This window comes from Thalassobacter sp. (genome assembly GCF_982993085.1).
The window spans coordinates 1-41326 of record NZ_CEZFMW010000015.1 but is presented as its reverse complement, the minus strand read 5'-3'; the positions used below and the strand labels follow the sequence as shown (position 1 = coordinate 41326).

The 41326-nt window shown below is 59.1% G+C and carries 43 protein-coding genes; 30 read left to right on the top strand and 13 right to left on the bottom strand.

All coding sequences use genetic code 11. The features are described 5' to 3' along the window. The 3 genes from AC4GMC_RS04370 to AC4GMC_RS04360 all read right to left on the bottom strand — a co-directional run. A partial coding sequence (locus tag AC4GMC_RS04370; RefSeq protein ID WP_487877244.1) for a hypothetical protein occupies positions 1–437 on the bottom strand: 437 nt, incomplete at its 3' end. Continuing rightward, positions 434–715, bottom strand: coding sequence for a hypothetical protein (locus AC4GMC_RS04365; RefSeq protein ID WP_487877243.1), 282 nt, complete (start codon positions 713–715; stop codon positions 434–436). The genes AC4GMC_RS04365 and AC4GMC_RS04370, both read right to left, overlap by 4 nt. Before the next feature lie 10 nt (positions 716–725). After that, positions 726–908, bottom strand: coding sequence for a hypothetical protein (locus AC4GMC_RS04360; protein WP_487877242.1), 183 nt, complete (start codon positions 906–908; stop codon positions 726–728). Between the two features lie 121 nt (positions 909–1029). Here AC4GMC_RS04360 and AC4GMC_RS04355 point away from each other — a divergent pair, with 121 nt between their 5' ends. The 8 genes from AC4GMC_RS04355 (at position 1030) to AC4GMC_RS04320 (ending at position 8598) form a co-directional block, all read left to right on the top strand. Next, positions 1030–1590: a hypothetical protein gene (locus AC4GMC_RS04355; RefSeq protein WP_487877241.1), complete on the top strand. Its 561-nt coding sequence runs from the start codon at positions 1030–1032 to the stop codon at positions 1588–1590. Continuing rightward, positions 1538–3577 carry a phage terminase large subunit family protein gene (locus AC4GMC_RS04350; protein WP_487877240.1) on the top strand — a complete coding sequence of 680 codons (2040 nt, stop codon included), beginning with the start codon at positions 1538–1540 and terminating at the stop codon, positions 3575–3577. The genes AC4GMC_RS04355 and AC4GMC_RS04350 overlap by 53 nt, the downstream gene beginning before the upstream one ends. Before the next feature lie 3 nt (positions 3578–3580). Then, complete coding sequence (locus tag AC4GMC_RS04345) at positions 3581–3790, top strand: phage head-tail joining protein (protein ID WP_487877239.1); 210 nt, start codon at positions 3581–3583, stop codon at positions 3788–3790. Further along, complete coding sequence (locus AC4GMC_RS04340; protein ID WP_487877245.1) at positions 3790–5286, top strand: phage portal protein; 1497 nt, start codon at positions 3790–3792, stop codon at positions 5284–5286. The genes AC4GMC_RS04345 and AC4GMC_RS04340 overlap by 1 nt, the downstream gene beginning before the upstream one ends. Then, entirely contained in the window at positions 5286–6701 is a 1416-nt protein-coding gene (locus tag AC4GMC_RS04335) for a S49 family peptidase (RefSeq protein WP_487877238.1), read from the top strand. Before AC4GMC_RS04340 ends, AC4GMC_RS04335 begins: the two co-directional genes overlap by 1 nt. A gap of 103 nt (positions 6702–6804) precedes the next feature. Further along, entirely contained in the window at positions 6805–7185 is a 381-nt protein-coding gene (locus tag AC4GMC_RS04330) for a head decoration protein (RefSeq protein ID WP_487877237.1), read from the top strand. Positions 7186–7251: 66 nt separating this feature from the next. Then, positions 7252–8274 carry a major capsid protein gene (locus AC4GMC_RS04325; protein ID WP_487877236.1) on the top strand — a complete coding sequence of 341 codons (1023 nt, stop codon included), beginning with the start codon at positions 7252–7254 and terminating at the stop codon, positions 8272–8274. A 12-nt stretch (positions 8275–8286) separates the two neighbouring features. Continuing rightward, complete coding sequence (locus AC4GMC_RS04320; protein WP_487877235.1) at positions 8287–8598, top strand: head-tail joining protein; 312 nt, start codon at positions 8287–8289, stop codon at positions 8596–8598. A 22-nt stretch (positions 8599–8620) separates the two neighbouring features. On the opposite strand, the gene AC4GMC_RS04315 is transcribed toward AC4GMC_RS04320, so the two are convergent. Further along, on the bottom strand, positions 8621–8914 hold the full coding sequence (locus AC4GMC_RS04315) for a hypothetical protein (RefSeq protein WP_487877234.1): 294 nt from the start codon (positions 8912–8914) through the stop codon (positions 8621–8623). Between the two features lie 102 nt (positions 8915–9016). Here AC4GMC_RS04315 and AC4GMC_RS04310 point away from each other — a divergent pair, with 102 nt between their 5' ends. Continuing rightward, positions 9017–9646, top strand: coding sequence for a DUF6441 family protein (locus tag AC4GMC_RS04310; RefSeq protein WP_487877233.1), 630 nt, complete (start codon positions 9017–9019; stop codon positions 9644–9646). A gap of 14 nt (positions 9647–9660) precedes the next feature. On the opposite strand, the gene AC4GMC_RS04305 is transcribed toward AC4GMC_RS04310, so the two are convergent. Beyond that, entirely contained in the window at positions 9661–10206 is a 546-nt protein-coding gene (locus AC4GMC_RS04305) for a GNAT family N-acetyltransferase (protein WP_487877232.1), read from the bottom strand. Further along, a complete protein-coding gene (locus tag AC4GMC_RS04300) occupies positions 10196–10504 on the bottom strand; it encodes a type II toxin -antitoxin system TacA 1-like antitoxin (RefSeq protein WP_487877231.1) in 309 nt (102 codons plus the stop codon). Before AC4GMC_RS04300 ends, AC4GMC_RS04305 begins: the two co-directional genes overlap by 11 nt. Positions 10505–10613: 109 nt before the next feature. On the opposite strand from AC4GMC_RS04300, the gene AC4GMC_RS04295 reads away from it, so the two are divergent. The 4 genes from AC4GMC_RS04295 to AC4GMC_RS04280 all read left to right on the top strand — a co-directional run bounded on the left by AC4GMC_RS04295 (position 10614) and on the right by AC4GMC_RS04280 (position 12710). Continuing rightward, a complete protein-coding gene (locus AC4GMC_RS04295; RefSeq protein WP_488082232.1) occupies positions 10614–11039 on the top strand; it encodes an acyl-CoA transferase in 426 nt (141 codons plus the stop codon). Positions 11040–11065: 26 nt separating this feature from the next. Further along, positions 11066–12007, top strand: a complete 942-nt coding sequence (locus AC4GMC_RS04290) for a phage tail tube protein (protein ID WP_488082449.1) — start codon at positions 11066–11068, stop codon at positions 12005–12007. After that, a complete protein-coding gene (locus AC4GMC_RS04285; protein WP_487876035.1) occupies positions 12007–12369 on the top strand; it encodes a phage-derived protein YdaY family protein in 363 nt (120 codons plus the stop codon). The genes AC4GMC_RS04290 and AC4GMC_RS04285 overlap by 1 nt, the downstream gene beginning before the upstream one ends. 167 nt (positions 12370–12536) lie before the next feature. Next, entirely contained in the window at positions 12537–12710 is a 174-nt protein-coding gene (locus tag AC4GMC_RS04280; protein ID WP_487876034.1) for a DUF7697 family protein, read from the top strand. On the opposite strand, the gene AC4GMC_RS04275 is transcribed toward AC4GMC_RS04280, so the two are convergent. After that, entirely contained in the window at positions 12681–12971 is a 291-nt protein-coding gene (locus tag AC4GMC_RS04275; protein WP_487876033.1) for a HigA family addiction module antitoxin, read from the bottom strand. The two genes, AC4GMC_RS04280 and AC4GMC_RS04275, sit on opposite strands and share 30 nt — an antisense overlap. An 11-nt stretch (positions 12972–12982) precedes the next feature. Beyond that, positions 12983–13264, bottom strand: a complete 282-nt coding sequence (locus tag AC4GMC_RS04270; protein WP_487876032.1) for a type II toxin-antitoxin system RelE/ParE family toxin — start codon at positions 13262–13264, stop codon at positions 12983–12985. Between the two features lie 43 nt (positions 13265–13307). Between AC4GMC_RS04270 and AC4GMC_RS04265 the strand changes: the two genes are divergently transcribed. From AC4GMC_RS04265 to AC4GMC_RS04185, 17 genes are all read left to right on the top strand, one after another. Further along, on the top strand, positions 13308–15749 hold the full coding sequence (locus AC4GMC_RS04265) for a phage tail tape measure C-terminal domain-containing protein (protein WP_487876031.1): 2442 nt from the start codon (positions 13308–13310) through the stop codon (positions 15747–15749). 1 nt (position 15750) lies between these two features. Continuing rightward, positions 15751–16338 carry a hypothetical protein gene (locus tag AC4GMC_RS04260; protein WP_487876030.1) on the top strand — a complete coding sequence of 196 codons (588 nt, stop codon included), beginning with the start codon at positions 15751–15753 and terminating at the stop codon, positions 16336–16338. After that, the gene (locus AC4GMC_RS04255) at positions 16338–16898 is read left to right on the top strand and encodes a hypothetical protein (RefSeq protein ID WP_487876029.1); all 561 of its coding nucleotides are present in this window, start codon (positions 16338–16340) and stop codon (positions 16896–16898) included. The genes AC4GMC_RS04260 and AC4GMC_RS04255 overlap by 1 nt, the downstream gene beginning before the upstream one ends. Then, positions 16895–17308 (top strand): DUF6950 family protein, encoded by a 414-nt coding sequence (locus AC4GMC_RS04250; protein ID WP_487876028.1) that lies wholly within the window; start codon positions 16895–16897, stop codon positions 17306–17308. The genes AC4GMC_RS04255 and AC4GMC_RS04250 overlap by 4 nt, the downstream gene beginning before the upstream one ends. Before the next feature lie 15 nt (positions 17309–17323). Next, positions 17324–19870, top strand: a complete 2547-nt coding sequence (locus AC4GMC_RS04245; RefSeq protein WP_487876027.1) for a phage tail protein — start codon at positions 17324–17326, stop codon at positions 19868–19870. Between the two features lie 102 nt (positions 19871–19972). Next, on the top strand, positions 19973–20632 hold the full coding sequence (locus tag AC4GMC_RS04240) for a tail fiber domain-containing protein (RefSeq protein ID WP_487876026.1): 660 nt from the start codon (positions 19973–19975) through the stop codon (positions 20630–20632). Then, positions 20629–20940 (top strand): phage holin family protein, encoded by a 312-nt coding sequence (locus AC4GMC_RS04235; RefSeq protein WP_487876025.1) that lies wholly within the window; start codon positions 20629–20631, stop codon positions 20938–20940. The genes AC4GMC_RS04240 and AC4GMC_RS04235 overlap by 4 nt, the downstream gene beginning before the upstream one ends. A gap of 85 nt (positions 20941–21025) precedes the next feature. After that, positions 21026–21262: a hypothetical protein gene (locus tag AC4GMC_RS04230; protein WP_487876024.1), complete on the top strand. Its 237-nt coding sequence runs from the start codon at positions 21026–21028 to the stop codon at positions 21260–21262. Between the two features lie 86 nt (positions 21263–21348). Continuing rightward, positions 21349–22281, top strand: a complete 933-nt coding sequence (locus AC4GMC_RS04225; protein WP_487876023.1) for a C40 family peptidase — start codon at positions 21349–21351, stop codon at positions 22279–22281. Beyond that, positions 22278–22535 (top strand): hypothetical protein, encoded by a 258-nt coding sequence (locus tag AC4GMC_RS04220; protein ID WP_487876022.1) that lies wholly within the window; start codon positions 22278–22280, stop codon positions 22533–22535. The genes AC4GMC_RS04225 and AC4GMC_RS04220 overlap by 4 nt, the downstream gene beginning before the upstream one ends. Before the next feature lie 135 nt (positions 22536–22670). Continuing rightward, positions 22671–23018 carry a hypothetical protein gene (locus AC4GMC_RS04215; RefSeq protein ID WP_487876021.1) on the top strand — a complete coding sequence of 116 codons (348 nt, stop codon included), beginning with the start codon at positions 22671–22673 and terminating at the stop codon, positions 23016–23018. Between the two features lie 232 nt (positions 23019–23250). Next, positions 23251–24234 (top strand): phage tail fiber repeat family protein, encoded by a 984-nt coding sequence (locus AC4GMC_RS04210; RefSeq protein WP_487876020.1) that lies wholly within the window; start codon positions 23251–23253, stop codon positions 24232–24234. A 2-nt stretch (positions 24235–24236) separates the two neighbouring features. After that, positions 24237–25295, top strand: a complete 1059-nt coding sequence (locus tag AC4GMC_RS04205) for a tail fiber domain-containing protein (RefSeq protein ID WP_487876019.1) — start codon at positions 24237–24239, stop codon at positions 25293–25295. Further along, a complete protein-coding gene (locus tag AC4GMC_RS04200; protein WP_487876018.1) occupies positions 25292–26203 on the top strand; it encodes a hypothetical protein in 912 nt (303 codons plus the stop codon). Before AC4GMC_RS04205 ends, AC4GMC_RS04200 begins: the two co-directional genes overlap by 4 nt. Next, on the top strand, positions 26203–26943 hold the full coding sequence (locus tag AC4GMC_RS04195; protein WP_487876017.1) for a hypothetical protein: 741 nt from the start codon (positions 26203–26205) through the stop codon (positions 26941–26943). The genes AC4GMC_RS04200 and AC4GMC_RS04195 overlap by 1 nt, the downstream gene beginning before the upstream one ends. Positions 26944–27306: 363 nt before the next feature. Beyond that, on the top strand, positions 27307–27864 hold the full coding sequence (locus tag AC4GMC_RS04190; RefSeq protein WP_487876016.1) for a hypothetical protein: 558 nt from the start codon (positions 27307–27309) through the stop codon (positions 27862–27864). Then, on the top strand, positions 27864–29087 hold the full coding sequence (locus tag AC4GMC_RS04185) for a radical SAM protein (RefSeq protein WP_487876015.1): 1224 nt from the start codon (positions 27864–27866) through the stop codon (positions 29085–29087). Before AC4GMC_RS04190 ends, AC4GMC_RS04185 begins: the two co-directional genes overlap by 1 nt. Positions 29088–29120: 33 nt before the next feature. Here AC4GMC_RS04185 and AC4GMC_RS04180 read toward each other — a convergent pair whose 3' ends face one another. From AC4GMC_RS04180 to pglX, 5 genes are all read right to left on the bottom strand, one after another. After that, positions 29121–29651 (bottom strand): hypothetical protein, encoded by a 531-nt coding sequence (locus AC4GMC_RS04180; RefSeq protein ID WP_487876014.1) that lies wholly within the window; start codon positions 29649–29651, stop codon positions 29121–29123. A 32-nt stretch (positions 29652–29683) separates the two neighbouring features. After that, a complete protein-coding gene (locus AC4GMC_RS04175) occupies positions 29684–34357 on the bottom strand; it encodes a DUF3320 domain-containing protein (RefSeq protein WP_487876013.1) in 4674 nt (1557 codons plus the stop codon). A 48-nt stretch (positions 34358–34405) separates the two neighbouring features. Further along, positions 34406–36529, bottom strand: coding sequence for a BREX system Lon protease-like protein BrxL (brxL, locus tag AC4GMC_RS04170; protein ID WP_487876012.1), 2124 nt, complete (start codon positions 36527–36529; stop codon positions 34406–34408). Positions 36530–36540: 11 nt separating this feature from the next. Continuing rightward, on the bottom strand, positions 36541–39042 hold the full coding sequence (gene pglZ, locus AC4GMC_RS04165; protein ID WP_487876011.1) for a BREX-1 system phosphatase PglZ type A: 2502 nt from the start codon (positions 39040–39042) through the stop codon (positions 36541–36543). Continuing rightward, the coding region (gene pglX, locus AC4GMC_RS04160; RefSeq protein WP_488082201.1) for a BREX-1 system adenine-specific DNA-methyltransferase PglX at positions 39042–41326 on the bottom strand (2285 nt) is incomplete at its 5' end. The genes pglZ and pglX, both read right to left, overlap by 1 nt.

The window sequence follows — 41326 nt, the reverse complement described above, 5'->3', positions numbered from 1 at the left end:
AACGCGTGCCCGAGATCGCGCGAAATCACTGCCCAGCTTCCGCGAAATACGCACATCGCAGCCAAAATTGCAAAATGCTGCACCCAGCCGGTGAGGTATGGCAGGCCTGCGGGGATGCCTTCTTTCCGCTGGGTCTGCGCACTAATGGTCCAGGCCTGCCATTTCTCGATCGCCTGAATGATCGCGGCTTCATTGTTCGTGGCGCGGCCTTTCAACGCGTCAATCACATCATCGGCAAAATGCCGGCCCATGGAGCTGTCCAAGAAATCCCGAATGCCTGTCATCTCATCCTCGGAACCAGCGCCTGTTGCCAAACCAATGAAGGCAGAGGTTACCGTCCAGACCTGATCTGTCGGGCGATCCCGTAAGGCGCATGCAGTCATCTGCCCATAGAACCCATAAGCCTCGTTTTGACTGGAAAGAACCAACTCGCTCATTGCTTTGCCTCCGCTTCCGCCCAGGCTCCATCGTGCCAGACGTACAAGTAGCCAAAGGCGCGGGTTGCTCGCGGCAAGACCACTGGCGCCCGCGGCGGATCGAAACAATCCAGCGCCTCGGCGCTGACCTGCCGGATTTCCTGGGCGGCAAGGATGTCGTCGGGCGTCCATGCGGCTAGCGCGGGAAGCATGTGTTCGGGGTAGCCGTCGTAATGGCAGTAAACATGCGCCCATTCTTCGGGCCCAGCCTGAATGGCGATCTGTGCGCGGGTGCTCATGGGATCGCCCTCACTTCTGCTGTCGGGTCAGCGCGAGGAGGACCGCCGCCATGCCGCCCAGATATTCGCTTCGGCGGAACACGATCTCGTCGATGTGGCAGGCATTATTGATCTCGGGGTCAACCGCGAGATCGTCTGCCATATGCGGCATCAGGCGTTTGGCTTCGGCATTGTAGCGGGTGGCAAGGGGCATCTGTGTTTCTCCAATCAGGCAATTTGCTTGATATGAGAATCGCTCTAAGCGGAAGTGTAATCAACTCAAATAGGCAGGCTTTTCTGTTTATTTACAATACATTGAGGCCAATCCAATCGCCATGGAAGGTATGTCCGAGCGCGCCTATGCCGAGCATGCGAGGATTTCGCGTGGCGCTGTCCAAAAAGCCCGCAAAAACGGGAGGCTGGTGCTTTGCGCCGATGGTTCGATCAATGCCGCCGCATCCGATGCGCGGCGTGGCTCAGCGACAGATCCGGATCAACAGATGCGCTCACGCGGTGGCATCAGTGTCGCAAGTGAAGGGCCTGCGCCTGCAGTCTCAGGCCCTGGCGACAGCACGTCTTATATCAAGGCGCGCACCGCGCTAACGGTCTACCAGGCTCAGGAACGCCAGCTCTCGATCCAGCGCAAGAAAGGCGTGCTGGTCGATCGGGCACGCGCCGAGACGCTGGTGTTTCGCCTGGCCCGCCAGGAGCGCGATACTTGGGTCACCTGGCCAACACGCGTGTCCGCTCTGATGGCCGCACAATTATCCGCAGAGATGGAGAAAGATGCGGGGGTGCCCGTGACGATCGAGACTGCGATCCTGCAAAGGGTGCTGGAAACCCATGTCCGAGAGCAGCTCGACGCCCTGGCAGACCTCAGGGTCTCGCTTGAATGAGGGGGAGAACACATCTGATCTGACCGAGGGCCTCGATCTCGCCTTTGACGGCGCCGAGGATATCCTGCGTGTCTGGCAGCGCGGCATACGGCCTGATCCGGATCTGACAGTGTCGCAATGGGCGGATGCGCACCGCAAGCTGTCCTCGCGCGCCTCCGCCGAACCCGGACAATACCGCACAACGCGGACGCCTTATCTACGCGCGATCATGGATGCGCTGTCACCAAACCATCCGGCACAGCGGGTCAGCTTCATGAAAGCGGCCCAAGTCGGGGCGACGGAGGCAGGGAACAACTGGATCGGTTTCGTGATCCATCACGCGCCGGGCCCGATGCTGGCGGTGCTGCCTACTGTGGAGATGGCCAAGCGGACCTCTCGGGGGCGGATCGATCCGCTGATTGAAGACAGTCCGGCGCTGAAGGAGCGCGTACAACCTGCCCGTTCGCGCGATGCTGGCAACTCGATGCTTTCGAAGGAATTCCCAGGCGGCATTCTGGTGCTGACCGGTGCGAACAGCGCGACGGGCCTGCGCTCGATGCCCGCACGGTATGTGTTTCTGGATGAGGTGGACGCCTATCCTGCCTCGGCAGACGAGGAAGGCGATCCGGTCAGCCTGGTTGAGGCTCGCACCACCACCTTCGCGCATCGGCGCAAGGTGTTCATGGTCTCGACCCCCACGATCCGGGGGCTGTCGCGCATCGAGCGGGAATTCGAGGCAAGCGATCAGCGGCGCTACTTCGTGCCGTGTCCGCATTGCGGCCATATGCAATGGCTGCAGTTCGAGCGGCTGCGCTGGGACAAGGACCGGCCAGAAACCGCGACCTATGCCTGCGAAGGATGCGATCAGGCAATTGCCGAGCATCACAAGACGCAGATGCTCGAGCGCGGCGAATGGCGGGCAACGGCGACCAGTTCTGACCCGAACGCGATCGGCTTCCATCTCTCGGCGCTCTATTCGCCGATCGGCTGGAAAAGCTGGGAGCAGATCGCGCGGGATTGGCTGGCAGCCCAAGGCTCGGACGAGATGCTGCGCGCAGCGCGCAACACGCTTCTGGGCGAGACCTGGGTTGAAAGCGGCGATGCGCCAGAATGGCAGCGATTAGCAGACCGACGTGAGGTGTTTGCCGCTCAGGTGCCCATGGGCGGGTTGTTCCTGACTGCCGGTGCCGACGTCCAGAAGGACCGCATCGAGGTCGACGTCTGGGCTTGGGGCCGCGGCCTCGAAAGCTGGCTCGTCGATCACATCGTGCTTCCGGGCGGTCCTGGTGATCCGGCCTGCTGGCAAGCACTGACAGAGCTGCTCGGTCAAACCTGGGTGCATGAGAACGGCGCGGTGATGCCGCTTGCCAAGCTGGCCATCGACACCGGGTATGAAACCGCCGCGGTCTACGCCTGGGCGCGGCCGCAGGGGATATCGCAGGTCGCGCCAGTCAAAGGTCTCGAAGGGTTCAACCGGGCGACTCCAGTGTCGGGGCCGACCTTTGTCGATGCGACCGTGAATGGGCGGAAGCTCAAGCGTGGGGCGCGGCTCTGGACGGTGGCTACGGCTACCTTCAAGGCGGAGACCTATCGCTATCTGCGGATAGAGCGGCCCTCAGATGAAGAACGCACGCTAGGCGTGCATAACCCGGCGGGCACGATCCACCTGCCCGATTGGGCCGACAGCGAATGGCTCAAACAGTTGGTGGGCGAACAACTGGTCACAATCCGCAACAAGCGCGGTTTTGCTCGCCAAGAATGGCAAAAGCTGCGCGAGCGCAACGAGGCGCTGGACACACGGGTCTATGCACGGGCTGCGGCCTGGATCCTCGGGGCCGATCGCTTTGATGAGCGCATGTGGCGGCAGCTGGAGAAACAGGCCGGCGTGGAAACGGCAGCCATCGCGCAATCCGCTGAGACTGAGAAATCAAATGAACCTCAAGCGGGACGGATTGCATCGCCCCGGCGGCGCGGCTGGAAGATCAGCACGCCCAAATACATGGAATAACCGATGACACTCGATGAGCTCAAATTTCGTCACAGTGCGCTGTTGACTGCGCGCTACAGCGGCACGCGGTCTGTCAGCTATGACGGCAAGACTGTGAATTACGGGACCGACGCCGAACTGGCGGCTGCAATCGGTGACGTCGAACGTCGCATCGCGAAACTCGAGCGCAGCGCTGGGCGCGTGTTGCGCCCACATGCCGTGAAAGACCTATGATGAACTGGCGGCAGCGCCTTGGGGCGTTTATCGGCGGGTTTGACGCGGGCCAGCACCATCGGCGCCTGCGCGGGTTTCAAGCAACGCGGGCCCATGTGAACGCGCTGATCGCGGCATCCGGTCCCGACATCACCGCCCGTGCCCGCTGGCTGGTGCGCAACAACGGCTATGCCGTGAATGCGGTCGAAAGCTGGGCCGCAAACACTGTCGGCGACGGGATCAAACCGATCTCGAAGATCGCGGACGCTGCACTCAAGGAAGAGCTGCAGCGGCTCTGGCTCGCCTGGACCGACGAGGCTGATGCCGAGGGGCTGACAGATTTCTACGGGCTACAGCGCCGCGCCGCGCGCGAGGTATTCTTGGCGGGCGAAGTCTTCATTCGGATCAGGCCGCGCCGGGTCGAAGATGGACTGACAGTGCCCTTGCAGCTGCAGATGCTGCCCTCAGAAATGCTGCCGCTTCATGAAACAGGCGTGGCGCGCAACGGCAATGCGGTCCGCCAGGGGATCGAGTTCGATCGCATTGGGCGGCGCGTCGCCTATCACTTCTTGCGCCGCCATCCCGGCGACAGCACCGACCCGGGTCTCTCAGGTGAGATTGTTCGCGTTCCCGCCAGCGAGGTCATCCACGTCATCGACCCAGTCGAGGGCGGGCAGCTGCGCGGCGTGTCGAAACTCGCGCCGGCCATCGTGAAGCTATTCCTGCTCGACCAATATGACGATGCCGAACTCGATCGGAAAAAGGTCGCGGCGATGTATGCGATGTTCGTGACCTCGCCTGCGCCAGAGAACCCACTCGCCCCGTTGGATGATGAGGAGATGCCCGCAGGCGTCGAGATCAGTCCAGGCCAGATCGTGCGCTTAGATCCCGGCGAAGATGTGACCGTGGGCCAGCCCGCCGACAGCGGGGCGACTTATGAGCCGTTCCAGTACCGCACGTTGCTGCAGATCTCGGCAGCACTCGGCATCCCCTATCCCTATCTCGCCAATGACATGGTGAAGGGAAACTTCTCAAACTCGCGGCTCGCGTTGATCGAGTTCCGCCGCCGCGTCTCCGCCTGGCAGCATTCGGTAATGGTCTATCAGCTCTGCCGACCGCTCTACGCGCGCTGGCTGGATCTGGCCGTTCTGTCCGGCGTACTAGCCCTGCCGGGCTACGAGGCGGACCGCCCGCGCATGCTGGCCGCCGACTGGCTGCCGACCAAATGGGACTGGGTCGATCCGCTTAAAGACGCCAATGCCGAGATCGCCCAGATCGAAGCCGGGCTCAAATCACGCACTCAGGCAATTGCCGAGCGGGGCTATGACGCGGAACAAGTCGACAGGGAGGTTGCCGCGGAGCGCGCACGCGAGCGCGCGCTGGGTCTTGATTTCCGCCGGCCGGGGTCGCCCGCGCAAGGGGTACAAGCCACTCCAGTAAATGACGACGGAGACAACAAAGCCGATACTACAGAAAACGCCGCAGATCACATTCGTACTGACGAGGAACAACCCTGATGCTCCATGCCCGCATTGCCGCGCGCGCCTTCAATACGCCACTGCTCGTTGAACCGTCCAAAGCCATGGCGTTTCTATCAGGGCTCGGGCCACGTCTTCTGGGACGGCCGGTCGATCTCTCTGATCACGACGATGCATCAGATAGCGCCGCACATCTTCCCGCAAAGGCCAGCATTCTGGCCGGCAACCTCGCCGACCTCCTAAAGCAAAATGGCAATACACCCTACGCGGTCGTAGACGGCATCGCGGTAATCGAGATCTCGGGCGTCTTGATCCATCGCGGCGGCTGGATCGGACAATCCTCTGGCCAGACCAGCTATGAGGGGATCGCCGCACAGATCGAAGCAGCAGCGCGCGATCCTTCTGTTCGCGCGGTGGCGCTTGAGATCGACAGCTTTGGCGGAGAGGTGGCGGGCATCTTCGACCTGGCTGACCAGATCCGCGCCCTGCGCCGTAACAAACCTGTTTGGGCTTTCATCGCCGAACACGCCTTTTCAGCGGGCTATGCGTTGGCCTCTCAGGCGGACCGCATACTGCTGCCGCGCACCGGCGCCGTGGGCAGTATCGGGGTTGTGGTCATGCATGCCGACCTCAGTGATCAGCTGGATCAGGTTGGGGTGCGGATCACGCTGATCCACTCGGGCCAGCACAAGGTCGACGGCAATCCGTATGAGCCGCTACCCGAGAGCGTGCGCGATGACATCCAGCGCGAGATTGATGTGCTGCGGTTCCTCTTCGCCGAAACTGTTGCCGCTGGCCGCGCTGGCCAGGTGAGCCAGGACGCTGCTCTGGCGACCGAGGCCGGGACATTCCGTGGGACGGATGCTGTTGCCGCGGGCCTAGCCGACGAAGTGATCGACCTCACCCGTGGCTTCGCCCGCTTCCGCGAGAGCCTATCCGCCCCATCGCCCACCGCGCGACTGCCACGCGCAACCTACCCCCGAGCAAAGGAGGCCGCCATGAGCGCCAAAACAGATGCCACTGAAGCAAATACTGAGCCCACTGACACCGAAGACACCGTCCTGGAGGGCGTGAGTGAAGAAGATACGAAAGAAGACGAAGGAGACGTGAACCAAGAGAACCCCACACCCGCCTCAGCGGTATTACCTGCGCCGGTGCCAACCGCCACGGAACCATCCAATCTGGCAGAGGTCTCTGCGCAGCTGCGCCAAGAAGCCGCCGAAATCACAGACATCGCCGCCCAAGCCGGCCGCCTCGGCATAGCGATCGATGCAGCGAAGGCCCTGCGCGAAGGTACTGCCCCGGAGGCTTTGCGCCAATTTGTCTTGGAGCAGGCCAGCGCCGCCGCAGATGCACGCGACATTGTAGCTGCCCCACCTTCGCCTGTACTGCCCAAATCCACAGAAAGCCCGATTGTAGCTGCCGCTAAGAAAGCTGCCTCGGCCGGTCGCTAAATTTGAGTAGCCTCCCGCTCATTGCGAACCGCCCACCTGATCCCCCGTCGCTCCTCCCCGGCGGGGGATTTCTTTTTCCTCCTCAATCTTCTGGAGATGCCCCATGTCCGTGCTGACCCAACCGCCCACCATGGGCGATGTCCTCAAATACGAGCTGAACCCGAACTTCACCCGCGAGACCGTCACGCTGCTGGCAGGGACCAACTACCCTGTTGGCGCTGTGCTTGGCCGCATCACCGCCAGTGGCAAGATGAAGCGCAGCACGGCCTCCGGCAGCGACGGCGCGCAGAACGCAGCCGCTGTCCTGCTTTACGACGTTGACGCAACGGCTTCTGATGCGACCGGCATCGTCGTCCTACGCGGTCCTGCCATCGTGTCCAAAGCGGCGCTCGTGTTCGACGCGAGTGTCGATGACGCGGCTAAGACCGCCACCAAGCATGCCCAGCTGACAGCTCTTGGCATCATTCCCCGCGATGCTGCCTGATCCGGCGGACCGCCCGTTCTTCTCGTCGCGTTTTGACGCATCACCTCTCATTCCCCGGAGTTCTCCATGACCCTCACCCGCAATCCGTTTGACGCAGGCGGCTATTCGCTCGCCGAGATGACGCAGGCCATCAATATCCTGCCCAATCTCTACACCCGCCTAGGCCAAATCGGCCTCTTCCGCTTTGAAGGCGTCACCCAACGTTCCATTGTCATCGAACAGCGCGAAGGTGTCCTCAGCCTCCTGCCCTCGGTCCCGCTGGGCGCGCCAGCCACCGTTGGCACCCGCGAGCAGCGCTCAATGCGCAGCTTTGCGCTGCCCTGGATCCCGCATGACGATGTGATCCTGCCCGCCGACATTCAGGGCATGCCAGCTCTAGGTGTCTCTGATGCCGCCGATCCACTCGTCGATGTCATGAATCGCAAGCTGACACTGATACGCCGCAAGCATGCTCAGACCCGCGAATATATGGAAATGAATGCGCTGCGGGGCATCGTGAAGGATGGCGCGGGCACGACCCTCTACAACTACTTCTCCGAATTCGGGATCGAACAGATCTCGGTCGACTTCGTCTTCGGTACGGCCGGAACGAATGTGCAGGGCAAGGTCCGGACCGTTCTTCGCGGGATCGAGGACAGTCTTCTTGGCGAGACCATGACCACCGCGCATGCGCTGGTCAGTTCCGAATTCTTCGACAAGCTGATCAGCCATCCTAAGACCGAAGAGGCCTACAAGTTCTTCTCGGCCACGGGCGGCCAGCCGCTGCGCGAGGACATGCGCCGCGCCTTCCCATTCGCAGGCATCCTTTTTGAGGAATACAATGGCTCGGTTACGCTCTCGAACGGCACCTCAGAACGCCTGATCCCCGCAGGCGAAGGGATCGCCTTTCCGCTTGGGACGTTTGATACCTTCACCACCTATGGCGGGCCGGCCAACCTTCTGGAAACGGTCAATACCGTCGGCTTGCCGCTTTATGCTCGGCAGATGTTGGATGCCAAGGGTCGCTGGATCGATCTGATGACGGAAAGTTCGATCCTGCCGGTAAACAAGCGCCCTCGGTTGGCCATCCGCCTGCACTCAGGCAACTAAGGTGTTTGACCCATGACAGCGTTTGCAGGCGCACTCGATCTGCTCTTTGCTGATCCGAATCTCGCCCACGAGGCCTGGCATCGTGACAGCGAAGGGCAGTTCTCCCGCATCCGCATCATCGTGCGTCGCAGTGATGATGTGACCACGTTTGGGGCCGCGCGTCTGGTCTCAGAGACCATGCGCTTCGATGTACGCGTCTCGGAGCTCCCTGCGCCTCGCCTCGATGAGCAGATCCTCATCGGTGACGAAACCTTTCTGATCCTAGGTGAGCCGATCTGCGATCGCGACAGGCTGATCTGGACCATCGAGGCCACACCTGCATGAAACCACTTCCCCCGGGACAGCATCACTCGTCATCCGCAGCTGCTTGAAGAAGCTCTCTTACTTTTTCAAAGGTATCCGGGGCGTCGTTTGAGCCCGATGACCTCAAATTGAGCTGGGGAGTATTGATCTTCAACGACCAGTAAAATCCATCGCAAACTTCGTGATTATCGTAATGCTTTCGCCAATCTGAAACACCGATGCGTTGTAGCGATTGGATTACGACTTCCCATTTTGGGTTCTGTGGCGTCAGCACTAATGGCTCTTCGAGAAGCCCAGGCATGAAGTTCAATTCGAATACAACGTAAGGGGGCTGCATCAGTGGCTCCAAAGGGTTTTTCTTTTGGAAAGCTTAAACTCCCTGTGTTCTCACGCAATAACGTAAGTGTTTCGCCATGCAAACGCGTTCCGACAGGCTCTTATGAAGCTCGACCTCTCCGTCACCGGCGAAATCGTCAATGCGATGCGCACCGAAATTCTCGCTGGTGAAAAGGCCGTGACCGCGACAATGCGCGCAGCAGGCGGCAATCTGAAATCTGACTGGCGCGCACAGATCACGCGCGCCCGACTTGGCCAGCGGCTTGCCAACACGATCCGGTCCAAGACCTATCCTGCTAAGGGCGAAAGCCTGGAAGCGGCAGCTCTAGTCTGGTCGAATGCGCCTCAGATCATCGGTGCCCATGACACCGGCCCGTTGATCCGATCGAAGGACGGATTCTGGCTAGCGATCCCAACGCCAGCGGCAGGCAAAGGTGCCCGTGGTAAGGCGCTGACGCCCCACGAATGGGAGCGGCGGCGCGGGCTGCGTCTGCGGCTTGTCTATCGGCGCCGGGGACCAAGCCTCTTGGTAGCGGATGGTCGGCTGAATACTCGTGGGCTGGGCGTGGCCTCCCGGTCCAAGACAGGTCGCGGCAAAGCGACGGTGCCCATCTTCCTTTTGATGCCGCAGGTGAAGCTGGCGAAGCGGCTTTCGCTGGCATGGGACGCTAAGCGGGCACAGGCGGCGGTGCCTGGGCTCATCGTGGCGAAGTGGGTGGACGGAAAAATGTGACTGTGCGGTTCAAATCAGCCAAGAGTGGCCCTGACATCCGACATCGGAATGAAGACGCGGTGCGGGTTGTCGGGATCTTTGAGCGGTTGAAACCCCAGCTCTTCATAGAAATGCCAACGGCGACCGAAATGATCGTCTTCGAGCACGTCAAGCACGATAGCGGCGGCTCCAATCTGTTCTGATATGTCGGCGCAGCGCTTCATGGCGGCTATCACGAGGGCCCTGCCGAGCCCTTTGCCCTGCATGTCCTCACGTATAGCCACAGCACGGATGTAGATCACTGGAATATCAGGCACCCTAGCGCGCTTCCATTTTTTTGGTCCAAGATCCGCACGGACAACCATTGCACCCAACGTGTAGAAGCCGAGCACTGCAGGATCGTCTTCAGTCGTCATAATCCACGCGGTGACCATGCCATTCTTAATCTGGTCTGAGAGGGAGGACTTCAAGAAGTTATCGATTGGTGCAAAACCACAGGAAAAGGCGCTGCGGTCATGCAGCGCCTTATCGAATTTAGTGATTACAAGGGCGGGTGTCTCCGCCGCGGCTTCAGCCGGCATCCTTTAACAGGCCCTTCGACGCTTCCGCGGCGCGCGCCAGACCCGGCACCACTTTGCCCGGCGCCTCGACGGCAGATCGGAATGCTTCGAACGCATCAATCGGCAGGATGGAAAGCGCAATGCGTTGCTCCACATCCTGCGCACGCAGAAGGGCCGCCTGACGGATAAAGTCGGCTTCTTGCAATCCGGTGGCCGCAGCCGCGGCACGGATCCGCTCCTCATCAGTGCGATGCATGCGCAGCTCTTTGCGCGCTTCCATCTTACCTTGGGTAAGCGTGGCTTTTTCTATGGCAAACATGATCAGGCTCCTTCGAGCACTTATGTACGGTAAATCGCCGTACACGTCAAGACTGACACCTGCCAGACGGCAGATAAGCGAATTTACACACCAAACAGCAAGGCGCATCATGCCCACCCGACGCGAAACCATCCTGACCGCCCTCGGGGACCTGCTCAGGACGATCCCGCATGTGCCTGTTCTGCGCGGGGAAGTCCTGCCAGAACGCATCCCGCCCACAGGCCTCATGATCCTGCGCGACGGCACCCCGGGAGAGCCCGGCGTGACGCTGTCGCCGCTGACCTATCACTTCCAGCACCGAGCTGAGCTCGAGGTTATTGTGCAATCGGCGTCAAACCGTGACAGCGTCTTTGACGCGCTCTCCGCTCAGGTCGGCGCAGTTATCGCCGCCGACCGAACGTTGCGGGGATTATGCGACTGGGTTGAGCCAGAGGCAGCTGAACCCGTCGATCTTCCCGTCGAGGGGGCCGCATCTCTGAAGGCCGGGATCATTCCAATCATTCTTCACTACGCGACAACCGACGCGCTGGGCTGACGAGATCAATACAAGGAGAAATTACAATGGCACGAGCTCAAGGGGCGCGGGCGCAAATGGCGTTTGCGTTCGAAATGACTTATGGCACGCCTCCTGCGAGCGGCTATACCAAGATGCCTTTCGCCAGTACGTCGCTAGGGGCGGAACAACCGCTGCAGACCTCGGAACTCCTGGGCTACGGCCGAGACCCGCAGGCGCCGATCAAGGATGCCGTGACGGCAGACGGCGATGTGGTGATCCCAATTGATGCGGAGGCCTTTGGCTTCTGGCTGAAGGCTGCGTTTGGAGCGCCTACAACCACCGACACTGACGCACCCTATACCCATGAATTCCGCTCTGGAAACTGGGCGCTGCCGAGCTTCTCGGTCGAGACTGGCATGCCGGAGGTGCCGCGCTTTGCGATGTATTCCGGCTGCATGGTGGACAGCCTCAACTGGCAGATGGCACGGTCGGGCTTGCTGACAGCCACGGCGAGCATCGTGGCGCAGGGCGAGGAGATCGCCACAAGCACCACAGCAGGCATGCCCGCCAGTATTGCGCTGAAACGGTTCGGGCATTTCAACGGGTCGATTACACGGAACGGGGCGAATATTGGCAATGTCGTCTCCGCTGATCTGACCTATGCCAACAATCTTGACCGCATCGAGACGATCCGCGCAGATGGCAAGATTGATGGCGCGGATCCCTCGATCGCAGCGCTCACGGGCAATGTCGTTGTGCGTTTCGCCGACCAGACACTGGTGCAGCAGGCGATCAATGGCGAGGCTTGCGAGCTTGCGTTTTCTTATACGCTGCCCACTGGCGAGAACCTGATCGTCACGGCGCACGCCGTCTATCTCCCACGCCCACGGATCGAAATCTCGGGTCCACAAGGTGTGCAAGCCACATTTGATTGGCAGGCGGCCAGCGACCCGCTGGTTGGCCGCATGTGTACCGTCACACTGGCCAACGACCGCGAGGATTACTGATGCTACGATTGAACCTGTCTACCGAGCCGCAATGGCTTGATCTTGGCCATGGCGTACGGCTGTTTGTCGAACCCCTCACCACTGCCATCATGCTGGCGGCGCGCAGCGATCCGGCGATTGTTGCCGCCGCAACCGATGCTGAAACCAGCGCCTCCAACGACGATCTTGCGCGTATCGTGGCCAAAGCTGTCGCGCGCATTGTTGTAAAAGACTGGGAAGGCGTCGGAGACGAGGACGGAAAACCTATGCCACTGACGCCTGAGGGGATCGACGCGCTCTTGGAACTCTGGCCAATCTTTGAGGCGTTTCAGACAAAATACATCGCGGGTGCGCTGATACTGGACGCGGAAAAAAACGCCTGACCGCTCTCGCCGACTGGGAGTTCGGTGGGGGCGGTGAGTATTGCGCGGCATGCCCTTCCTTATGTCCAGACTGCCCACGCAGCCTTCACAAACCGCTCACCCTCGAGGGCTGGCAGATCTGGGATCTTGTTCAGCGGCTTGGCGGGCAAGTTCGCGTTGCAGGCGGCATGAGCGGAGGCGCTGTCCTCGGTTGGGACATGAGCGCTTCCCTTCAGCTTGGGGCAGCCCTCGGGCTCTCACCCATGATCATAGCAGAGCTTTTGCCGCCTATTGAGGCGGTGATGATGCGCAAGTTGAGCGAGCAGTCGAGTTCAAGCGGCCTGGAGGGGTTTGATGCCTGAGACGTCGATGGTCTCGCGCGCACGCGCCAGATCCCAAGCGCGCTGGAGGTTCATCCAATACTCTGGCGTTGTCGAAAAAAAGCGTGCTAAACGCATCGCGGTGTCAACCGTGATGGTGGTCTGGCCTTTGACAAGACGCTCAATCCGGGTGCGCGGCACGCCAAGTTTTGCGGCAAGCGTGATTGCGCTCATATCGAGTGGGGACAGGTACAGCTCAGCCAGAACTTCGCCTGGGTGGGATGGATTGGTAATCAGACTCATGTCAGGCCCTCCTAGTGATAGTCCACGATCTCAACCTCTGCAGGTCCTTGATCGGTCCAGATAAAACAAATGCGCCATTGTCCGTTGATGCGCACCGAATGGTGTCCTAAGCGATCCCCGCTTAAGGCTTCAAGATGATTGCCTGGCGGAAACCTTAAATCTTCCAGCACGACCGCGGCATCGAGTGCCGAAAGCATTGCGCGCGTGCTTTTCACAATATCCGCTGGAAAGCCCTTGCCAAGGCGGTCCTGGACCGCTCCTGCGGCAAGCTTTCCACGCGTACTATTGATCATACGTCCATGTATCATGACGTGATACATAAATCAAGAGATCAAAATGGCTGAAAAACGAGTATCCGTCCGCCTGTCCGCGACTGGCGGGCGCCAAGTGCGAGCCGAGCTAGAGGGCGTCGGTGCGGCTGGGTCACGCGGCATGGGGCGATTGAGCCGGGAGCTGGATCAAGCCAATGCGCGCATGGCAGCTTTCGCGCGCCGTGCGCGCATCGCAGCCACCGCTGCTGCGGCGGCTTTGGCCGGTGCTGTTGTTGCAATGACGCGGTCGACGATCATGGCCGCCAATGAGATCAATCAGCTCTCCCAGGTTGCCAATGCGGCACCAGAGGTGTTCCAGCGGTGGTCCGCAGCCTCCGCCACGGTGGGGGTCGAGCAAGAGAAGCTCGCCGATATCCTGAAGGACGTGAATGACCGTGTGGGGGATTTCCTGCAGACGGGTGGTGGTCCGATGGCGGACTTCTTTGAAAACATCGCACCCCGTGTGGGCGTCACCGCCGATCAGTTTGCCCGGCTCTCAGGTCCTGAAGCCCTGCAACTATACGTGGAAAGCCTTAAGCGCGCGGGCGTCAGCCAACAGGAGATGACCTTTTATCTCGAGGCCATGGCCTCGGACGCCACGCAGCTGATCCCGCTTCTGCAAAACGGCGGGGCAGAGATGACCCGGCTTGGCGCGCAGGCGCAGGCGTTGGGTGCGGTACTTGATGCGGATGCTATTACAGCCATGCGACGATCCGAACTCGCGCTGGTCAGCATTGGGCAAGTCTTCGCTGAGGTGCGCAACCGGATTGCCGTGGCGCTCGCCCCGTCGCTGGAGGCGGTGGCCAATGCGTTTGTCGCCCTTGCGTCCAGCACCAGCCCGATTGCCCGAGCCTTTGATGCGGTGCTGGCCAATCTCGACCGGCTGGCGATCTATGCAGGGACTTTCGCCACCTTCCTCGCTGGTCGCTGGGTCGCGGCGATGGCGGCGGCCGCCCTGTCGGTGCGGGGTTTGGCTACAACGCTTGTGGTTCTGAAGGGCGCGTTGATCCGCACCGGCATTGGCGCGTTGATCGTGGGCGCAGGCGAACTGGTCTATTGGTTCACCCGGCTGGCCTCTGGCGCTGGCGGCTTCGGTGAGGCGATGGGCCTCTTGAACGATGTCGCCGTCGAGGTATGGGACCGGATCAAGATGGGCGCCGCGGCCGCAGGTGCGCGCGCCACGGCGATGTTCTTTAATCTGAAAGCTGATGCCGCCACCGGCATGGCGGGCGCGATCGAGAGCGTTGTTGCCTTTGGTAACGCCACCGCCAATACCTTCGAGGGCGCGCTTCTCGCCGTCCGAGAAATCTGGTCCCGCCTACCAGCCGTGATCGGAGATCTAGTTTACGCGGCAGCAAACCGCATGCTTGGCGGGATCGAGGCCATGCTGAATGGCGCAATCGCCCGGATTGATGCCTTTACGGGCAAGATCCGCGATGCGCTCGCGGCTGTAGGGATCGAGACCACCTTCGGCAAAATCGGTGACATCAGTCTTGGCGATATCGATAATCCTTTCGCGGGGGCGACAGCGGATGCTGGAAGCGCCGCTGCAGATGCCTTCCGGCGGGCTTTTGAAGATAACCCGCTAACAGCGCCCGATCTGGGACTTGATGGGATTGCCGCTGAGGCGCTGGCCACCTCGAACACCTACCGTCAGGCTGCGGTCGATCTCGCGAACGGCGCAACTGCTCCACTGACCTCCTGGCGCGCGCTTCGTGACGCTGTTGCGGGCACGGGTGAAGAAGGTGCAGCTGCGCTGGATGAGGCGGCTGGGTCAGCAGATCGTCTGTCAGATGCCATGGGCCGTGCTGGTAGTGCGGCTGGCAGCGCCGGGGATCGGATCGCCACGGGGTGGCGTGCGGTTTCCGAGTCTCTTCAGGCCTATGCCACGGATGCCCTGAACTGGGGCAAGGGTCTTGGTGAAACCTTAACCGGTGCCTTCAGCGGCGCGGAAAGCGCGTTCCGAAGTTTTGTTGAGACCGGCAAGTTCGACTTCAAGGGCCTCGTGCGCTCGATCATGGCAGACCTCGCGGTCCTGTCCTTCAAGCGCACTGTGCTGGGGCCCATCGCCTCGGCGCTCTCGGGCATCTTTGGCGGCGGGTCCGTCGCGGCGGCTGTCTCGCATGCGGGCGGCATCGTTGGGCTGTCGGGCCATACGCGGCAGGTACCAGCCATGTCGTTCGCAGCAGCGCCCCGGATGCACTCTGGCGGTTGGGCTGGTCTCCGCCCTGACGAGGTCCCAACAATCTTGCAACGGGGTGAACGGGTGCTGAACCGACGCGAGGCCGCAAGCTATGGCCACGGCGGCAGTGCTGGTGCGGGAGTAACTGTCAATATCGATGCGCGCGGGGCGCAGATGGGCGTGGCCGAGCAGATTGATGCACGGCTTCGTGCAGCCATGCCTGAGATCGCCCGCATCGCCAAGGAAAGCGTGGCTGATGGCCGGCGACGGGGTCAGGTGTTCTGAGATGAGCATTCCTGTCTTGTCGCTGACGCTCGTGTCCTCACTCGAGCGGCGGCTGGTTACGTCGGTCGCAGAGGCACGCTCGCCATTCACCGGCACGTCCCAGATCCAAGACTGGGGCGCGTCCTGGTGGGAATACCAGATCGAGATGGCAGTGACCCAGGGGGCAAAGGCCCGGCGGCTCTCTGCGTTCTTCACCGCCCTTGGTGGATTGCGGGGTCGGTTCCTCTTTCCTGATCCCTCAATCGAGGTGCCGATGGCGGCGGGCAATCCCTACGTGACCGAGGCGCAAGTTGCGGGAGCCTCCACCTTGCGCTCGGCAGGTTGGGGGCTTGGTCTGCGCGCTGGTGACTTCTTCCAGCTGGGCAGTGATGCCACCACGCGACTCTATCAGCTGACGGCGGATGTGACGCCTTTGGGCAGTGAGGCCACACTCGCATTCGTGCCATCGCTTCGGTCTTCCATACCGGTCGGAACACTGCTCGGCCTTAATGCTCCATCGGTCCTGTTACGCCTGACGGCCCCGGTCCCCTCAGTTATCGGCCGGGCGGATCAGCACCGATTTACGATCTCAGCGCGGGAGGCGCTCTGATGAGCCGTGATGTCACCGTCGCCTTCGCAACCGCATTGGCCGATCAAAGCCTGCGGCCTGTCATCTTCTTTGAGGGTCAGTTCGCCACGGGCTGGGTGCGTATCTGGTCGGGGCTGGGAGAGGTGAGTTGGAACGGCCAAAGCTGGGCTGGGGCTGGATCGCTCTTAGGCCTCGGCTCGCTTGATGAAACCGGAGAGGTTGTGGCCGGCGGCACGGCCGTGTCGCTGTCCGGCGTGCCGCTCGATCTCGTTCAAATGGCAATCGAGGAGGCACGTCAGGGCCTGCCGGGCCGCATTTGGTTGGGGCTTCTGGCCGAGAATGGCAGCATCATTGCTGATCCGGTTCAGGCCTTCTCGGGCCGGCTTGATGTGCCAGAAATCAAGGATGATGCGGACACCTGTACGATCACCATCAGCTATGAGAGCCGTCTCATTGATCTGACCGTGGCGCGGACCTGGCGCTACACCCATGAAAGCCAGCAGGTCTTGTTCCAGGGCGATCTTGGATTTGAGTACGTCACAGCGATCCAGGATCGCGAAATTACCTGGGGGCGCGGATGATACTCCCCCGCGTTGACCACTGGGAACGCCTTCTCGCCGCAGCCATCGATACGGCACGGGCTAAGCCTTTCGTTTGGGGCGTCCATGACTGCCCAACCTTTGCTTTCGAGACGCGGATGATCCTGACCGGTGGTGAGGATGTCGCTGCTCTTTGGCGGGGTCGCTACACCACCGCGCTCGGCGGGCAGCGCGTGATGCGCCGTCTGGGCTGGGCCTCGCTTGTGGAGATGGGCATGGCGCTCCTTGGAGACCCGCGCTCAACCGTACTTCTGGCGCAGCGCGGTGATCTTGTTCTCGCCGACAGCGGTCTTGGCTTCGGTATCTGCACTGGGGCCTCAGCGGTTGGGATGGCCCCTGAAGGCCTCGTGACTGTGCCGTTGACGTCCTGTCGCCTTTCCTGGCCCATCTGACCTCGGAACCAAGCCATGCCCTTCATCGTGACAGCCGTCACCGCAGTTGCGGGTGCGATCAGTGCGACCTTGGCTGCCGGCGGCATAGGCGCGGCGCTTTTAAGGATTGGCGGCACGCTTTTGCTGTCCACCGCAGCACAGGCCTTGATGCCAAAGCCACAGACCAGGATGCAGCCGCGGACGGTGACGATCCGCGAGCCCGTGGTGCCCCGCGATCTCGTCTATGGGCGCACGCGCAAGGGTGGCGTCATCGTCTTCCTGCATTCCTCAGGATCGGAGAATAAGTTTCTTGATCTTGTGATTGTGCTGGCCACGCACCGGGTCAAATCCATCGGGGCTATCTATTTTGAGGGGGAAATGGCCCTTGATGCGGACGGCACCGCCCAAGGCCGATGGGCCGGAAAGGTCCTCGTCGAGAAGAAACTTGGCGACGCCAACCAAACCGCTTTCGCGGGCCTGAAATCAGCGCTGCCGGACAAATGGAACGAGAACCATCGGCTGCGGGGCTGTGCCGCGATCCGGCTGCGGCTGACCTATGACCAAGATGCCTTCCCAGGCGGGATCCCGAACATCACGGTGGATCTGGAGGGCAAGGACGACATCTGGGACCCTCGGACCCAAACCGCAGGCTATTCGGAAAACCCCGCCCTTTGCCTTGCAGATTACATGGCCAATCCGACCTGGGGCATCGGCGCACGGATTGGCGAGCCCGACGGGATTGACGAGATGTCGCTCGTGGAAGCCGCCAACATCTGCGACGAGGCCGTTCCGCTTGCCGGTGGAGGCTCTGAGCCGCGTTACGCCTGCAACGGGGTGATTACGCTCTCCGAGGTTCCGAAAACGATCATCGAGGGGATGCTCTCGTCCTTCGCAGGTCGCTGTGCCTTCTCCGCTGGATCCTGGCGCATCCATGCCGGGGCCTGGCGGGCCCCTGATGTCGCGCTCACCTCCGACCATGTCCGGATGGGCGGGCTGACTTTGGCCACGCGCGTGACCATGTCATCGAACTTCAACGGGGTCCGCGGGCAGTTCGTCAGTCCTGAGAACGACTGGCAGCCGGATGACTTCCCGGCCTATGCGAGCGCTGTTTACGTGGGTGAGGATGGTGGTGAACAAAAGTGGCGCGACATCTCGCTGCCCTTCACGATCTCCGCGTCTATGGCTCAACGGCTTGCGAAGATCGAGCTTGAGCGCGCGCGTCGACAAATGACGGTGCGGTTGTCAGGGAAACTGTCGGCCTGGGCAGCCACGGTGGGCGATGTGGTAACGCTCTCCTATGCCCGCTGGGGCTTTGCTGCGAAACCTTTTGAGGTGCACGGAGTGAGCCTTGACCTGACGGCTTCTGGGGACGGTGCGCTCCTCTTGCCAGAGCTCGTTCTGCGTGAGACCTCGCCTCTGGTCTTTGACTGGTCAGCAAGTGAGGAGCAAATCTATGCAGCCGCCCCACGAACGGCGTTGCCGAATGCCTATAACATCCCGGCACCTGGCGCACCGCAGGTAACTGAAGACCTCTATGTCACGCGGGATGGCGGCGGGCTGAAGGTTCTGGCCAAGATTAGCTGGGAAGCGGCACCTTCAGGATTTGTTGCGGCCTATCAGCTGCAAGGCAGACTTGCTGGCGCGGTCGACTGGATCGACTATGGCCGCACCGACGGCACTACGCTTGAGATCCGTGACATTGCTCCTGGCAACTGGTCGTTTCGCGTCAAAGCGATCTCGGTCTTGGGCGTCTCCTCGCCCTGGCAGGAGACAGCGGTCGAAATCCTCGGGCTCACCGCCCCTCCGGCGGGGCTTGAGAATGTGACGCTGCAAACGGCCGGTGGCCTCGCCATCCTGAAATGGTCCCGCTCGGTCGATCCAGATGTGCGCGTGGGCGGCAACATCGTGATCCGGCACTCCAAGGAGGCAACCGCCACTTGGGCCGACAGCTATTCGATGGATCGGGTCTCGGGTGGGGAGGCCATCGCCGTCGTGCCGCTCAAACCTGGCACCTATCTGGTGCGCGCCGAGGACAGCGGCGGCCGCGCCGGGCCTGAAACCCGCGTTACGACCAAGGGCGCGCAAGTACTGGCCTTCTCAACACTGGACTTTCTGCAAGCCGATCCTGGCTTTGTTGGCACAAAAAACGGTCTTCAAGTGACAGGGTCAAACCTGACGCTTGGCACAGCAACCGCAAATGGTGTGACGCAAGTGACAGCGATGGAGGGGCAATACGCCTTCGCCGCCGGGCTTGATCTTGGCGCTGTAACACGCGTGCGGCTTCGCTCCGAGATCGGCGTTGCAGCACTGGCACTCAACGATCGGATCGATGCGCGCACGGCGCTCATGGACACTTGGGCCGATTTTGATGGGTCCGCTGGCGCAGAAATCGACGTGCTCTTTGAGATCCGGGAAACCGACGATGATCCGGCTGGCGCCCCCAGTTGGGGTCCCTGGGGCCGGCTCGACAACCACGAAATCGAAGCCCGCGCGGTGGAAGCGCGGGCGCATCTTATGACGAAGGACGCGTCCTACACGCCGATCGTCAGCCAATTGCGGCTTTATGCCGATGAGGTCGCCTGAAGACGCGTTCCATGACTGAGGCGCGTACCTTCGTTGCCTCACGGCTCTGCGTTGAGCGCAAATGGCTACATATCTAATTGATTGAAAACGGATAGCGCAGAAATGTCCCAGACAGCGAGTTTTACAATTGCGAACGACGCAGGCGCCGCGGTGCGGGCGCGGATCAATGAGGTGATCGCGGCCCTACAATCGACGAATGCTGGGGCGTCGGCGCCATCCGCGACAGTGGCGGGCATGCTCTGGGTTGATACCTCGGTCTCGCCACCAGTTCTTCGCCGGAGGAACGCCACGAACACCGGCTGGGACGCGCTTCTTGATGCAGCTGGCAATTTAGCCGGGCTAGCAAACAACGCCGTCGCTCGAACGAACCTTGGCCTCGGGACAATGGCCACGAAATCCGCCGCCGATTATGACGCAGCAATCGCGGCCAAGGCGGCACTGTCTGGGGCGAGCTTTACTGGCGTGGTGACCGCCCCAAACTTCGTCTCCTCGTCTGATGCCCGGCTGAAGTCGGAGGTCGAGACCATTGCGGATGCACTGGCTCTCGTCTCGGCCCTGCGCGGCGTGCGCTTTACGATGGATGGCAACAGACAGATTGGGCTGGTTGCCCAGGAGGTTGAGGCGGTGCTCCCCGAGGTGGTGCGGGCGGATGTGGACACCGGTCAGCTCTCGGTGGCCTACGGCAATATCATCGGTCTGTTGATTGAGGCCGTCAAAGAACTGACCGCCCGTGTTGCGGCATTAGAGGAGGCGCGCTCATGAATGACGGTGGGTTTATTGAGATGATCAACTCGGTTTTTGGAGGCGCTGTGACCACACTAATCGGCGCCTTTACGGGGCGACTGATGTGGCATTCGGGTGAGGTCAAGCTCGGCAACCGTCGCTTCTTTGGCAAAGAACTCCTTTGGGAAATCCCCGTGGCCGTCGGCATGGCGCTGATTGGAGAGGCTGCGGCGCGCTACATTGGGCTCTCGCAGCCCGTCTCCACCGGGTTTGTGGCCACGCTTGCCTATTTGGGTCCGCGCGGAGCTGAAGCGCTACTCGCAACCTGGCTTGGTCGCAAAAAGTAGCGGTGCAGACTGTATGCACGCACTTGAAGCGGCCAATTATGCCGCCCATTTAGGGCTCAAGAAATGACTAACAGAGGGTGAAACTATGACTGAGATCGCAGCTATCTTAGCGCAAATCCAGAAATCGAAAGATCCCGTAGAAGCAGTCAAGCGGTTAGTTCTCGCACACGGCGGGCAGTGGTGTGACCCAGAGAATGCCAAAGGCCTCTTTGAAATCCAACTCATGGGTCTGGCGGGTATAGGCCCGTCTGTTGCCGCCGCCGTGGATGATTGGCTGATGCAGGCCAAAGACGCGGTCTTTGAAGCCGCCGGCACAGGGTAAGAACGCCCGCCTGAAGCCCAAAAATCTAACACTATGATCGCAGCCGCCCCTTGGGGCGGCTGTTTGCATTTGTAAAGGAGCGCCATATGACACCGTTCGACATTGCCCGCAGCTACATCGGTTTGAGCGAGGGCCCGGGCCCTGCCGACAATCCGGCCATTCTGGAGATGTACACCTCGGTCGGCCACGACTGGGTCGAGCATGATAGCGTCGCTTGGTGCGCGGCATTCGTCGGGCACTGCCTTGAGCAGGCTGGCATTCGCTCTACACGCAAGCTGACCGCCCGGTCTTATCTCAACTGGGGCATCACCATCGAGATCGCGGATGCCCAGCAAGGCGACATCGGTGTGATCCCGCGCGGTAGGTCCAGCTGGCAGGGGCATGTCTTCTTCATCGATCGGATTGAGGGTGCTTGGGTCTGGGGGCTTGGCGGTAATCAGAGTGATGCCGTGAACATCAAACGTTATCCCGTCTCAAAGCTGCTCGGAGTGAGGCGTGCGGGCAATGTTGCACCGAGCGTGACGCTGCCCGTTGAGGCGGTCCAGCGGCGGCTGAAGGATCTCGGCTATCACGAGGTCGGCAACATCGACGGGATTGCTGGGCCTCGAACCAGCGCTGCGATTTTGGCCTTCCGCAATGACAACAGCCTGCCGCTTGTCCCCATCATCGATGTGGCTCTCACCGAAGAACTTGAGGCTGCCGCGCCGCGTGCAATCGTCCCTGAGCGCGCATCCGGTGTACCAATAGACAGTCGCATCGTGACGGCATCCAATGCACAGATTGGCCTCGGGGTTCTTGGGACGGCGGGTTCTGTTGGGGCTCAGATCGCACCGGCTCTCGTTGAAGCGGAGCGCGCGAAAGACACCGCGTCTCGGATCTTCGCACTGACTGGTCTCGAGGCCTGGCTCACGATCGCTCTGCCCTGGATTGGCGCGGCCGTGTTTGCCGGCGTCGTCATCTATGCCCTGCGCGCTAAAGCTGCTCGGATCGAAGACCACCGCACCGGAAAAACACCATGATCCATGTCTTAGGCACATTGCTTGGTGGCCTGAGCCGTCGGGCTGCCTTTTACGGCGCCATTGTCTTTGCCCTCTTTGCTGCCCTCTGGATTGCCTTCCGCCAGGGCCGCCACGCCGCAGAGGCAGACCTCGCCATTCGCCGCGCCGATGCGCGCATCCGGGCACTGCAAACATCACAGGAGATCCGCCATGAGGTACACAACGCTGACCGCGCTGATCTTGAGCGCCGGGTTGACCGCTGGATGCGCGATTGATCCGCGGGGGCTGCGCGCAGATTGCGATTGGGCCGCGCCCATCCAGCCCTCGCGCGAAGATGTGCTCACGGACCCTACACTGGCCCAAATCCTGGCCCATAATGAGCTGGGTGCAGATCTCTGCGGGTGGGCGCCATGAGCGTTGCGATCGTGGAAGGTCCCGCCATTCTCATTGGCTATGCCTACCGTTTGGATGTGGAAAGCGAGGCGTTGTTGTTTCCAGCGTTGGCCGAGATGGTCGCGCAGGTCCGCCTCAAACCGTCGGCCACTGATATCCTGGCCACCCTCACAACCGCAGAGGGCACGCTAGTCCGCCAAAGCGATTGCCTGATGTCTTTGACTATCCCGGCACAAGACACGAGCCACTTTGAGCCAGGTTCTGTTGTGCTGGACATGGTCCGCGTCGATGTCCGTCCCGCTCTGCCTTTAGGCTTTCTTTTGGAGATCCCCGTGATGCTGCCCGTAACCAGAGGCCTACCATGAGTGCTTGTCCTACACAGAGCGCGCGCGCGCCATTCCCCAGCTTGGGGCCCAGTGGGTCTTCCGGCGCCGCGCCCATCAAAATCCGCATTGCCACGGGGGCCATACGCATCCGGCTTTTGGGCACCCCAGGTCCGGACGGCCAAACCGGTCCTCAAGGCGACAAGGGCGATCAAGGCGATCCTGGCATCACCATTCTTCCCACAGACACACCTATCAACGGAGGCTTCTTCTGATGGCCAATACCATTCAACTCAAGCGCCGCGTCTCGGGCGTCGCCGGCGCGCCGGCCGCCCTAAAATCGGGCGAGCTTGCTCATAACGAGGTTGATGACACGCTCTATGTCGGCAAAGGCGATGATGGTGCAGGCAATGCCACGTCGATTGTGCCCATGGCAGGCTCTGGTGGGTTTGTCACCCGTGTGGGCAGTCAGAGCATCGCTGGGACCAAGACTTTCTCACTGGTCCCAAAGTCGAGCCAAGACGCAAGCGACGGGACGGACCTTGTGCGCAAGTCCCAGCTCGATGCTTTACTCGCAGGCAAAGCGCCTTTGGCTTCGCCTGGGTTTAGCGGTTCTCCGACAGCGCCAACCCCAGTGGCCGGCACCAACTCCACGCAGATCGCAACCACCGCCTTCGTCAATGACGCAATTGTGGGCTTTGGGGCCGGCGATATGGCCCGTTCCACCTATGATAGTGACAGTGATGGTAAGGTGGATGCCGCAGAAGTGGCCGATGCTGTGCCTTGGTCAGGCATCACCGGTAAGCCTACGAGCTTTACGCCCTCCAGCCATAGCCATTCGATTGCGCAGGTCACCGGGCTGCAAAGCGCACTTAATGGGAAGTCATCACTGACCTCGCCAGCCTTTGGCGGCACCCCAACGGCGCCTACGGCCTCTACCGGGACGAATACGACGCAAATTGCGACCACGGGATTTGTCGCCGCAGCGATTGCTGCGCTGATTGATGCTGCCCCCGGTGCGATGAACACGCTCAATGAATTGGCGGCAGCCCTGGGCGATGATCCAAACTTTGCGAGCTCAGTGACCAATGCTCTGGCGGGCAAACTGGCGGCGGGCTCAAACCTGTCTGATCTACCCAATAAGGGGACAGCCCGGTCAAACCTTGGGCTTGGGTCAATGGCCACGCAAGCCTCCAGCAATGTCGCAATCACCGGTGGATCGATCACCGGGATTGCTCTGGATGGGGGGACCTTCTGATCATGGCGAATACCGTATTGGTCAAACGCACGACGGTCGCGGGCCGGGTGCCGAGCACGGCGCAGCTGGCCCCAGGTGAGTTGGCAATGAATGTCACCGACGGAAAGCTGTTCTTGAAACGCGTTTCTGGGTCGGAAAGCGTGGTGGAGCTGGGACAGACTGGGCCACAAGGACCAGCGGGGCCGACGGGTGCGCGTGGGCCAACAGGGCCCAAAGGAAATACGGGGGCGACAGGAGCTACTGGACTACAGGGTGAGATCGGGCCTAGCGGACCACAGGGCCCCGCAGGTCCAACAGGTCCAACAGGTCCAACAGGTCCGAAGGGCAACACCGGGAGCACCGGGCCACAAGGTGCTACGGGCGCCACTGGTCCAACGCCTGCGCATCAGTGGTCTGGGACAAGTCTGCGGTTCTACACCGGAACGGCCTGGGGGTCGTATGTGAACCTCAAAGGGGCCACAGGAGCTACCGGTCCCAAGGGTAACACTGGTAATACCGGTGCCACGGGTCCAGCGGGTCCCCAAGGCGCCACAGGCCCCGCAGGACCAACAGGCCCACGAGGGCTTGCGGGGGCAACTGGTGCCACCGGCCCGGCTGGGCCTCAAGGACCCGCCGGGGCTAACGGATCACCCGACACCGCCGCGCAAGTGCGCGACAAACTCAAAACCGTGGATGGGTCTGGTTCGGGCATTGATGCCGACAAGCTGGATGGCCTGCACGCGAGTTCGTTTGCTCGGCTTTCAGGCGCCACTTTCTCGGGCACTGTCACAGCACCGAACTTTGTGTCGTCTTCTGACGCGCGGCTGAAAACAAAGGTCACATCAATCTCTGGCGCTCTTCAAAAGGTGCAAGCTCTAAGAGGCGTTACCTATGACATGATCGAGGGCGGAAGCCGAGAAATGGGTTTGATCGCCCAAGATGTGCAGGCTGTCGCCCCCGAGGCCGTCGTCGAGGCAGAAGGCCTGTTGCGCCTGGCTTACGGCAACCTCGTCGGGCTTCTCGTCGAAGCAATCAAAGACCTCTCGGAGGAGGTCGAGCAGCTCAAAAGGACCGCGAAATGATCGAGACAGGTTTGCATGTCATCTATAACACAGGCTCGCGCCTGCATTACGCCGTCGATGTCCAAGACAGCTATGCGGGTATCGCCGTCTTCGATCCCTGCGAGAATGGCGAAGGACAGCGCGTTGGTATCGAGCCACTGCCATGGGCAGAGCTGAAAACCGAACTTGAGATACCCTATGATCGCTCAAATGCAGCAGGCTTTGTCGATATGCGCGGGAACGGCGTATTTATTCCAGACCTTCCGGGCCTGAACTATGGCGCGATCTATAAAGGCCGATCCTACGTGTTCCTGGATGGAATGATCGGCCATGATGAAATTACCCACTATGCGCTCATCGACATCATGACCAACGAGGCGGGGTTTCCACTTCCTTGGCGGAACCGCTTTGCACAATCGGCGCGCGAAAAAGTGGACTTTTCCTTTCGGCATAGGGCCCGAACACAGTGCTCCAACGCTTTGGTGGTCTTCATGCCCATCGCCGGTACCCTGTCGAACGCACGTGTGGAAGTACTGTGTGAGCAGGAACCAATCCTGCTGAACGGAACGCGTGTAGCGGGGCGGATTGATGATGCGACGATCCCAAACGACGGACAGTGGTTTAAACAGTTCTACTTCCACGCAGATGCATCAGGTGGGGCGCCTCTTTCAGTGCCTGCTGGCGGCCGGGTTGATGTGCCGATTGCGCTATTCTGGAATGGGGATAGCGCGCCCTGCGCCTATGAACTGGCGCTGAAGCTAGAGAGCGACGCAGGCTATTTGCCCAAACGACGATTGGTAACGGATGAGCAGGGTGTGAGCAGTTTTGCGATTGAAGCGCTTGGCCTCAGCCCCGGCGATCAGATCGCCGTGAAGGTGAACACCGAACATTACACAGCCATCGGCAAGATCCTCCTGGAGGTCGTTTGATGGAGATCGAAACTACCACTGAGATGCAGATGATCTACCCGGCCTTCGTGATGCACAAGCATTGGGAAATGCCCGAGGGGTTCAATGACCGGCTTTACGCATTGGCGGCCGAGGACGCGGTGGCCAACCGCATCAATGACGCGGACGACGGCCGCAATGTGGGCGATCAAACCAATCACCTCGGTCATTTGCGCCACAACTTCCTGATGGACCGGCAGGACCCTGCACTTGCAGCCCTCGCTGAAATGGTTGCGGCTGCGGTGAGAGAGTACCTGCAACTGGCCTATGGGTACGAACACACCGGGGATATCTCGATGATGTCGGACACGTTTTGGCAGCGCCGGGCTGAGAAGGAAAACGTCGGGATTAACACCCACACCCATATGCAGACCGATATCGTGTGCACTTATTATCCACGAGTGGTCTTGGATGCGGATTGCCCGGAGACCTCGCTCCATCGGGGCTCGGTACGCTTCTACGATCCGGCAAACGTCGGCAAGCGGCTGTGGCCCTGCAACAACCCCGACGCCTATGTCGGCGGCTGGTATGCGGTGGAGCCCAAGACGGGCTCCATGATTGTCTTCGAGGGCCATGTGCCCCATGACAGCACGTATTTTGAGGGCGAGGAGCGGATGTGCATTCCGGTCCTTTGCTCCCTCGATCTTCCTAATTCTCACTGCAAGGCGGGGCTCACCGAGATCCTGGCCCATCAGGCACAAGGAGGCCCTCATGGCCTATAAGGTTGGAACGACCATCGTGATCGATGACAGCGGTCGAGTGGATTGGTCGCGCATCAAAAACAAACCCGCCATTGGGACAGGCGATATTACCTCTGTGACGGTAAGCAACGGCAGCCCAACATCTGGAGGGTCAGTTTGGCCGAGAGTCATTTACCAGCACGGTGGAAATTGTAACTGCGTGGCGAATTGTACGGTTCATAGCCTCTCAGGCGGAGGCTCCTCTGGGGCGGTGACCGTTACAGCCAATCGCTATAGTTTTAATTGTAACTGCAATTGCCGGTGCTGAGGATGGAGGTGTGCAAGACCAGCTGTGAGCTATGGCCCACCCATATCAGCTTTTTTGAAACGCCCGGGGATTGGGAGGTGAACCGCCAACTGGCGGAGGAAGCGATAGCAGCCGTTGGAGAGATGGACACCAAAGACGCGCGCAGCGCGTCCAAGCGGCGGGTCCGCGGGATTTTGGATTGGAGCGCGGCAGGCCAGGCGCTCAAGGCGCACCTTTTTGATTGTGCTCGATCCTTCCTTGGTGAATGGGCTTCTTATCTAGACCCCGACCACTGCGAAAACCGCGCCCTCGTCATCGAGCCTGGTGGCTTCATCTCGACCCACAAGGACAGCCGCGAGGGGGATCTCACCTGCGTCCACTTCCTGACGGGAAGTGGTGCGGGGCAACTGGTGAACTCAGTTGGCAATCCCCGCTTCGTGATCGAGGACCCATCGCGTTACTTCGACGAAGGACGGCTGCCCTTCGAGGCGCGGCATGGCTTCTCGGTTAATCCGCGACCAGGGCTCTCGGTCTTCTTCCCGTCGCATATCCCTCACAACCAGCACCCCTATCAGGGGAGCACGCCCCACGTGCAGGTCGTCGCGAACTTCCGCGTCAACCTGCCCGACGCGCTTGAAGAAAGGCTCTTTGACTGATGTGGTTTGAATTGACCCTAGAGGCCCGTGACGGTGCCCAGCAAACTCTGCGCTACAACACCCACACTTCAGAATGCGAAGGGCTGCCCCTGCCTGTCGATCCCGGAGAGTTCGCGTCTGTCCCGCGTGTGGCAAAAGACCAGCCCCTGGGCAAATCCCGCGCACCGCGTGTTTTGAAAATCCAGCTCGGGCTCTCGTGCAACTATAGCTGCAGCTATTGCAGTCAGGCCTTCCAGATTGAGGATGCGACGGTCTCAAAGCTTGCCGATGTGGAACACTTCTTAACCCAGCTTGACGGCTGGATCACGCAAGCCCCAGAGCAAATTGAAATCTGGGGCGGCGAGCCGTTTCTGTATTGGGCCAAGATTAAACGCTTAGTGCCGGCTCTGGCCGCGCGCTTTCCCGGTGCCTGCTTCTCGATCATTACCAATGGTTCTCTTCTCAACCGCGAAAAGCTGGACTTCATTGCCGCGCATGACATCGCAATAACAATCTCCCATGACGGGCCCGGTCAGCATCTGCGCGGGCCCGATCCGTTCGATGATCCCGAAACGCGCGCTTGGATTGAAGCCCTGTTGGCCGAGCGCGCAGACCAGGTAGGCTTTAACGCGGTGCTGACACGGGAGCATCATGATCTACAGGCGCTGAAGGCCTGGTTTGCGGATCGGGTGGGATCGGGTATCCACGTCGGCCTCGAGGGCGTTGTGAACGTCTATGATGCTGCGACCGCGATTGGCACAGGGCGGTTTGAAACAACTGAGCTAAACAGACTTACCCGGTCAATCTTTGAAGCCCTGGTTGAGGACCCGAATGCTTTTGGCTTGGGCGAGCGGATCGACGAATTTTACGCCTCGATCCAGCGGCAAAGACCCATTGAGGCGCTAGGCCAAAAGTGCGGTATGGATCGAGAAGACACGATCGCCGTTGATCTGCGCGGCAACGTCATGACCTGCCAGAACACAGGGGCGAAGGGTGAGCACAAGATCGGCCATGTTGATGACATTGATGCGATCGCACTCACTACCGCGACGCATTTTGCCTTCCGAGACGAGTGCATGTCGTGCCCCGTCGTCCAACTCTGCAAAGGATCCTGCATGTTCCTCGAGGGCGACTTCTTCAAGCAAAGCTGCGCCAACGAGTTTGCGTTTAATATGGGGATCATGATGGCGGCAGTGTCGCATTTGACCGGGATGGTGGTGGTTGGGGTAGAGCAACTAGATTGATGCCACTTGGCGGAGCCCTGGATGACGATCCTACTATGAACCACGCAGCCCCCGCACAAAGCCAACAAGGATGTCCCAGAGCAATAGTAAGGGCAAAGTTGCAAGCCACAGCACAAACACAAAAGCTCGTGATATCGCGGCCATCAAAAAAACAGCAACCATAATCAGCATGTAAATTACCTGTAGCTGCGCCGCTTTTTTACCGCGAAGTTGAACACCCGCAAACTTAAAAGACGAGTATTGCGGCTTCAGAAAGTTAAAAGTGCCGGCCTTGTTCTTTAAAGATGCGCTTACTCCTGTCTTCGACAGATTGAAGCCTAGCGGACCCGCCCGCCATCGGCCGATTAACTGAAGCCGCCCGTTTTGAAGGGCGACGCGCGTGCCATTTGCAATCCGTGTAGACGCCCGCAGGCCCTTCGACGAGTTGGCCGTCAAGTTGAGCGGGCCGACCTCTTTCTCCACACGCACTGCAACGCCACCTGTCCGAGACGCGCGCGTGTATTTGCCGCGATGTTCGATCCGAACCTGTTTTCCGTCTTCGTCTTTCTTGCCCAAGCCAAACATTATTCAGAGATTTCTCCTTCGAAACCGAGTGCTTACAATGACCCTTTGGGAAGCGCCTTTTCAATGTAGCTTTGCAGCTCCCTACCAGTCTTAGCAAAGCCGAGAGTGCGTGCTATCGAAACAACGAGATCTTCGCGGGACATTTCCCCACTTTCGGCAATCACCTGAGCAGCCGCAGCACGTATCTCAAGTGGAGGGATAAGATCAGCTTTCGTCGGTGCACCTTCTCCTGATCGATCTCTTACCGGGCAATCGTCACGCTGGGCATCCGTCATAGCAAAGTCTCCATCCATTATGAGACCTGTAGTTTTTGCTGCTCGGTTGAGAGCCTGATTTGATGCATCCTGTATGCGCCCTCCTGTTCTCGATTTCCCAAAAGCTGAAGCGACCCGGCGCGCGATCAATGCCCTGTGGATAGGCCCCTCATCATTGACAATCTTATTCACCAGATCGACCAACACATTGATTGGTGCATCGTGAGGTTCCACGTCCATATTCACATTTGCATTCGACAGTTCATAAGCTGGAGCAAAATGCTCCGGTGGTGGCGGTAATATTGCTGTGGGTGAGTTATCCGTCACAGCTTCCTCAACAGGAGCCGCTAGCCCTCCAGCGTTAGCACCAGATGATTCTGGCCCCGAAGCATTTGCCGCAGTTTCAAGCGCCGCTTTAAGGCGGTCAATTTCTGCCCCCCGACGGTGGAACCAATCCGTGCTCCAGATCCGATGAAAACGCCAACCAAGACCCTCCAAGACATCCTGGCGAAGGCGATCCCGTTCACGGGCCCAGAGTGCAGAGTGATAGGTAGCACCATCGCATTCAACGGCGAGAATATAGCGGCCAGGTTGGTCAGGGTGCCGCACTCCTAAATCGATCCGAAATCCGGCAGCTCCGACCTGGTAATCGCAAGGATAGCCAAGACCCTTAATTACGTTAGCCACATCGGACTCGAGCGGGCTGTCAGGTAACTCACCTGTCGCCTGTGGCTGGGCTATCTGCCCGCTACGCGCAAATTCGAGGAACCGCTTGAGGACTCTTGGCCCATCACGACTGGTTCGACTGGTATCGATGTCGTTGGGATCAAAAGAGCAGAAGACGATACAGCGCGCCCGGGCGCGCGAGAAGAGAACATTCAAGCGCCGCTCACCGCCCTCACCATTCACGGGCCCGAACGACATCGACGTAAGGCGCCCGTCTGGCTCGGCCGGACCATACCCCACCGAAATCAGGATCACATCGCGTTCATCGCCCTGCACGTTTTCGATGTTCTTGACGAACACGTCCTCGGCACGTCCCTCACGTAGGAAGTCGTCTAGGATCTCGTCTTGGCGCCGGGCGACTTCGAACACCTCAGTTAACATGTCAGATTGTGCCTTAGAGAAGGCGACCACACCCAGGGAAAGGTCTGGACGGTTGCGCGCATGTTCAGCGACCGCCTTTGCCACGGCCTCTGCCTCAATCCGATTAGTGCCTGGCCGACCTGATCCGCGAGACCGGCTCGTGTAGACGCCAGGCACGCGCTGGAAGGCGAGCCCGTACTCCGGATCATTTTGAACTGGCGACGGCGGAAGGATCAAACGGTGATCATAGAACTCAGCGTTGTTCACCATAATGAGTGATGGATCGCGTGACCTGTAATGCCATTCTAGCATTGCTGGATTGAGGCCGCGGGCTTCACAGAGCGTCAGAACGCTCTCCATTTCCGTCGCAGTCGCCGTACGAACCTCATCTTCTGCCTCCTCGTCTAAATCCGCTTCATCAGGGCCAGCGACCCTGTCAAAAAAGCTGGTAGGAGGAAGCTGCTTCTGATCGCCGACCACAACAATTTGGTTGCAACGCGCAATCGCGCCAAGCGCCTCTTCTGGCCGCACCTGACTGGCCTCGTCGATAACCAAAAGATCGAATTCTGCGGCCCCCGTAGGCAAATACTGCGCGATAGAAATAGGACTCATGAGAAGAACCGGTTTAATCCTTTGAACCATCTGCCCGGCAGTTTTCATCATTTGACGGATAGGCCGATGCCGACGTTTCTTGGCCATCTCTCCGCGCAAGAAGCCCATCTGGCCTGCAGCGCCTGTGGGCAGTTGCGCTAAATGTTTAGCACGAACAAGTCGTCTGGTCTCGGCGAGACGTTCCACCTCAAGACCGCGAAAGGCCTCAACTAGCGCGTGTCGATCAAGATAAGCCAGCTCGTCTAGGCCTGGAAATAGATTGCGCGCTGTTTCCCATCGCGCTTCAGCGGTCGCATAAAGAAATTCGTCAACTGCCTTTTCAGGCAAAAGCTCGCCTGCGTCCAACATGGCAACTAAGGACCCAAGGCCACTGCTCTGCAGTTCAGCAGAAAGATGTGTGAGACGAGCCCATTCGCCGAAACGATCAAGAGCAACGCACATGGCATCTGTCCGCTGCACCAGCATTTTGAGGGAAATATCGTCACCTTCCGGCCACTTGATCTCAAGCCTTGCAACAAGTGGGTCCAAAACCAAGCCCAAGCCATCCAAAGCTGCGCTCAATTCAGCTTCACGGTCTGCTGCAGCGCTAATGCGCTCAAGACTTTCAGCGTCAGCGGACGGGACGATCGTAGCCATTTGGCCAAGCCATTCAGCCTGTGCTAAGAGCGCTGTGAAAGGGGTTCGCTCGCCACGCCACGCGCTCCCCAAGACCTCTTTCAGCCAGCTTTCCTCATCGGACAACTCTTTGCGGCGTTGCTGAACGCTAAGTAATTCATCAACAAGCTGCAGACGATCTGCAGGTGCACTGGGTAAGGGACCACTTAAAACCGTAGCGATTTCTTTGCTGGCACCACGATAGGTGCCGAAGAGCCTCGCCCAGACCGAACTCACGCCAGGTGCCAATTTGCCTCGTAACGTATCGGCTGGTATCCCAAACGCCGGCTCCTCAAAACGCGTGCTTGCCGCTTCCCGCGCTTCGATCCAGGCGCGGCCCGCGCCAAGAGCTTCTTGAAGCCGAGCATCATGCACTTGCGACAGCAGCGCCGCGCTCGCCTCTTGGGCATCTGCTGGCCTTTGCACCGCCGCGCGCAGAAGGTTTCGCAAGCTGATGCATTCCAAAAGTGTGGAGGGTTCCGGTCGATGCGCCAACACTGCCACATGCGAGGCCGTCGCCTGCAACTTCTTTATTGCCTCGGACACTTGACGCAGATCAGGCTCCAGCCGTTGAAGGTCGGTTGGCTGCAATCTCGTTGAGCCAACACCCGCAAATGGGTGGTTCAACCGAGGACCAGCTGTTTTAAGTAGGTCCACATAGGTTGATACACGCTCTGCAAGATTTTTTCGGGTTGCATCGTCAAGATCGGCCAACCCGCCACGTGCAAGCCTTGGTGGCTGCATCTCCATTCCTACAAAACGTGCGATTTCTGCCATCGCCCTATACGGTGTAAATCCATGCCCAGAGACGGGCTCATGCAATTGAGCGCTCACACTATTCAGCTTATCTCTGGCCTCACGCAAAGCATCTGGCGCCTCAGGCAGTTCAGGAATTGCTCGCCCAGCATTTAACGTTCGAGCGAGTTCCTCTAGAAATACTTTCTTGTTTGCAGCGCGTGAATGAATCTCAAGGCACAGGTCGCCCAAGCCAATTTTCTGCAATCGATCATGCACGACCGAAAGCGCTGCCATCTTTTCGGCGACAAAAAGCACGGTCTTGCCGTCATGGGCAGCGCCCGCGATGATGTTCGCAATTGTCTGCGACTTGCCTGTTCCTGGCGGTCCTTGAACAACGAGATTTCGTCCCGCACGAACTTCCTCGATAACGCGAGTTTGTGACGCGTCCGCTGGTACGACATGCAGCAAATCAGACGGAGCAAGCCGAGGGTCAAGCGGCTCCTGAGGACCAAAAAGCGGTTCAGACCGTTCGAACCCGCCCCCAAGAAGTCCACCGAGAACTGGGTGATCCTCAAATGCGCCTTCTGGCCATTGTTCTGGCTCAAGGTCTCGCATCATCAAGAGCTTAGAGAACGAGAAGAATCCAAGCTGCATACCATCACGATCAATCGTCCAACGGTTTCGACCTTCGATGCGCGCTGCAACCTCGTCAAAATAGATTTCAGGGGAAAACGTTTCATCCTCAGAAATCTCCGGCAATTCGAGCCCAAAATCTGACCGCAATCGCTCTTGCAGCGGCAAGTTGGTTACAATTTCTGTATCACGTGCCCGTAAGTTGAACGTTGCCCGACGCTCATCTCGCACCAACTCTACCGGCAGTAAGATCAACGGTGACTCCCTTAGGGTTTCGGAATTGTCACTTTCGAACCAGCGTAAAAATCCCATTGCCAGATAAAGGATGTTAACACCCTGCTCCTCTTCGGAAGTCCTAGCATCTGTGAACAAACGCAACAGACGGCGCTGTAAGGCCTCTTGGCCCAGACGCGTTTCAAGAAAGAGATCCAGGTACCTAGCCTCACGATCTGAGCCGTCGTCTTCATCTAAGGCTAAGATTGGACCGTCGACTTCAACCTCTTCATCGGGCTCTTCTTCGTCACGCGCCAGAAAGCGCATGCGCTTGCCATTAGATTTTAGCAGATTGTAGATGTCAGCACTGCGCTCTTCTACAACATCAAGCGCATTGGCCCGCTTAGCTGATCTATTCACATGCACCAATCGGTTACGAGTTCCTGTTTCAACGAGGCGACGACGCGCATCATCGAGGAGTGCCGATAAATTTTGGGACCGTTGTATCTCTTCCATCAATTCTCTCTTACGGTAATGCACTTAAAGCAGCCCTTAGGCTTAATTTTACTGTGAGTGTTTCGAGACGTCACCCGTTTCGTTCTTAACGAAAGTAACATAAAAACCCTTGATAATCCGCTGCTCCTGCAATCGGTCACTGAGCGAAAACCCACCAGTTTTCAAAGGTGCTTGAAAGATATCAAGTCCTCTATCGAGAACGATTTTCCACCCAGTATCCGTAATGATATCGCGCGCATGCGCTGTTCCTGAGCCATCAAAGGCCCAAGTAAATTCAACACCCGAGCCAACACATGCGTCTACGATCGAGTCGAGCAATTCGCGTTGCTTGCCTACATTACCGTCATCTGGCCCAGTCACGAGATGAACGCTGACTTGGTCCTCAGGCGACTTTCGCCGAATGACCATTTCAACAAACTCCATCATATTGCGGATCTGGTAGAAGAACCGAACGTAAGGGTCCGTCACAATGATCTTTGACGCGCCCTCGATGTAAGGGCCAAAGAGCCGATCGTAGCTGATCCCCTTGCGATCCTCTGTGAAGACATGGTGGCCTTCTTCGAGAACGGGCTTCGCCTCTGCTTTGTCAGGGCGCGCCCCCTCCGAAACGGGGCGAGACTTCGAGGCCCCTTCTTCAGCGACAGATGTGGCCCCACCACCTGACATCTCTGACTGTTCCTGCTCCTTGGGATCCAGCGCGGGCTTGAGGTGGTAGAACTGCGGGTATTCTTCTTCCTCGACCGTAGTCACACGGCGCTTGGTCCCATCTGTGCCAAGGTAGTGGAAATCGACCTCAGGATATGTACTGTCGATCCGCGCCAACTGGTCTTTGACCCGTTTGCGGCTTTCCATTGCCAGGCGCATCAGCTCTTCGACATCTTCCGCCGTCTCACCGCCATTCGGGAAGATCAGCTTTAGCAGGCCCGACATCGTCTTGTAGATCGCATCCCGATCCCGCGTTGAAATCTTCTCGCTGATTTTGAAATGCTGGTCCGGCCGGTTGGAGAAATCTTCCTGGCGCAGATGGCGCAACATTTCAGCGAGATAATCTACAATAAAACCATACCCACTTGTGAACATCTCACCCCGGATCACATCAATTTCCCAGCCTGGCAAATAGGCATGCAGGCGATCAATGAAGGCCGAGTCATGGAATTGCGGCGGTAGGGCTTCAAAGAGGTCGCTGTTCTTGAGCATGAAGGGCACGTTGTGGTCTGTGTTGCCCACAAACGCGAAGCTGGCCTCAGCTCCCATGGGATTTACACCCCGAGAGAAGGTCTTGTTGGCCATGTAGTTTTTCATGATGTCGACGAGCGCTTTGTTTGCTGTCTTTTCGCGGCCGGCAAATTCATCAAAGGCTACGACATCCCAGTAGCCGACAAGGCCAATGCGCCCGTTCGAGTTGTTCACAAAGAGTTTAGGGATCGTCACTTCACCACCCGAGATCAGCTGACCGTGCGGCGAAAACTCCGAATAGATGTGCGACTTGCCCGTGCCCTTGGGCCCAAGCTCGATGATGTTGTAGTTCCGTTCCACGAAGGGGATCAGGCGCATCAACTGCAAGAGCTTCGCCCGACGCCCAAAAGCTTCCGGGTTGAACCCGATGCTCTGCATCAGCAGGTCGATCCAATCGTCAGTGTTGAAACTGCCCCGCGCCTCCCGGTAGCCCTCATAGTCAACCTTGGCGATCTGGATGGGTTTGATGGTTTCAAGGATCCAAGGCGAAATGCGCGCATCTTCGGAATACTCATATTGCACGTCTGCAATACACCAGACGCCCGTCACAAGTAGCTTCGGGTGCGCCTTGATCGTGCCGCTGTCGACCGCAACCTTCTTGATGCCGAGATTGTCGAAGGTGGCTTCATAGCTATCCGTCTTCTCGTTCAACGACACGCTGATCTGGTCGATGACCTTGTAGCGCCCCTTTTCCTTGATCGTCGACTGAGTAAGCCCCGCTTCGCTGCGGTGGACGTAGTGTTTACGCAGGATTTCTTTGACGGTCTCGATTCCAGTCGCGATCGACGCCTCGTCGTCGGTGGCGCAATACTGACCCAAGAGATACTCGAGCACATAGGTCGGAACGATCGCGTTGCCCTTGACCGCCTTCACTAGGTCCTTGCGCACGACAAAGCCCGCGAAATGTTCATTGATCCTAGCGTCGAGATCGCTCATGGGGCCGCTCCTTAAAAGTCAAAATCTGTTGTTATGCCACGTTTCAACTGGAAGCGGTGGCTTGTGTAGTCCTCAAAGCGGCTCGTTTTGCCGTATGGCTGACGCAACTTAAGGAATACGTCTTGGTTGTTGAATTTGTCCGCCTCACGCGATAGCAGGAACTTCCGAGGCATTTCGCGTTCACGGGCGTTGTCCGAGGTAAAATCAAACTGCAGAACATGCTCGTCTGAAATCAGCGTGTCGTCGGCAGCATAGATCCCCGCGACCAGCTCACGCGCCTGCATTTTCTCGTACACCGGTTGCGCTTGGTAGAAGATGACAGCCGTTTGCCCAGAAGTGATCTGGCTGCGGCCAGATACGATGATCTGCACCTCAACCTGGTTCACATCCGCTTCGCGCTGTTTCCCGACACGGAGGACGGGAATAACAATTTCCTGCAGTGAGGCGCCACCGTGCACAAATCGGCTGCCCGCCCCTTTAACGCGTAGGCGGTTTATCGAGTTTGGGATCAGGACATCGAGGTCGCCCGCCAGGCCCAGGTTCGCCGAGCTGAACTTCTTCATGCCCGCGGTTTCTTCGAGACCACGACCGATGACGAAGCGGCGATTACGAAGCAGGATTTCTTCGCCCTTGGGATCGGCGACAGCAAAGTCGCTCTCATCCAACACTCGGTGCTGAAAAAGGAAGCCATGATCTGCCGTGATCAGGATGTTCGAGAAATTCGCCGAGGTCAGCTTTCGAACGAGCTTGGTTAGCTCTTCGATCGCGTCTTCGGCAGCCTTGGGCAGCTGATCCTCGGTCTGCAGCTTGTCGCCAATCGCATCGATCAGGTTGTGATAAATGTAGACCACGTCATTGTCGCGGAAGAGCTCTTTGCCTTCATCGACCCGCATATCGAGAACATCCCGTGCGGATAGAGCCTTGGCGCGATCGCCTGCACGTCCCGTTGCCAGGATCTTTTCGCGCGCGGCAAGGCCTTGTGTGCTTTCGCCTCCCGAAAGTACCGATCCGCCGCCATCAGGCGCGAAAGACAGGTCACGGTTTGGCAAAAGTGCCGCCATCCCGAGCTGGGTATAGCTGGGTAGCGCGCTGATCATGGGCTTCAGCTCCGCATCAAATCGGTTCAATGCCCGGATGCGGCGTAGGCATTCCTCGGCCACCTCGAAACGTAAGGCATCTGAAACGATGACCACGACCTTCTGATCGCGACGGCGAAACTCTGCGGCTTGTTCGATATAAAAGGCGCTTTGGCTTGCGTAGCCGGGGATTGCCCAGTCGGTCAGTCCGGCAACCTGATCCTGCCAGGCATCATTCAGCTTCAAGAGGAAGCTATTAGTATACCGGTTCTCAACCGCCTCGTAGAGTTCCGAAAGCAGCGAGGCATGGCCGCTGCGCTGCATATGGTAGATGAATTTGCGATAGAGCTGGTCGAGCTTGTACCAGCTGCTCACATAGCGCTTCACCCCTTCGGCAGGGCTCGTCATCCCCAAGTTGGCCTCTGCCAGCGCCTGCTGGAATTCTGTGGCAAATCCGATCGCCTGATAGATGTCCTCATAAGTGCCATACCAATGGCTTTGCCGGCGTTCGCGCACCCATTTCAGGACCTCAGACGCGCTGACCGTCTGCGTCGACATCGCGTGCACCAGTTGGCGGATGATATGGCGGTCGATTTCCTCGAAATGATCGATGGCCATGACTGCGCGGAAGTCGCGCTTGGACAAATCTTCTGGAATCTTCAGCAAGGCCTGATAGCGAGCAGCAAGCGTCTCGAACGCCACTTCCCAGTGGCGATTGTTCTTCCAGCGCCGGAAAACCAGAAGAGCCTCAGCGCTCAGCTTGCCATCTTCGCCCAACGCCCGCTGATACGCCGACTGAAAGAGCGCGATCGCAAAATCCTCCAGATCAGGCTGGTCCGGCTGATAGCCATAGGCGTTTCCAACCTGCTTCCAAAACACCTCGGTCAGGCCGGATCGCTCAATGAGCCGCATCGCATCCTCACTGCCATCGGCTAATTCGCCAAGGAGTGCCTCGACAACTGTATCAAGCCCACCCTCAGCACCGGCACAGACGGCGAGCATGCGCAGCCGCACTTGGGACTGCGTATCTGCCGCATGCAATAGCCGTTTAAGCTCCGCCACGCGCACCTTAGAGCGATAAAACTCCAGGTGATCGCGCACGACGCTTTCGAACTGTGGCGGCAGGCCCAGCTCACCCAGCCAGATGCCGGCTTGATCCGCCTTGAAAACTGCCGTTGCCAACTGCACGTCCAAAAGCCAGTTCGCGGCATTCTCAGGCTCAGGCCCATCATGGAACACCAGAAACTTTGCCGTCGGCTCCTGCCGCAGCATCCGATGTTTCAGCCCAAACTGGTTGTTGGCGACTTCCACCTTTGTCACACCAGCCAAATCGACTGCCTCGAACTCTCCCCGCATGTCGCGTGCTGCGTCATACCAAAAGACGATACGATGCTCGTCAAAAAGGCGTTCCAGGCTGGTGGTGATCCGATCCGACATCAACTCACCCCAACAATCTTTTTCAGCGCGGCTCCGAACTTGGGATAGTTCGCCTTCACACCATCATCGAGGTCTATCTCGATTTTGGCTTGCGCCAGCGGGAAGACGACATCGCGCTCCCATTCGTTCAACTCGTCGATCTGTTTTGCGATCACGGCCATGTCTTTCAGCGCCTTGGTGCGCTGGCCCTGGCTGGCGCTCGGGTCGTCTGACAGCTTTTCCAGCCGCCCGCGTTCGCCTTCCAGCTTGCTTATGAACTCGCGCAGGTAGTCGTTGAGCAGTACCGACACCGTGTCGCCGCGGTAGCGGTGCATGTAGATCAACGCGTTGAACGTCCCCTTGGGTGAGGAGAACATCCAGTAGATCGGGCGCTTCTTATACCGCTTCACGTGGTCGGCGTAGAAATCCTTGGTGAAATACTTGCGGATGTCCTTGCCAAGCGCGTCTTCAATGTAGCGCAGGTTCTCTTGGAAATGCGCCTCGCCGAAGGTGGTGCGCAGGAACAGGCGGAAGCGGTCGGTGATGTCGTCGGCGAACCAGTCGGCGTCAAGCACGGGGATGACGTTGTCTTCGTCCGGCATGAAGCTCGGCTCGGGGATGCGGGCGAGATAGTCCTGCAACGTCTCGCCCTGGTTGGCGAGGATCAGGCCCGGCGCGTCGAGGCTGTAGCGCCCGAACATGCAGCCCACGGCGTAGGACAGGAACTCGGCCATGGTATCGGCGCGCAGGCGGGCCTCATTGGCTTCCTCGGAGCCCTTCACGCCATAACGATAGGCGGGGTTGCAGGTGAGGGTGATCTCCTCGATCGGCACCTCGGGCGTCAGTTCGTCTTGCAGACCATAAGCGTCGATGAAGATGCGGTTGTTCTCTTCCTCCAAGGCTTTCATCTCGTCCGTCATGGACTGCCACTGGGCGCGGAGCGTGGCGTAGCTATCCGCCAGCGTCTCGCCGCGATGATCGGGCGAGAGCAGCGGGAGCGTGGTGAAATCCCAGGAGGTTTCGTAGGCGTCCCAGTCGGTTGTATGCGAGGCCACAAGCTGCCGGACGACGCGCTCAACACTTGCGTTCTGTGGGGTCGCGCGCGTGGGAGCCGGAATCTTGGCGAGATCTCCAACTGTATTGGTGATCGTAGGATTTACAACGTTTTTGAACGTGCGCGCGACAGGCGAGTTGAAGTAAGCCAATGAAAAGTAGGGGGCATCGGAGAAATAGCATGGCGAGAGGTCTCCCGGAAGCAGTCCGCCCTCATGGAGGCGATATGCCTCTGGACCGCTTGAAATTCGCCCCCAGCAAACGGCCTCTTTGAAATACAGGTCTTCGCTGGGGATAATGGCCTTACCGCTAGCCTTAATGTCGCGTCCATCCGATTGCCAGTTCACTACTAGATCAATACCACCTGCCCACTTCCGAAAGTCGCCACCATTATTGAATCGAAACCATTTTTCGGAACGTTGAAGTGCCTCGACGCGGTTACGACTATCAAAGTCTGTTTGCTCAGAGCTAACCTCTGACCACTGCCTGATGAAAAGGTCCTTGTTTCCAGTTTGAAGTCCTCGGCGCGTGCTCCCAACTGAAGAGAGCTTATCCTCAAGGAATGCATTTGCGACAGTCTGAGATATCCAGTATGCGATAGGGTAGCCCGGGATCCGTTCAAACTCGGTGGTGCTTGCTTTGTAAACTTCGTCATCCGCTCCTGAGGCGGCTCTTTTTAAAGCCTCCAGTTTTTCATTTTCGTTCCGCCCATCTACCAAGCGAACAAAGTACCCAGCACTGGAAGCTTTCCGAGACTTTTCGAAGACAAAAGCAGTTGTCGACACGACTGACCCGCCAATTGTATCGAATGCTCTCTCTCCAAGGTGTGCCATCGAAGTAAGATGAGACGATGCAAGCAACCATCCACGCATTTTCTCAAAGGACGAGAGAAACATCCAAGACTGCATGTTGATCATGGCCATGAACCCGCCTTGGACATTCAGCATGAGCGAGCGAACCATAAACATTGCGAAGAGATCAGACTTTGAATCAGAGTAATTGGCTTCGGTCCACGTCATAAGAGTGGGGTTCATGCCACCTCGCCCCATATACGGCGGGTTAGCCACCACCACATGATACTTCGGCGACAGCGCCTCTGCCATGCGTAGAACGGTCAAAACGCGCGCCTTAACGTCCGTCAGCAGCAGGTCGCCGCCAAAATCCCGCGCCTCCACCACCCGCAGTGTCTCTGCCGGATCGCGCAGTTTCGGCACGATCAGCGAGCCGAAGTTCTTGGCCTGCTCGAACTGGC

Bases quoted from the DNA above. Each gene is read 5' to 3' on its own strand.
- AC4GMC_RS04365 (WP_487877243.1), bottom strand. From the start codon at position 715: ATGAGCACCCGCGCACAGATCGCCATTCAGGCTGGGCCCGAAGAATGG.
- brxL (WP_487876012.1), bottom strand. From the start codon at position 36,529: ATGAGCGATCTCGACGCTAGGATCAATGAACATTTCGCGGGCTTTGTC.
- AC4GMC_RS04240 (WP_487876026.1), top strand. From the start codon at position 19,973: ATGTCCCAGACAGCGAGTTTTACAATTGCGAACGACGCAGGCGCCGCG.
- AC4GMC_RS04300 (WP_487877231.1), bottom strand. From the start codon at position 10,504: ATGTTTGCCATAGAAAAAGCCACGCTTACCCAAGGTAAGATGGAAGCG.
- AC4GMC_RS04345 (WP_487877239.1), top strand. From the start codon at position 3,581: ATGACACTCGATGAGCTCAAATTTCGTCACAGTGCGCTGTTGACTGCG.
- AC4GMC_RS04225 (WP_487876023.1), top strand. From the start codon at position 21,349: ATGACACCGTTCGACATTGCCCGCAGCTACATCGGTTTGAGCGAGGGC.
- AC4GMC_RS04280 (WP_487876034.1), top strand. From the start codon at position 12,537: ATGAGCGGAGGCGCTGTCCTCGGTTGGGACATGAGCGCTTCCCTTCAG.
- AC4GMC_RS04310 (WP_487877233.1), top strand. From the start codon at position 9,017: ATGAAGCTCGACCTCTCCGTCACCGGCGAAATCGTCAATGCGATGCGC.
- AC4GMC_RS04330 (WP_487877237.1), top strand. From the start codon at position 6,805: ATGTCCGTGCTGACCCAACCGCCCACCATGGGCGATGTCCTCAAATAC.
- AC4GMC_RS04215 (WP_487876021.1), top strand. From the start codon at position 22,671: ATGAGCGTTGCGATCGTGGAAGGTCCCGCCATTCTCATTGGCTATGCC.
- AC4GMC_RS04235 (WP_487876025.1), top strand. From the start codon at position 20,629: ATGAATGACGGTGGGTTTATTGAGATGATCAACTCGGTTTTTGGAGGC.
- AC4GMC_RS04180 (WP_487876014.1), bottom strand. From the start codon at position 29,651: ATGTTTGGCTTGGGCAAGAAAGACGAAGACGGAAAACAGGTTCGGATC.
- AC4GMC_RS04360 (WP_487877242.1), bottom strand. From the start codon at position 908: ATGCCCCTTGCCACCCGCTACAATGCCGAAGCCAAACGCCTGATGCCG.
- AC4GMC_RS04195 (WP_487876017.1), top strand. From the start codon at position 26,203: ATGGAGATCGAAACTACCACTGAGATGCAGATGATCTACCCGGCCTTC.
- AC4GMC_RS04335 (WP_487877238.1), top strand. From the start codon at position 5,286: ATGCTCCATGCCCGCATTGCCGCGCGCGCCTTCAATACGCCACTGCTC.
- AC4GMC_RS04260 (WP_487876030.1), top strand. From the start codon at position 15,751: ATGAGCATTCCTGTCTTGTCGCTGACGCTCGTGTCCTCACTCGAGCGG.
- AC4GMC_RS04315 (WP_487877234.1), bottom strand. From the start codon at position 8,914: ATGCAGCCCCCTTACGTTGTATTCGAATTGAACTTCATGCCTGGGCTT.
- AC4GMC_RS04200 (WP_487876018.1), top strand. From the start codon at position 25,292: ATGATCGAGACAGGTTTGCATGTCATCTATAACACAGGCTCGCGCCTG.
- AC4GMC_RS04185 (WP_487876015.1), top strand. From the start codon at position 27,864: ATGTGGTTTGAATTGACCCTAGAGGCCCGTGACGGTGCCCAGCAAACT.
- AC4GMC_RS04295 (WP_488082232.1), top strand. From the start codon at position 10,614: ATGCCCACCCGACGCGAAACCATCCTGACCGCCCTCGGGGACCTGCTC.
- AC4GMC_RS04245 (WP_487876027.1), top strand. From the start codon at position 17,324: ATGCCCTTCATCGTGACAGCCGTCACCGCAGTTGCGGGTGCGATCAGT.
- AC4GMC_RS04210 (WP_487876020.1), top strand. From the start codon at position 23,251: ATGGCCAATACCATTCAACTCAAGCGCCGCGTCTCGGGCGTCGCCGGC.
- AC4GMC_RS04230 (WP_487876024.1), top strand. From the start codon at position 21,026: ATGACTGAGATCGCAGCTATCTTAGCGCAAATCCAGAAATCGAAAGAT.
- AC4GMC_RS04255 (WP_487876029.1), top strand. From the start codon at position 16,338: ATGAGCCGTGATGTCACCGTCGCCTTCGCAACCGCATTGGCCGATCAA.
- AC4GMC_RS04340 (WP_487877245.1), top strand. From the start codon at position 3,790: ATGAACTGGCGGCAGCGCCTTGGGGCGTTTATCGGCGGGTTTGACGCG.
- AC4GMC_RS04270 (WP_487876032.1), bottom strand. From the start codon at position 13,264: ATGATCAATAGTACGCGTGGAAAGCTTGCCGCAGGAGCGGTCCAGGAC.
- AC4GMC_RS04325 (WP_487877236.1), top strand. From the start codon at position 7,252: ATGACCCTCACCCGCAATCCGTTTGACGCAGGCGGCTATTCGCTCGCC.
- AC4GMC_RS04285 (WP_487876035.1), top strand. From the start codon at position 12,007: ATGCTACGATTGAACCTGTCTACCGAGCCGCAATGGCTTGATCTTGGC.
- AC4GMC_RS04250 (WP_487876028.1), top strand. From the start codon at position 16,895: ATGATACTCCCCCGCGTTGACCACTGGGAACGCCTTCTCGCCGCAGCC.
- pglZ (WP_487876011.1), bottom strand. From the start codon at position 39,042: ATGTCGGATCGGATCACCACCAGCCTGGAACGCCTTTTTGACGAGCAT.
- AC4GMC_RS04275 (WP_487876033.1), bottom strand. From the start codon at position 12,971: ATGAGTCTGATTACCAATCCATCCCACCCAGGCGAAGTTCTGGCTGAG.
- AC4GMC_RS04290 (WP_488082449.1), top strand. From the start codon at position 11,066: ATGGCACGAGCTCAAGGGGCGCGGGCGCAAATGGCGTTTGCGTTCGAA.
- AC4GMC_RS04265 (WP_487876031.1), top strand. From the start codon at position 13,308: ATGGCTGAAAAACGAGTATCCGTCCGCCTGTCCGCGACTGGCGGGCGC.
- AC4GMC_RS04205 (WP_487876019.1), top strand. From the start codon at position 24,237: ATGGCGAATACCGTATTGGTCAAACGCACGACGGTCGCGGGCCGGGTG.
- AC4GMC_RS04220 (WP_487876022.1), top strand. From the start codon at position 22,278: ATGATCCATGTCTTAGGCACATTGCTTGGTGGCCTGAGCCGTCGGGCT.
- AC4GMC_RS04320 (WP_487877235.1), top strand. From the start codon at position 8,287: ATGACAGCGTTTGCAGGCGCACTCGATCTGCTCTTTGCTGATCCGAAT.
- AC4GMC_RS04175 (WP_487876013.1), bottom strand. From the start codon at position 34,357: ATGGAAGAGATACAACGGTCCCAAAATTTATCGGCACTCCTCGATGAT.
- AC4GMC_RS04355 (WP_487877241.1), top strand. From the start codon at position 1,030: ATGGAAGGTATGTCCGAGCGCGCCTATGCCGAGCATGCGAGGATTTCG.
- AC4GMC_RS04305 (WP_487877232.1), bottom strand. From the start codon at position 10,206: ATGCCGGCTGAAGCCGCGGCGGAGACACCCGCCCTTGTAATCACTAAA.
- AC4GMC_RS04350 (WP_487877240.1), top strand. From the start codon at position 1,538: ATGTCCGAGAGCAGCTCGACGCCCTGGCAGACCTCAGGGTCTCGCTTG.